Source organism: Rhodanobacter sp. C03 (genome assembly GCF_002001175.1).
Taxonomy (GTDB): Bacteria; Pseudomonadota; Gammaproteobacteria; order Xanthomonadales; family Rhodanobacteraceae; genus Rhodanobacter.
The window spans coordinates 56257-113927 of the sequence record NZ_MUNT01000004.1 but is presented as its reverse complement, the minus strand read 5'-3'; the positions used below and the strand labels follow the sequence as shown (position 1 = coordinate 113927).

Below are 57671 nucleotides of genomic sequence, written 5' to 3'. Positions count from 1 at the left end.
CACCGCTGTAGCCCTTCTTGCTGCTGGCGTCGCGATAGAAACAATGGTGGCCATCGGGGCGGAACATCGGATCGCTGAGTTGATCCTCCTGCGCCTTGGTTTCCTGCAGGCAGACCACGTCGGCCTTCTGCTTGCGCAGCCAGTCGAATACACCCTTGGTCGCGGCCGAGCGGATGCCGTTGGCGTTGAGGCTGATGATGCGCATGGCGTCTCCCGATTGCTGATGGGCGATCATATCAACCGCCGCGCACGACCATCGTGGTCGGACCGCACATGCACGGATCACTGCTCATTCGTGTTGGAGCAGGCCGGGGCACCTGGTGCCCCGGCATCGAACCCATGGCGACGAGTTGTACCATGGTCCAATTCGGCACACGGCATCTGCGGCGTGCCTTGCCCTGCCCCCCTCTGCGAGAAGACCGTGCACGACTACCAGCGTGACTTCATCGAACTCACCCTCCGGCGCGAGGTGCTTCGCTTCGGCGAATTCACCCTGAAATCCGGTCGGCAAAGCCCGTACTTCTTCAACATGGGACGGATCGATTCCGGCGCCGCGCTGGCACAGCTTGGACGTGCCTACGCTGCCGCCGTGGTGAACGCCGGAATTAAAATAGACATGCTGTTCGGCCCCGCCTACAAGGGCATCGCGCTGGCCGCGGCCACGGCGATTGCGCTGGCCGACCAGCATCAGCGTGACCTGCCATGGGCATACAATCGCAAGGAAGCGAAGGATCACGGTGAAGGCGGCGTACTGGTCGGCGCACCCCTCGCGGGTCGCGTACTGATCGTCGATGACGTGATGACGGCCGGCACCGCCGTGCGTGAATCGTTGGCCTTGATCCGCGCACACGGTGCCACTCCGGCCGGGGTGCTGATTGCGCTGGACCGGCAGGAGCGCGGCCAAGGCGAATGTTCCGCCGCACAGGAAGTGGCCGCCGATTACGGCATCCCGGTAATCGCGATCACCGCGCTGGACGATGTGCTCGCCTACGCTGGCGAGCAGCCGCAACTGGCCGACGAACATACGCGCTTGCTGGCCTACCGCGAACGCTATGGGATTCAGCGTTGAGTTCACCCATAGCCGGTTAAGCTCAAGCGAACTTGATCACAGTAAACACCGTTGCCGCTGGCGTGAAGCCGCGCCACGCGATGCTGACGGCTATACTGGAAGACAAGGGGGAAAGTTCATGCGCAAGTTGCTGTCTGCCGTTGCCGTTGCCGCGCTACTCGCGAGTCTGCCGGTATACGCTCAAAAAAATACCGGTGGCGGCTTCCGCTACAAATGGCACGATGGTCAGGGACTGCTGCATTTCAGCGACAGTCTCAGCGCCGAAGCCATGAAGTACGGCTACGACCTGGTCAATGACCAGGGCGTGGTCATCCAGCATGTGTCGCGCCAGATGACCCCGGAAGAACGCGTCGCTGCGAACAAGCTGGCCGCCGAACAGGCCGCCAAGCAGCGTGCTGCCCAGGAGCTCGCCAATGCCGAAGCGCAGATGCTGGCGGCGTATCCGGACGAGGCGTCATACAAGATCTCGCAGCAACAGGAGCTGGATACCGTCGACCAGCAGATCCACACCACCCAGATCAACCTGCACAGCCAGGAAAAAGCATTGACCGACCTGCTCACCCGCGCGGCGGATCTCGAGCGTGCCAAGGAGCCGGTCCCGAAATTCCTGACCGACAGCATTGCCAGGCAGCGCGACGTAGTAAACGGACAACGCAACGTGATGCAACGCCAGCAGGCAACGCGCGCCCAGACGGTGCAACAGCAGACCAAGCAGTTGGAGCGTTATCGCGAACTCAAGGCGGCACAGGCGCAGCCCGCGCAGTAGGACCACCATCCCGGGTGTTCACTCATCATCCGCTGCGCGAAAAGATATGCAGAACAGGCCTCGATCAGCTGAGGCCTGTTCCGTTTTAGAAGGGCAGCTTCAGCTTGAAGTCGACCGCCAGCAGCTGCTTGCGGAAGATCTGCTGGATGCGCTTCAACGCCACCGGATTGTCTGCCTCGAAACGCAGCACCAGCACCGGCGTGGTGTTGGAGGCGCGCACCAGGCCCCAGCCATCCGGCCAGTCCGCACGCACACCGTCGATGGTGATCAGGGTGGCTTCATCGAAGCTGGCCTGCTGACGCAGCTTGTCCATGAAGCGATAGTGCTCGCCCTCGGCCAGCTCGATCTTCAGTTCGGGCGTGGAGACACTGTTCGGCAAGGTGGCAAAGATTTCCTCCGGCGTACGCCCCTGCAGGTCGCCGGCAAGTATTTCCAGCAATCGTGCGGCGGCGTAGATGCCGTCGTCGAAGCCATACCAGCGTTCCTTGAAGAAGAAGTGGCCGCTCATCTCGCCGGCCAGCTCGGCCGCGGTCTCGCGCATCTTGGCCTTGATCAGCGAATGACCGGTGCGCCACATCAGCGGGCTGCCGCCGGCATCGAGGATCTGCCCTTTCAGGTGATTGGTGCACTTCACATCGTAGATGATCGTCGCGCCGGGCTGGCGCGACAGCACGTCGCGCGCGAACAGCATCAGCAAGCGGTCCGGATAGATGATCTCGCCGGACTGGGTGACCACGCCGAGGCGATCGCCGTCGCCGTCAAAAGCCAGGCCCAGATCGGCGCCGGTCTGCTTTACCGAAAGGATCAGGTCCTCCAGGTTGGCCGGGTCGGATGGATCAGGATGGTGGTTCGGGAACGTGCCATCGACATCGCAGTACAGCGGGATTACCTCGCAGCCGACGCCTTCCAGCACCTGCGGCGCGATCGCGCCGGGAATGCCGTTGCCGCAGTCGACGACGATCTTCAGGCGACGCTCGGCGAGCACGTCGGAAACGATCTTCTCGACGTAGTCCGGTGCCACGTCGAGCTGGCGCAGGCTGCCCTGGCCACCACTCTCCAGCGCGCCGCTGGCGATGCGCTGGTACAGGTCCTGGATAGCGCCCTCGGACAACGTCTCGCCACCGACCACGATCTTGAAGCCGTTGTAATCCGGCGGATTGTGGCTGCCGGTGACCGCCACGCAGCAACCGGTGTTGAAGCGGTAGGCCGCGTAATACACCACCGGCGTCGGTGCGGCGCCGACGTCGATCACATCGATACCGGCCGCACGCAGACCATCGGCCAAGGCGCCGGCCAGCTCGGGCCCGGACAGGCGGCCATCGCGACCGACCACGATTTCGCGCAGACCCTTCTCGTTCATCAGGGCACCGATCGACTGACCGAGCGCGTGCGCGACCTGATTGTTCAGGGTCTTGCCGACCACGCCACGCACGTCGTACGCGCGGAAGATGCTCGGATCCACACTGACCATGGGAGCGATCGGCGGAGCCGGCCGCGCAGCGGGCGCCGGGGGCGCCACCGGTTTGGCCGAGGCAGGAGCATCCTCGATTTCCACGACCGGTACCGCTTCAGATGCTTCTGGCGCAGCCAGATGCACGCGCAGCCACAACAGAAAGCCGCCGCCACCCAGTCCCAGCAGGGCTAGCAGCCCGCTCAGCAACCATGAGTGCGGCAGCACGATGAAGGCACCCGGCAAGCCGACGCCCACGTTGAATGTGCTGCCGGGCACCAGCTTGCCAGTCGCTTCTGCCTGGGTCGATCCGGAGCCATGCGTAAGCAGATTCAGGCCACCATGCTCGTCACCCTGACGCAGATCCAGCCGACCACCGGCTGGCGAGATCGACTCGAAGCGCTGCCGCAGCGGTTCAAACGGCAACTCGATCCAGGCCCAGGCCTGTGCCTGCTGCGGCGGCCCCAGCGGAATCACCAGGCTCAGCCGGCGATCGCCGCCGCCGTAGGAAACACTCTGCGCCAACGGCACGCCGTCCGCGCTCTGCGCGGCCATCAACTGGGCTGCCTTGGCGTAACCAAAATTATGGTAATTGGCCTTCAGTACTTCGTTCAGATCGCCGCTGTACAACTCGAGTCGCTTCACCTGCGGCAGTTGCTGGCGCAGGGCGGCCGCGGACTGTGCGGGATCACTCATCAAGGTGACCGGGTCCGTGGTCGCCAGCACTTTCTCGATCTTGCCGCGCTGCATGGCGATCTCATCGGCCAGCGCCTGCACGGCCTGATCCTGGGCCGCGTGCACACGGGCAATCGCATCGCTTTCGCCGGCAATCAACCAGGTCTGCCAGGCACAGAACAAACCCAGCAGCAGCAGCAGCGTGCCGCCCACCAGCGGCAGCAGGTTGCGCCAGTCGAACTGCCATTGTCGCAACCGTTCCCTCGCGATATTTATCGCCATGTCCCGCCCCGCAGATTGTGCCCCGGTGGATCGGCCCGGCGCGCTACGCGCCAGCTCCAGCCTGTCATTGGATACCGGTCGAGCCGAACCCGCCGCTGCCGCGTTCGCTCGGCGCGAAGTCCGTCACGATATTCAGTCGCGCCTGCGCTACTGGCACCAGCAACAACTGAGCAATGCGATCGCCCACCGCGATGGTGTACGGCTGTGTACCGCGATTCCAGCATGAAATCATCAACGGGCCCTGGTAGTCAGCGTCGATCACCCCGACCAGATTGCCCATCACCAGGCCATGCTTATGTCCCAGCCCGGAGCGTGGCACGATCAGCGCGCACCAGCCCGGGTCGCCGATATGGATCGCGATACCGCTGGGTACCAGCGCGCTTTCACCGGGTGCCAGCGTCAGCGGCGTCTCCAGCGCGGCGCGCAGATCCATGCCGGCACTGCCCAGGGTGGCCGCCTGCGGCAGCGGAATGCTGTCACCCAACCGTGCATCGAGGATCTTCAACTCGATATCGATCGTCATGTGCGGGATGCCCGGTAGCGCTGGGCCACTTGGGCGATCAGCTGCCGGGCCAGCTCCGGCTTGGCTGCCCGCGCCAGCTCGACCGTACCGCCGGCCCAGTACAGGCTCAAGGCATTGTCGGCCGCCTCGAAACCGAGACCCTCACCGACCTGGTTGGCAGCAATCATGTCCAGTCCCTTGCGTTGCAGTTTGCCCTGCGCGTAGTTCGCCACATCATGCGTCTCGGCCGCAAAACCGACCAGGAAAGGATGCACGGTTTGTGCCGACAGGCTGGCCAGGATGTCCGGATTTTCGTCAAGCTGCAGAGCCAATGCGGCGCCCTCATGCTTTTTCAGCTTGTGCACTGACACTGCCTGCGGCCGGTAATCGCCGACGGCGGCTGCACCAATGTAGATGTCCGCCTGCGCCGCGGCCGCCAGCACCGCCGCATGCATCTGGACGGCACTGCGCACATCGATGCGCCGTGCCACGCCGGCCGGAGTGGCCAGGCTTACCGGGCCAGCCACCAGGCTCACCACGGCACCGGCCTGGGCGGCGGCTTCAGCCACCGCAAAACCCATCCGGCCGGAACTGCGGTTGCCGATGAAACGCACCGGATCGATGTCCTCGTAGGTCGGCCCGGCACTGACCAGCACGTTCAGCCCGGCCAGCACCTGACTACCGAACGAGGCCACCAGCGCATCGCGCAGTTCGTGCGGCTCCAGCATGCGGCCACTGCCGACATCGCCGCAGGCCTGCTCACCGGCAGCCGGTCCGAGCAGTTGCACGCCGCGTCGACGCAAGGTGTCGATATTCGCCTGCACCGCTGGGTGCGCCCACATCTGCTGGTTCATCGCTGGCGCCACGTACAGCGGTGCGGCGCTGGCCAGACACAACGTGGTCAGCAGGTCATCGGCCAGCCCGTGCGCCAGTCGTGCCAGCAGATCCGCGCTGGCCGGTGCAATCAGGATGCGCTCGGCCCAGCGCGCCAGTTCGATATGCCCCATCGCCGCCTCGGCGCCTTCATCCCACAGCGAGACGCGCACGCTCTGGCCGGACAGCGCCTGGAACGTGGTCGGGCTGACGAAATGGGTGGCGCCCTCGGTCATCACCACGCGCACCTCGGCATCGAGATCGCGCAAGCGGCGAACCAGTTCGCAGCACTTGTAGGCGGCGATGCCGCCGGATACTCCCAGCAGGATGCGGCGTTGGGCAAGACTCATGTAAGACAGGCCTGACAATCGGGCAGACCCGTAGCTTACCGGATTCATTCGCAGCTACCGCTGCCTGGAAGTGCCGCTGTCCGGCAGCTTGAGTGCATGAGCATCCGCGACTGGCCCGAAGGCGAACGTCCCCGTGAAAAACTGCTGGCGCGCGGCAGCGCTGCGCTGTCCGACGCCGAGTTGCTGGCCGTGCTGCTCGGCAGTGGCAGCCGCGGCAAGGACGCGATCGCGCTGGGTCGCGAACTGCTTGCCAGCGCCGGCAGTCTGGGTGCCTTGCTCGGTCAGCCCGAGCCACCGATCCGCATCGGCGGACTGGGTCCGGCCAAGCGCGCGCGGATCACCGCCGCACTGGAACTGGCCCGGCGCAGCCTGGCCGAGCAGTTGCAGCAAAAACCCAGCCTGGGCAACCCGCGCGACAGCGGCGACTACCTGCGCGCGCAACTGCGACATCTGCCGTATGAGGTATTCGGTTGTCTGTACCTGGACAACCGCCATCGCGTGCTGGGCTTCGAGGAGCTGTTCCGCGGCACCGTCGATGGCGCCAGCGTGCATCCGCGCGAAGTGGTGCGAGCCTGCCTCAGGCACAACGCCTGCGCGGTGATCTTTGCGCACAACCATCCTTCCGGCGTCGCCGAGCCGAGCGCAGCCGACCGCGCGATCACCCATGAGCTGCGCGATGCGTTGCAGCTGGTCGGTGTACGCGTACTCGATCACCTGGTGATCGGCAGCGGCGAGCCGGTGTCGATGGCGGCTCGCGGCCTGCTCTGATCCAAGACCTGCCGACATAAAAAAACGGCGTGGATGAACCACGCCGCGGGGCCGATTTGGGGAGGGGAGAGAGCGGCGTCTCCGATGCCGTGTCATGGAGGGGAGTCATGTCGGGCATCGCCAGTGTCGCAGCGCCGCATGACAGACCGATGACGCTGAGCCATCGCCTCGGCGATGGCCGCCAAGTCGCCGAAACTTATGCACAAACCGCCAAGACCGGCACTTGCCAAGGCAATCACACCTATCGCCCTAGACATATAGCATAATTAATTGATAAATATGGAATATTAGCTTTTGTTGTTCGATGTTTGCTGGAACACTATCGTTTCCCGACATTGACCCGCAGCTTTCCCCACAGACTTATCCACAGGGCGACACACCGCAGTGCATCAAAGTCCGCGATGATCCGACGATCTCTGATGTGCGAGCGGGCTTACACCGATGCAGCGCGGTTCGCCGGCATGACGGTCTGTTAGGATTGGCGGTTCCATTACGAATCCGACCTCACCCGTGAAAGAACAGTTGCGCGAACTGGTGCTGCAGGCGATCCAGACCCTGCAAGCCGATGCCACCCTGCCTGCCGATCTCGCCTTGCCGGGCTTCGTGATCGAACGCGCACGCAGCCGCGAACACGGTGATTTCGCCTGCAACGTCGCCATGCTGCTGGCCAAGCCGGCGCGCGCGAAACCGCGCGAACTGGCCGAGAAACTGGTGGCGGCGTTGCCCGCGAATGCGCTGGTGGAAAAGGTCGAGATTGCCGGCCCCGGCTTCATCAATTTTTATCTGGCCGCCGCGGCGTATCACGCCGAAGTGCGCCAGATCATGGCGGCAGGCGACGCCTACGGCCGCAGTGACAGCGGCGCGGGCAAGACCGTTGGCGTGGAATTTGTCTCGGCCAACCCGACCGGGCCGCTGCATGTTGGCCACGGCCGCAACGCGGCGATCGGCGACTGCCTGAGCCGGCTGCTGGACGCGACCGGCTGGAACGTGAAGCGCGAGTTCTACTACAACGATGCCGGCGTGCAGATCGCGAATCTGGCGATCTCAGTGCAGGCGCGCGCGCGCGGCATCACGCCGGATGACAGCAGCTGGCCGGAGAACGGCTACCGCGGCGACTACATCGCCGATGTGGCGCGCGCCTACCTCGACCGCGAATCGGTGGTAGCCGACGGCGAGACGGTCACCGGCGGTGGTGACGTCGACGACCTCGACGCGATCCGCCGCTTCGCCGTGGCCAGCCTGCGTCACGAGCAGGATCTGGACCTGCAGGCGTTCGGCGTCGGCTTCGACACCTATTTCCTGGAGTCATCGCTGTACAGCCATGGCAAGGTGGAGGAGACCGTGCGCGAGCTGGTCGCCCACGGCCACACCTACGAAGAGGGCTGCGCGCTATGGCTGCGCACCACCGACTACGGTGACGACAAGGATCGGGTGATGCGCAAGTCCGACGGCACTTACACCTATTTCGTGCCGGACGTGGCCTACCACCTGTCGAAATGGCAGCGCGGCTACGGCAAGGCCATCACCGTGCTGGGCTCGGATCACCACGGCTCGCTGGCACGGGTGAAGGCTGGCCTGCAGGCGCTCGATTGCGGTATCCCCAAGGGCTACCCCGACTACATGCTGTATCAGATGGTGACGGTGATGAAAGGTGGCGAGGAGGTGAAGCTCTCCAAGCGCGCCGGCAGCTACGTCACCCTGCGCGACCTGATCGATGAAGTCGGCCGCGATGCCACGCGCTACTTCCTGATCGCGCGCAAATCCGACTCGCAGCTGATCTTCGACATCGATCTGGCGCGTTCGCAGAGCAACGACAACCCGGTCTACTACATCCAGTACGCGCATGCCCGCGTGTGCAGCGTGCTGCGCCAGGCGCCCGAGAAGGGCTTCACGTTCGATCTGCAGGATGGCCTTGGGCAACTCGCGCGGCTGGACAACGAGCATGAGCAGATCCTGCTGACCGAACTGTCGAAGTATCCGGAACTGGTCGAGGCCGCCGCCGCGAACCTGGAGCCGCACCTGGTCGCCGCGTGGCTGCGCGAGCTGGCCAACGCGTTCCACACCTATTACAACTCGCACCAGTTCCTGGTCGAGGACGTCGCGCTGCGCAACGCGCGGCTCGCCCTGGTGGTGGCGACGCGGCAGGTATTGAAGAATGGTCTGAATTTGCTGGGCCTGGGCGCCCCGGAGAGCATGTAATGGCAGCACGCAAGGGCAAGGGCCGGCAGGCCGTGCGCAACAGCAGCGGTGGTTTTCCGGGCTGGGGTTACGCCGTCATCGGTATCCTGATCGGCGCCATCCTGATGGCCGTGATGATGCGTGGCAGCCTGCTGACCAGCCTGCGCCAGCCAGTGGGCCCGCAGGCGAATCCACAGGCCACGGCCGAGAACGGCAGTGATGCCGGCCTCGCGCCAGCCGCCAGCGAGAGCGCGCCGAAGAAACCGCAATACGACTTCTATTCGGTACTGTCGGAGAAGGAAGTCCGGATCCCGGATGCCGTGATCAGCGCGCAAGCACGCGCCGAGCAGCAACAGAAGCAGCTCGCCGCGCAGCAGCAGGCCCAGCAGGCCGCAGCACAACCGCAGGCCACCACCGAGCAGGCACCGCCGCCGGCGAATGCACCGGTCGCGGTCAGCCAGAACATCGTCGCTGCTCCCGCCAGCGCGTTGCCGCCGCCCAGCACGACTGGCAGCGGTTATCTGCTGCAGGTCGGTGCGTTCCCGAATGCCGCCGATGCGGAAACCCTGAAAGCGAAGATGGCCCTCCAGGGCTTCATCGCCAACGTGCAATCGGTCAGCATCAACGGCCAGACCTACCACCGCGTCCGCCTCGGTCCGTTCCATTCGGCGACCGAACTGGAATCGACCAAGCAGCGGCTGGCGTCGGCGGGAATCAATGCGATCGCCTTGAAAGAAGGCAAATAGCGCGCAGCGAACCGCAGCCGCGCAAGTGGCCCTGTCTGACCGCAACGTTACGACCCGCCTGGCTGGGGACTTTCACGCATGACAACCAAGACCGCATGGATTACCGGCGCCACCTCCGGGTTCGGCGCCGCCGCCTTGGAACGTTTCGTGACCGGTGGCTGGCGAGTGATCGCCAGCGGCCGGCGCGCCGATCGGTTGCAGCAACTAGTTGAACGCCACGGCGCTGACCGCGTGCATGCGGCGGCGTTCGACGTCCGCGACGAGGCGGCGATGCGTGCGGCGCACGCAGCTCTACCACCTGAGTTCGCCGGCATCGACCTGCTGGTCAACAACGCCGGTCTGGCGCTGGGCACCGCGCCGGCGCAGCAGGCGGATCTGGCGCAGTGGAAACAGATGATCGACACCAACGTCACCGCGCTGGTGACGATGACCCATCTGCTACTGCCGCAGTTGATCGAGCGCCGCGGCGCGATCGTCAACATCAGCTCGATCGCAGGCAGCTACGCTTACCGCGGCGGCAACGTCTACGGCGGTACCAAGGCCTTCGTCATCCAGTTCTCGCAGAACCTGCGCAGCGACCTTCACGGCACCGGCGTACGGGTGAGTTCGATCGAACCGGGCATGGCCGAAACCGAGTTCACTCTGGTGCGCACGGGCGGCGACCAGGCCGCATCAGAGAATCTCTACGCTGGCGCCCACCCGATCACCGCCGGCGACATCGCCGACACGATCTGGTGGGTCGCCAACCAGCCGCCGCACCTCAACATCAACCGCATCGAGGTGATGCCGGTCAGCCAGTCAGCGGCCGGGCTGCAGGTTGCACGCGACAGCTGAGCGAATACGCCCACGGGTGGGCAACAAACACGCTCTCCCCCCAACCCCGTGCTTCCGAGGGAAGCAAGCGCGGAGCAATCAGCGGGCTTCGCCGCGATGCACGTCATGCGTCACGAACGGATCTTCGGGATCGGGAGCGGCCAGCCACTGCGGATGCGCCAACGTGTGGCGCATGTCCTCCAAGCCGCTCTGCCAGTGGCCATGCATGCTGGCGCCGCTGAACTCGTAGTCTTTGTAGTGACTCTCGTACGGCTTGTCGCGGTAGATCAGATGGATCACGTTGGTCAACGCCGCCGCGGAACGCGCCACCGCGCGGCGATACGCCGGATCGTTGCGCCGGTCTTCCGGTACCAGCGCCATCACGTCGTGCAGCAGGCGTCGATGCTCCTGCGTGCGTCGCATGAATTCGGTCATCAGGCGGGTGCGGCTGGAGTACTGGATCTCCTTGCTGCGTTCGGCCACCTGCACCAGATCGCGCGGCAGGCTGCCATGCGCGTTCCACAGGTCGACCTGGAACACCAGCGTGTCGCGACTCGGACGCTCGCTCAGCACTTTGTACAGCGGCGTGTTGGAGACCACGCCGCCGTCCCAGTAGAACTCGCCGTCGATCTCCACCGCCGGAAAACCTGGCGGCAGGGCGGCAGAGGCCATGAAGTGTTCGGACCGCAGCGTGTCGCGGGTATTGTCGAAGTACGTGAAGTCGCCGCTGCGCACGTTCACCGCGCCTACCGATACGCGCATCGTGCGCGCGTCGTTGATGCGGTCGAAGTCGACCAGGCGCTCCAGCGTGGCGCGCAGCGGCGCGGTGTCGTACCAGCTCGCGCTGGCCGGACTGGTATGCCATGGCAACAGCGGCCCCAGTCGCGGCTGGAAAAAACCGGCCTGTCCCTCGGTCATCGCCCGCCATGCCGCGAGACTGCTGATGCCGTTCTGCCACAGCAGCGGCCACGCGCTCATATCGAACGCGCGTGCTCCGGGCAGCAACGGTTGCTGGCAGATCGTTTCCCAGAACTCGCGCAGCCGCTCGGCGCGCCGCTCCGGCGCGTTGCCGGCGATGATCGCCGCATTCAATGCGCCGATCGAGATACCGGCCAGCCAGGTTGGCTGCAAGTCAGCTTCGGCCAGTGCCTGGTAAACGCCCGCCTGATACGCACCGAGCGCACCGCCACCCTGCAGCACCAGGGCGACGGTGTGGTAATCGCGTGCCACGGTTTCCGTCAGCGTGGCCGGCGATTTCGGACGCTTGGCGTCAGCCACGGCAGTTACTGCATGTACCAGCCGTGGCTGACCACGATCGACTGACCGGTCAGCGCGGCGGACGGGAAGGTGGCCAGATACAAGGCGGTCTGTGCGATGTCCTCGACGGTGGTGAACACGCCGTCGACGGTGTCCTTCAGCATCACGTTCTTGATCACGTCCGCTTCGCTGATGCCAAGCTCCTTCGCCTGCTCGGGGATCTGCTTCTCGACCAGCGGCGTGCGCACGAAGCCGGGACAGATCACGTGCGAGCGCACGTTGTGTGCAGCTCCTTCCTTGGCCAGCGTGCGGGCGAGGCCGAGCAGGCCGTGCTTGGCGGCGACGTAGGCGGACTTAAGCCTGGACGCCTCGTGCGAATGCACCGAGCCCATGTAGATCACGATGCCGCCGCGATCGCCCTTGTACATGTGCTGCAGCGCGGCCTTGGTGGTGAGGAAGCCGCCGTCGAGATGGATCGCCAGCATCTTCTTCCAGTCGGCGAACGCGAACTGGTCGATCGGGTTGATGATCTGCACGCCAGCATTCGAGATCAGGATGTCGAGCGCACCGAACGCCGCGACCACCTTGTCGGTGCCCGCATTCACCGATGCCTCGTCGCTGACATCCATCGCCACGCCGATCGCCTTGCCGCCGGTTGCATTGATCGCCGCCGCGGTGGCATCGGCAGCCTGTTGGTTGATGTCGGCGATCGCCACGCTGGCACCGTTCTTCGCATACAGCTCGGCGATCGCCTTGCCGAGACCGCTGGCCGCGCCGGTGATCAGGGCGACCTTGCCATTGAGACTTGTCATGCGCTGCTCCTGTTTCCGTGATGTCTGGTGGTTTTTGTAGGAGCGCGCACAGGATGCGCTCCTACACTTCGTCAATGCGTGTCTTCGGCCAGATAGGTGTAGGCAATCAGGCCTCCGTTGAGCGTGCCATACAGCTGCTCGGCTTCGGCACCGCTCACGCCCGCACTGGCGATGCGCTCGCGATAGCTCTGGCGCAACACCTCGAGGTCGTAGCCGACGTAGTCGAGCATCAGGTCGGTGGTGTCGCCGCGGCGGATATGCGCGAACTCGTAGCTGTCGCCGGCCACGCGCACGTTCACCGCATCGGTGTCGCCGAACAGGTTGTGGATGTCGCCCAGCGTCTCCTGGTACGCGCCGACCATGAAGATGCCGAGTCGGTAGCTCTCGCCTTCCTTCAATGCATGCAGCGGCAGGCTCACGTCGACGCCATCGGCATCGACGTAGTGATCGATACGACCGTCCGAATCGCAGGTGAGGTCGACGATCACGCCGCGGCGGGTCGGCTCCTCGTCGAGCCGTGCGATCGGCGTGATCGGGAAGATCTGCTTGATCGCCCAGATGTCCGGCACCGATTCGAATACCGAGAAGTTGACGAAGTACTTGTCGACCAGCTTCTCGTCCAGATCGTCCAGCGCCGGCCGGTGCGAGCGTTCGGCCGGCAGCAGGCGCGCGCGCACCGCGTTGGCGATCGCGTAGTACATCTCGTCCAGCCGCGCGCGGTCGGCCAGCGCGAGCTGGCCCAGCGCGTACAGCGTCTGGCCTTCCTGCAGATGGTGTTGGGCCTCGTGGAACAGTTCCAGCGCGGGACGCCGATCCAGTTCTTCCCAGGTCTCGCGCAATCGGCGCAATACGGCCGGCTCGTCCGCGCACGGTGGCGGAATCGCGCCAGCCGGCACTTCCTCCACTTCGGTCACGTTGACCACCATCACCGCGTGATGCGCGGTCATCGCGCGACCGGCTTCGGTGAGGATATGCGGCGCGCTCAGGCCTTCGGCCTCCACCGCCTCGGCCAGCGACTGCACGATGGTGGCGGCGTACTGCTCGATCGAGTAGTTGATCGAGTTGTGGCTGCGCGAACGGGTGCCTTCGTAGTCCACGCCGAGACCGCCGCCGACGTCGACAATCTCCAGCGGTACGCCCATCCGCTTCAGCTCGACGAAGTAACGCGTGGCCTCGCGCATGCCGTTGGCGATGTCGCGCACGTTGGAGATCTGCGAGCCCATGTGGAAATGCTGCAGCTTCAGCGTGTGCTTGAGGCCGGCTGCATCGAGCCGCTCGATCAGGGTCAGCACCTGGTTCGGCGACAGGCCGAACTTGCCCTTGTCACCACCGGTGTTCTGCCACTTGCCCGCACCGATCGAGGCCAGCCGCACGCGCACGCCGAGCAGCGGTTCGATGCCAAGCGCTTTCGCCTCGCTGAATACATGGTCCAGCTCGGACAGCTTCTCGATCACGATATGCACGCGCAGGCCGAGCTTCAGCCCGATCAATGCAAGACGGATGTATTCGCGATCCTTGTAGCCGTTGCAGATCACGATGGAACCGGGCCGCGCCATCGCCAGCACCGCCATCAGTTCCGGTTTGGAACCCGCCTCCAGACCGAAACCCTGTTTGCCGGCGGCAACCAGTTCGCCGGCGACGCCGCGCTGCTGGTTGACCTTGATCGGATAGATCGCGGTATAGCCGCCTGCGTAGTTCCACTCGCCGATCGCCTTGGCGAACGCGCCCTGCAGCCGCGCGAGGCGATCGGCCAGGATGTCGGGAAAGCGCACCAGCAGCGGCAGCCGCAGGCCCTCGGCGCGCGCGCGTTCGACAATGCCGGGCAGCGACAGCGCCGGACCGCTGGCGCCGCGCGGGCGCATCACGATCTCGCCGGCCGCGTTCACGTCCACATAGCCATCGCCCCAATGCGGCACGGCGTAGGTGTGGCGGGCAGAGTCAGTATTCCAAGGATTCGACATCAGCGTAGCTCCTTATGCAGGCGCTTGTTACAAGCATGGATGATGTCGTCGCAGCGGCGAGCCTTGACGGTGTTGCTCAACGGAGGAGCACGAAGCCCGAGCGACCGGAAGCCTCGCACGCCGCGGGGTCGATCGGGCTTGTCGGCCACCAGACGCGCTGCGTCGGCGATGCCAGGGCGCCATTGTAATGGTCCGCTGTGACAATTGGCGCATGTCGCCGGGTCGCCGTGCCGGGACGTTCACCGCCGTTGCAGCTACAATTGGCGGTCTTTATCTTTCCATCCGGTTCGTCAGGAACAACCCGCCATGTCGCAGCAGATCAGCTGGTTCACCGAAGCCCATCAGGCTTCCGGCTCCTCCATCGGTTTCCGCACCGAGCAACTGCTGCACGCGGAGAAGACCCCGTTCCAGACCATCGAGATCTACAAGACCACCGACTGGGGCAACCTGATGGTGATCGATGGCTGCGTGATGCTGACCACCCGCGACAACTTCTTCTATCACGAGATGATGACCCACCCGGCGCTGTTCACCCATGCACGCGCCAAGCGCGTGGTGGTCATCGGCGGCGGCGATTGCGGCACGCTGCGCGAGGTACTCAAGCATGAAGAAGTCGAATCGGCGGTGCAGGTGGAGATCGACGAGCGCGTGACCCGGCTGGCCGAGGAATATTTCCCCGAGCTGTGCGACTCGAACCACGATCCGCGCGCCGAGCTGCTGTTCATCGACGGCATCAAGTACATGGCCGAATGCGAGCCGGAGTCGCTGGATCTGGTGATCGTCGACTCGACCGATCCGGTCGGCCCGGCCGAGGGCCTGTTCAACGCCGCGTTCTACGCCAGCTGCCACAAGGCGCTGCGCCATGGCGGCCTGTTGGTGCAGCAGAGCGAGTCGCCGCTGGCGCACCTTGATCTGATCAAGTCGATGCGCTCGGCGATGCGCACGTCCGGCTTCAGCGCGGTGAAGACGCTGCCGTTCCCGCAACCGTGCTACCCGACCGGCTGGTGGAGCTGCACGATGGCACGCAAGGGTGGGGACCTGTCCGGCTTCCGCGAGCGCGGTGCACTCGGCAAGAATTTCCCGACCCGCTACTACAACGCCGACATCCACAAGGGTGCGCTGGCGCAGCCGGAATTCATGCGCGAAGCGCTCGGCGAGTAACCCGCTCAGCGGTGCTGTCACTCCTCAAAACAGTGTGTTGCGCACCTTGGGCAACAGCACCAGCAGCAACGTCGCAAATGGGCCGAACAACAGGGATAACAGGAACCACAGCAAGCCGCTGCGGTTCTTGCCCTGCGCCAGTGCGGCGTTGATCAATGCCAGCGTACCCCAGCCGACAAACCAGGGTGCGCCATTGGCAAATGTCGAAAAATGATCCACTACGCGTCTCCCGAACCATGATCTGAGGCGCAGTCTTGCGCCAGAATTGTTCATCCTAGCAAGCCTTGCCGCGCTCGCCGGTGGATGCCTGACTGCGGATCAGGCGCGCTTAATCTGCGGGCAGTATGCTGAACGCTTTGATTGCGGACGGTAGCCCCTCATGCGTGGACTGCGTTTTCTCGCCCTGGCTTGTGCCCTGTCACTCGCTGCCTCCCCGGCATTCGCCGAAAAGAGCCCCGCTCCACCAAGCAAGGCCGCCAAGGCCCGCGACAAAGCCCAGCTGGCGTTCCAGCGTGACCTGGTCAGTGTGCTGGCGCCCAGCGCCGATGCGCAGCCGTTGCTCGGCGCCGCCTTGCTGGCGCGGCCGTTGTTCAATCAGCCAGACATCACCAGTTTCCATACCCTGATCGGGCGCGCGGCCATGGCTGAGGATGCTGACGCTGCAGTCAGTTGGGCCCGCCTGGCCGACTGCGATGCCAAGGCGAATGCGTGTCCCAACCCCGCCGCGCTGGAACTGTTGCAGACGCAGGCACCGGACAACGCCGCGGTATGGCTGCTCCAGCTCGCCGAAGACACGCGCAACCTGAAGCCGGATGCCGCCCGCCAGGATCTGACCAAGGCGGCTGCCGCCAGGCTGTATGACGACTACGCCGGTGCCAGCCTGAAGGCGCTGGCCAGCTCGGTCGGCGTATTGCCGCCGCCGGCCGGCACGTTCGATCCGGCACAGGCGGCCGGCGCAGTCGGCATGCAGGCCGTGCTGGTCTATGGCCTCGCCGGCAGCCAGCCGCAACCGGGCCTGCCGCTCACCGCCAAGCTGTGCGAGAACGCCGGCGACGACGCCTCGATCAAGGCCGACTGCCTGAAGCTGGGCAAGATTCTCGAATGGGGTTCCAGCCCGCTGTCGCGCTCGCTGGGCCTGCACCTGCGTGAAGTATTGGCGGACGATCCGGCGCAGCAGGAAGATGCCCGGCGCGCCCGGCTCAGCCTGGTCTGGCAGGTGCAGAGCTTCAACGCGCTGCTGGCCCGCGTCCCGGACGACAAAGCGCTGGCGCAGCATCTGCTGGCACTGGCCCGCAACGGCGGCACCGAGATGAGCCTGCTGCTGGCGGCGCTGCGCGACAGCAGCATCCCGACCGATCCACCGGCCGACTGGAAACCGCAGTAGCGCTGCCGCAACGCCGCTTTGCGCGGCATCCGCAGCCGTGTAGGCTTGGGTCACCTTCCGCGACAAGGGTGAGTCGATGCTTACGACGCTGGTGGCAAGCAGCAAGGGTGGTTGCGGCAAGAGCACGCTGGTGACCCAGCTGGCCTCGCACTGGGCACAGGCGGGGCAGCACACCGCCATCATCGATGCCGACCGGCAGGGATCCAGTTATCGCTGGGCCAGCCTGCGGCCGGACAACGTTCCTGGCGTGCTGGCCCTCGAAGGCGGTCGGCGGTCGCTGCAGAAACTGCCGCCGGATACCCAGCAGCTGCTGATCGACACGCCGGCCGGCTCCGGCGAGCGCGAACTGGAACCGTACCTGGAGCAGGCCGACGTGCTGCTGGTGCCGGTGCTGCCGTCATCGTTCGATCTGCATGCCACGCTCCATTTCATCGAGGAGCTGCGTTCGATCAACCGCATCCACCGCGGCAAGCTGCCGGTGGGGCTGGTCGCCAACCGGCTCAAGCCATGGACCCACGCCAGCCAGGACGCGATCGCCCAGCTCGCCGAGCAATCCCCGTTTCCGATCGTCGCGCAGCTGCGTGACAGCCAGGCCTATGTGCTGCTGAGTGCGCTGGGCAAGGGCATCTTCGATTACCAGTCCGAACAGGTACGCAACCACCAGCAGGACTGGAAGACGCTGCTGCGCTGGATCAAGCGCCAGCATTGAAAGGGATCCCTCTTGATGCAGTCCACGCGCACCTTGCGCGACCACACCCCACCGGAGTCTTCCATGCACGAACTGATCCTGTTGCGACACGCCGAAGCCGTGCCGATAGAAACCTCCGGTGATGACCAGCAACGTCCACTGAGCGCACACGGCAAGCAGGAGGCGCAGGCGGCCGGTCGCTGGCTGGCCGCGCACGGTGTACGGCCCGAGCGTGTGCTGAGTTCGCCAGCCCGGCGCGCCGATGAAACCGCGCGCTTCGCGCTGGCTGAAATGACGGGTGCGCCGGCACCACAGCTGGCGACGGAAATCTACGATGCCTCACCGGGCGAGCTGCTGGCACTGCTCGACCAGCATGGCGACAGCGGTACCTTGATGCTGGTCGGTCACAATCCCGGCATCGAGCGCCTGGTCGCGCTGCTGGTCGAGGGCCGCTCCGACGAATTCCGCGGCATGCCGCCCGGTGCGCTGGCCGTGCTGCACCTGGATGGCGCACTGGAACCCGGCAATGCCCGACTGGATGCGTTCTGGTCGCCGTGAGGCGATGGTTCACCGTCTGCCTGCTGGCCGGTCTGGCACTCGCCGCACCGGTCGCACGATCCACCGACTACCGTATCGCCACCGACCGTTCCTACGCGGTTTTCGCCGTACGCCTGCTGTGGTTGCACACGATCGACGGCCGCTTCATGCAGATCGCCGGTCAGGTACGGGTTGATCCGCACGGACTGGCGACCGTCGACGCGCGCATCGCCGTGAACAGTGCCGTGATGGATTCCGCGCGCTTCCGCCGCTGGATGCTGGCGCCGGAGTTCTTCGATGCCGCGCAATATCCGACCATCCATTTCGTATCCGTTCCGCTCGCGCTGTCGGTGCTGAGCCATGGCGGTGTCCTGGACGGCCAGCTCAGTCTGCGCGGGGTAACCCGGCCGATCCGCTTCGAACTGATGCCCTCTGCCTGCGGCGCAATCGCTGCCGGAGATTGCGTGATCGAGGCGCATGGCACGCTGGCGCGCAGCGAGTTCGGCATGAACGGCCATCGCACCGCGCTTTCCGACCAGGTACAGCTGGGTCTGTGGATCACGCTCAACTCCGCAACGGAGTGAACCGGTCCCCGTATCATGGGCGCATGTCTCAGCCGTACCGGACCGCCCGAATCGATCGAATCGCCCTGTTCAGCCTGCTCGCCGCAGTCCTGCTGCTGCAAGGCTGCACGCTGTCGCGGGCGCAGATCCGGCGCGCCGACGCGGTGGTCGCGGCCACCACCGATCAGAGCACGAGCTGCACGCGCGCCGATCATTGCGCGGTAGCTTCGCCGCTGCTGGATGCGGCAACCCAGGCACTCGCCGCATCCACCCCGGCGCAACCGGTGCATGTGGTGACCCTGCTCGACGACAGCGAACCGGCGCTGGCCGCACGCATCAACCTGATTCGCGCCGCGCAGCACTCGATCGACGTGCAGACTTATATCTGGGATCAGGACGACACCGGCCAACTGGTGCTGGACGAACTGGTGCAGGCGGCCCGACGTGGTGTGCAGGTGCGCATCCTGGCCGACCAGCTGTTCTCGTTCAACGACCCGGATCTGCTCGACCGGCTGGCGCGGGTCAGCCCGAACCTGCAGGTACGGCTGTACAACCCGACCTTCCACAAGGCACGCATCGAGCCGGTGGAATTCGCCGCCGGCCTGCTGTGCTGCTTCATGCACTTCAACCAGCGCATGCACAACAAGCTGCTGCTGGTGGACGACAGCATCGGCATCACCGGCGGACGCAATTACGAGGACCGCTACTTCAACTGGGACGACAGCTTCGACTATATCGACCGCGACGTGATGGTCGGCGGCCCCGCCGCGCAGCAGATGGCCGCCAGCTTCGAGCTGTTCTGGCAGCACAAGCGCGCGGTGCCGCTGACCCATCTGCGCGACGTCAACCGACGCATGCTCGCCGACAGCGCCGCGCCCACGTGGCCGCCACCGCATTACCGCCAGCCGCGGCGGGTTGCCCAGCTGCAACAGGTGGCGGAGGATGCCGCGTGGCTGCAGGCGTGGCTGGTCGAGCCGAGCCTGCGGGTCGGCAAGGTCGAATACTTCAGCGATCTGCCGGCGAAAACCGACAAGCCGGACAAGAAGCGCGCACAGAACTTCACCCGCCACATCATGGAGATGGTCGGCGACGCCAAACGCGAAGTATTGCTGCAGACGCCCTACCTGGTGATGAGCCGGCGGGCGCAGCGCATCTTCAAGCGGCTGCATCGCAACAGTGAGCCGCCGCGGGTGATCGTCTCGACCAATTCGCTCGCCTCGACCGACGCGTTCGCGGTGTATGCGCTGTCGTACAAGCATCGCAAGCGTTACCTGGAAACGTTCGGCTTCGAGATCCACGAATTGAAGCCGCACGCGCCGGGCGCGGCAGTGGACTACGACCTGGCCAACCTCGGTAGTGACGGCTTGACCCTGCCGCCGGAAACCGCCAGCCCGGCCAGTGCCAGGCGCGAGCGCTTTCATCTGCTCGGCAGTCACGGCAGCAACAACCGGCCGGCCCCGCTGCTCAGCGAAGGGCGCCGCTTCGGCCTGCATGCGAAATCGATCGTGATCGATGACGACTTCGCGATGGTCGGCTCACACAACTTCGATCCGCGTTCGGACCACTACAACACCGAGGCCGGCGCGATTGTCTACGACCACCGCTTCGCCGACCTGTTGCGCCAGAGCATCCTGCGCAGCACCGAGCCGCAAAACGCCTGGGTGATCGCGCCGCGGCAAGCTACGGTACCTGTGCTCAGCGACATCAATCAGGCCATCGGCAGCATCTCCGAAAGCCTGCCGCTGTTCGACCTGTGGCCATTCCGCTACGCCACCAGCTACGACCTCAATCCCGGCTGCCAGCCGATGCGCGCGAATGATCCCGGCTTCTACGCCTGCTACCAGCCGGTCGGCGATTTCCCCGACGTGGCGGTGTCACCGAAACTGGTCATCACCCGGCTGATCACCGCGTTCGGGGCCGGGGTGAAGGGCATTCTCTGACGCCTACGGCAACTGTGCGATGCGCTCACCTTGCGCGGAGAAGCGCATCGACAGATCGCCGCCGATGCCGTCGGGGTGATCCGCCGGCACCGCGAAACGCCAGCCGTGCACGCTGCGCAACGCGTGCGTGTCGAGCACCGGGTCACCGCTGGATTCGGCGACGCTGGCCACCTTGACGCGACCGCCGCCGTCGATCTCGACATGCACCAGCACGCGGCCGTCGAGATGACCTCGCAGCTCATCCCATGACTGCGAGGTGTCGCCGGGCATCGCCAACGGCACCAGTTCCGGCGGCTCGGTGAGCGGCATGGCTTGCGCCTCGCCGACAAGACGCTGGGTATCGACGCGATGCATTTGCGCCCCGCGGACCGGAACATGCCGGCGTGAGGGCAGGGCATGCCGTATCGACGCTGCGTGGTGGACGATGGCCACGCGTGCAGCCGGCCCGCGCCAGCCGGCGGTCAGGCTGCTGATCCACACGGTGCCAGCCACGCCAACCGCCAGCGCCAGCAGGCTCAGGCCGCTGGTGGTGCGCAGGCGCGGCATGAACCGATGCTTCCGGGTGAGGCGACTCCCGCAGGGGTCATGCTCACGGCCGTTCGAGGATCGCAGTGACGCCCATGCCGCCGGCGGTGCAGATCGAGATCAGGCCGCGGCCGGAGCCTTTCTGTTCCAGCATCTTCGCCAGCGTGGCGACGATCCGTGCGCCGGTGGCGGCAAACGGATGACCCACCGCCAGACTGGAGCCATGCACGTTGAGCCTGGCTGGATCGATCGCACCCAGCGGCGCATCGAGGCCAAGCCGGTTCTTGCAGTACTCGGCACTCTCCCATGCGCGCAGCGTGCACAACACCTGCGCAGCGAACGCTTCGTGGATCTCGTAGTAGTCGAAGTCCTGCAGGGTCAGGCCCTGGCGCGCGAGCATGCGCGGCACCGCGATGGTCGGTGCCATCAGCAGGCCTTCGCCGTGCACGAAATCCACCGCGGCGACTTCGGCATCGCGCAGATACGCCTGGATTTTCAAACCGCGCTGGGCGGCCCACTCGTCGCTGGCCAGCAGCACGGCAGCCGCACCATCGGACAAGCCGGTGGAATTGCCCGCGGTGAGCGTGCCACGGCCCGACGTTTTATCGAATGCCGGCTTCAACGTGGCCAGCTTCTCCATGGTCGAATCCGGACGCAGGAAGCCGTCGCGCTTGAGGCCACGGAACGGCACCAGCAGCTCGTCGAAGAAGCCGTCGGCGTACGCGGCGGCCAGCTTGTGATGGCTGTCCAGCGCCAGCTGATCCTGCGCCTCGCGCGGAATCTGCCATTCCTTCGCCATCTGCTCGCAGTGGTCGCCCATCGACTTGCCGGTGCGCGGTTCGGCCACGCCGGGGAACGAAGGTTTCAGTTCGCGCAAGGAGAACCTGTGCAGCGCCACTTTCAACTTGTCCAGCGGCGTCTTCGCCCGGTTCATCGCCAGCAACCGCTTGCGCAACCGCGTGCCGTAGACGATCGGCACGTCGCTGGTGGTATCCGAGCCGCCGGCGATACCTGCCGTGATCTGTCCGGCGGCAATCTTGTTGGCGATGATGATCGCGTTGTCCAGCGAGGTACCGCAGGCGCGCGCGGTGGTGATGCCGGGTGTGGTCGGCGCCAGCCCGGAACTGAGCAGCGCCTCGCGTGCCAGGTTCCAGTCCGACGAGTGCTTGATCACCGCACCCATCGCCACTTCACCCAGCTCCACGCCATGCAATCCGAACCGTTCGACCAGCGCGCCGAGCACCTTCACCGACATGCCGAAATTGCCGACGTCGGCATACGCGGTGTTGTTGCGGCAGAACGGGATGCGTACGCCGCCGATCACCCCGACGCGCCTTTGCGTGTTGTCCATGCCCAAACCAATCCGGAACTCAAGTCGTTCAAGGCTAACCCGCCATGCCGTGCGGCGGAAGCCCAAAACGCTGAATGATAGAATTGATTTTCTTTGCCGTTCGGAACTGCTGCCTGTGGAAGTGCAAACGCTGCTCGCCCTGCCTGTGGTGCTGGCGCTGGAACCGGTTGCCGGCGAAGCGCCAGCGCGCATGACCTTGAGTCGCGACGAGGCCGCCGAGCTGGTCGAGCTGATTGCCGCCGACCTGCATGCACTGGTGCCACAGGTCGATGCGGCGCGACTGGCGCTGGCCGGCGCACTGTTCGATCAGGTCGAGTTGCTGCGGCCCGGTTTCCCGGTATGGGCGACGCTGGATGAACTGGCCCGGCGCGTGCCGCGCGGCCAGCTGGACAACGTGGTCGCGTTCGGCAGCCACGACGGCCACATGCCGGCACAGCCACTGGAACCCTCGCCGATGTTCGCCGATGGCCCGATGCGCTTGTTGCCGCTGAGCCTGCTGGCGCCGGCAGAATTGGCCGAGACACTGTCCGAGCAGCTGGAAATCCAGCTGGTCGGTCGCGGCGAAGCCGGTCCACGCACCGCCGACTGGCTGATGCGCACACTCGGTATCCGGCTGGAGCACGTGCGTTACCTCAGCCGCAACGACCTGCTCGCGCTGACCTGCGTGCAGTACGAGCACGTCAACCTGGCTTCGTTGTGGACCCTGCTGGAGGCCGCGCTGCTGACGCCCTGGCGCAGCGAGTCCACGCTCAGCGCCCGTGGCCTCGCCTTGCACTATCTCGACGGCAGGGTGGAAGCGCAGTCGCCGGCGCAATGGCTGGCTGCCCAGAGCGGCGAGCCCGCGCAACGCGCGCATGAGTTGGCCGGCGTCGTGTTCGAGTTGCGCCAGTACGCGGCACTGCTCGGCGCGCATCAGTTGCCGTTGCGGCTGCAGCCGGTCGCCGGACAGCAAGCCGAGGCCGAGGCGGGTTATCTGCTGGAAACCCTGGCCGCGGTCGAGCCTGGCTACGACCCGCCGATGCTGTTCGGGCACGAAGCCCCCGCTCTCGGCGTGGTCGCGATCAGCGTGGCCCAGCGCGGCGCAGGCGGCAGCGCGCGCGCGTTGGCGCATGCCTATCCGCTGCAGCCGCAGGCGCTGGGGCCGTTGCTGGCACAGCTGGCCGACCGTTACGGCATCGCTCCCGAACTGCATGCACTGGGCCGGATCGTGCTGGATGAACACGGCCGGCTCGGCGCGCCGGCGGCCGCCCTGCATTGATTTCGTGATGGTTTTGGCTCGCGGCATTTGTGCCGCGACGGAAACTCGGCGCATGATGTTACGGCGCCGACAGGGGGCGCGCTCCAGCTGACGGAATGACCATGCGGCCGCACAAGTCTGCCGAGGTATTGCCTACGCTTCTCCACGGGTCCGACTGGCCCGCGCAAATCCTGCGCGGCGCTCCGGCCTTGCTGGCCTATCTCGACGGCGAGCAGCGCTTTCTGTATGCCAACGAGACCCATCGCAGCTGGCTCGGCCTGGATCCGCAGAGCCTGCTTGGCCGACGCCTGATCGACGTGGTCGGCAAGCGCAACCATCAGCTGGCCAGTGCCGCGCTGGAGCGGGCCTATGCCGGCCACATGGCCAGCTACGAGGGTGAGTTGTTCAACGGCGACGAACGGCGCTATGCCCACGGCAATTTCCAGCCGGACTTCGACGCCGCCGGCAACGTGCGTGGCATATTCACTGCGCTGATCGACATCACCGAACGGCGCACCCTGGAACTGCAACTGCACGAGAGCGAACAACGCTTCTTCGGCGCGTTCCAGCATGCGGCGATCGGCATGGCCCTGGTCGCACCGGAGGGCATGTGGCTGCGCATCAACGCGGCGTTCTGCACGATGATCGGCTACCGCGAGGACGAATTGCTGCAACTCACCACGCGCGACATCACGCACCCGGACGACCTCGCCTACAGCGACCTGCTGCATGCACGCATGTTGGAGGAGCGCGTCGAATCGTGCCATCTGGAAAAGCGCTACATGCACAAGAACGGCAGCGTGGTGCACGTGCAGCTGAGCGTGTCGCTGGTGCGCAGCGACGATGACGCCCCGCGCTATTTCGTGGTGCAGATCCAGGACATCAGCCAGCGCAAGGCATTCGAGGACGCGCTGCATCGCGAACGCGAACTGGCCGAGGTGACCCTGCGCTCGATCGGCGATGCGGTGATCACCACCGACGTGCAGCTGCGCGTCACCTCGCTCAACCCGATCGCCGAGGCGATGACCGGCTGGGCCAGCGACGAAGCGCAGGGCCGGCCGATCGAGGAGATCTTCCAGTTGCTCGATGCGCAGCACGCGCAGTCCGTGGCCAACCCGCTGCGCGCGGCGATCGAGCACAACAGCATCGTCGATCTCGCCGGCAGGACCCTGCTGCGGCACCGGCATGGTTTCGACACTCCGGTGGAGGACTCCTCCGCGCCGATCCACGACCATGCCGGCAACGTGATCGGCGGCGTGCTGGTATTCCACGACGTCAGCGAGACCCGCGCGCTGGCGCTGAAGATGATCCACCTGACCCAGCACGACACACTTACCGGGCTGCCCAACCGCAGCCAGCTGCATACTCACATCGGGCAGGCGCTGGCCAGCGCGGACCGCCGCCAGCAACGCGCCGCACTGCTGCATATCGACATCGACAACTTCAAGCAGGTCAACGAACTGCATGGAAACGCCGCTGGCGACCGCGTGTTGCGTGCGCTCACCGCGCAGATCCAGGGTTGTCTGTCCGGCGACGAGCTGCTGAGCCGTTACGGCGGCGACGAGTTCGTGGTGGTACTGCCGCATCTGGACGGCGTCGGCGCCGCCGCCGGGCTCTGCCAGCGCCTGATCAACCAGGCCGAACAGACCCGCGTCGCCGATCTGCCCGAACTGGCGTTGCGCGTCAGCATCGGCATCAGCGTCTATCCGGACGATGCAGACGAACCGGAAAGCCTGCTGCAGCACGCGGAGATCGCGCTGGTCGCGGCGAAGGCGCAGGGCCAGCACGGTTACCGTTTCTTCACCGCGTCGATGAACGAGCGCGCGCAGGCGCGCAGGCGGATCGAAACGGCGTTGCGCCAGGCGTTGTCGCGGCATGAGTTCAGCCTGCACTACCAGCCCAAGGTAGACGCCCTCGGCGGTCAGGTCGTCGGTGCCGAGGCCTTGCTGCGCTGGCACGCGGACGGACAGGAACTGTACCCGCCGGATCAGTTCATCCCGGTCGCCGAGGACAGCGGACTGATCCTGCCGATCGGTGCCTGGGTACTGCGTCAGGCCTGCAAGCAGGCGCGCCTGTGGCAGCAGCAGGGATATGCGATGCCGGTTTCGGTGAACGTCTCGCCGCTGCAATTCCAGCATGCCGATTTCTATACCTGGCTCGACGATGTGTTGAGCGAAAGCGGACTCGATGGCCACCTGCTCGAACTGGAACTGACCGAACGCATGGTGATGTCCGGTGGCGAGGCGACCGCCGGCCTGTTGCGGCGGATCCAGCAGCGCGGCGTAAGACTGTCGCTGGACGATTTCGGTACCGGTTACTGCAGCCTGTCCTACCTGAAGCATTTCCCGATCGACGCGCTGAAGATCGATCGCGTGTTCGTGCGCGACATCACCAGCGACCCCGACACCGCCACCATCACCAGCGCGATCATCGCGATGGCGCGCAGTCTCAACAAGGATGTGATCGCCGAAGGCGTGGAGACGCCGGAGCAGGGCGAATTCCTGCGCCAGGCCGGCTGCTCGCAGCTGCAGGGCTTCCTGTTCGGTGCGCCGATGCCCGCGGCCGCGTTCCAGAAATTGCTCGCCACCACCGGCTGAACGCGGCGCGCGGCCTCGTCAGGGGAACGGCTTTTTTGTAGGAGCGGCTTCAGCCGCGATGCTCTTGGCCGCGCATGCAGAAAAGCATCGCGGCTGAAGCCGCTCCTACAAAACCCTCAGGCCTGGCTCGGCAGCAGCGCCTCGTACATGAAGTAATGGCAACGCTGCATGCCCAGATCGGCATAGGTCGTCTGGGCACGCTGGTTTTCGGTCTCCACGTACAGACGCAAGCCAACCGCGCCAGCAGCGGCGGCGCGCTGCTCGACCTCGGCGTACAACGCACGGAACACGCCGCCGCGGCGTGCTGTAGGCGTCACGTAGACGCTCTGGATCCACCAGAAATCGCCGCAGCGCCAGTCGCTCCATTCGTAGGTCACCAGCAGACTGCCGACGGCTGCGCCGTCATGTTCGGCGATCAGATAGAAGCCCCGCCGTTGCTGCTCGAAGACACCGCGAATGCCACGCTCCAGCACGGCGGGATCGAGCCGCTTCTGCTCGGTCTCCCAGGCCATCGCGGCATTCCAGGCAAGCAGCTCGGGAAGATCGGCGGGCGCAGCGGCACGAATCAGCAGCGATGGCACGGAGCAACTCCGGTGAATGGAACAGTGTGCACATCCTAGCGTGCGCCGCCTTCACATGTTGGCGCGTATGGTCAAGGCCGGTGCCTGTACATCCGGATGCCATGGACGCATCCGCCGTGCGCTTGCACTGGCCTGTCTGCGACCCGATCGCGTGCATACCGAAGGAAAGCTCGAACTTTGAATATGGGAAGCACACTCGATCTGCTCAAGCTGCGCCGCCTGCGCGCCTTCCGGCGGCACCGCGCAGCCGCACGCACGAAACCGGAGCAGGAGCCGGCACTACGCGCGGAGCTGTTCAGCGCCGAGCAGATGGAGCGACACGGCCAGACCCTGGCCGGCCAGCATCGACTGAGCACGCGGGCGAGCGCGAACCTGCTGCTGGCGCGACTGGCCGACAACGAATCGGTGCTGATCCACGCCTGCGAACGGCTGACCGCAGCAACCCGGTTGCGTCGACGCATCACCCCGGCCGGCGAATGGCTGCTGGACAATTTCTACCTGATCGAGGAACAGATCCGCATCGCCCGCCGGCATCTGCCGAAGGGCTACAGCCGCGAGTTGCCGCGGCTGCAGAACGGCCCATCGGTCGATCTGCCGCGCGTCTACGACATCGCGCTGGAAATTATTTCGCATGGCGACGGCCGCGTCGACATCAGCAGCCTGAGCCGCTTCATCAATGCCTATCAGACCGTCACTCCGCTCAAGCTGGGCGAGTTGTGGGCGATCCCGATCATGTTGCGGCTGGCGCTGATCGAGAACCTGCGCCGGGTCGCCGCGCGGGTGATGGCGGACTGGCGCTATCGCGGCAAGGCCGCGCGCTGGGCCGACGCGATGACCAGCACCGCCGAGCTCGACCCGAAGAGCGTGGTGCTGGTGGTTGCCGACATGGCGCGCTCGAACCCGCCGATGACCGGCCCGTTCGTCGCCGAGATGGCGCGTCGGCTGCAAGGGCAGAGCCCTGCGCTGGCACTGCCATTGAGCTGGATCGAACAACGCCTGTCCGAGTCGGGTCAGAGCATCGAGCATCTGGTGCAGCTGGAGGCACAGCAGCAGGCCGCGCACCAGGTGTCGGTTGGCAACAGCATCGGTAGTTTGCGCGCGCTGTCGGCAATCGACTGGCGCGACTTCGTCGAGCACACCAGCCTCGTCGAGCAACGGCTGCGCGAGGATCCGGCCGGCGTGTATGCCACGATGGATTTCGCTACCCGCGATCATTACCGCCATGTGGTCGAGGCGCTGGCCCGCAAACAGCTGCCGAGCGAACAGCAGGTGGCCGACGCGGCGATCGAGCTGTGTGAGGACGACGCGTTGACGAGGGATGCCGCATCGCTGCAGCGGCATGTCGGCTTCTATCTGATCGACCGCGGTCGGCGAACACTCGAGCAAAAACTCGGCGTACGGCCGCCGCTCGCCGAAACTCTGCGCCGCCTGCTCGACCGGGCGCCGTTGCCGATCTACCTCGGCCTGCTGGCCCTGCTCACCTTCCTGTTCGCGCGCCCGCTGGTGCAGGCGGCTGCGCACGATCAACTGCCACTGTGGACGCTGATCGTGATCGCGATACCCGCGACGATACTCGCCAGCCAGCTGGGGCTGAGCCTGCTCAACTGGCTCGCCACGCTGACCGTGGCGCCGCAGCGGCTGGCGCGGATGGATTATTCGCAGGGCATTCCGGCCAGCGCACGCACGCTGGTGGTGATCCCGAGCATGATCGCCAGCACTCAAGACATCGAGGATCTGGTCGAGTCACTGGAGGTGCGCTTTCTCGCCAACCGCGACGAATACCTGCACTTCGCCCTGCTCACCGATTTCACCGATGCCGATCAGGAGACGCTGCCCGACGATGCGGCCCTGCTGCGGCTGGCGCGCCGGCGTATCGAGGCGCTGAACGACCAGTACGCCACCGCACAGGCCGACCGCTTTTTCCTGTTCCACCGACCGCGCCTGTGGAACGCGGCCGAACAGTGCTGGATGGGTCACGAGCGCAAGCGCGGCAAGCTGGCCGACCTCAACGGGCTGCTGCGCGGGAACGGACGCGAGCGCTTCCTGCTGATCGCTGGCGATATCGCCACGCTGCCGCTGGTGCAGTACGTGATCACGCTGGACACCGACACCCAGCTGCCGCGCGATTCCGCGCACAAGTTCGTCGGCGCCATCGATCACCCGCTCAATCGCGCGGTGTACGACCCCGAACTGCGGCGCGTGGTGGCCGGCTACGCGATCCTGCAGCCACGCGTGGGCATCAGCCTGCCCAGCACCGCGCGTTCGCGCTATGCGCAGCTGTACGGCAGCGACGCCGGCATCGATCCGTATACGCAGATGGTCTCGGACGTCTATCAGGACGTGTTCCATGAAGGCTCGTTCATCGGCAAGGGCATCTATGCGATCGATGCGTTCGAGCGCACCCTGGACGGCCGCTTCCCGGAAAACCGCATCCTCAGCCACGACCTGGTCGAAGGCTGCCACGCCCGCGCGGGCCTGCTCAGCGACGTGCAGCTATACGAGGAATATCCGTCGCGCTACAGCGCCGATGTGAAGCGCCGCCATCGCTGGATTCGTGGCGACTGGCAGTTGATGCCGTGGCTGCTGCCATGGGCGCCGACCGCACATGACGGCTGGCGCCGCAACGCGCTGACCGCACTGTCGCGCTGGAAGATCCTCGACAATCTGCGCCGCAGCCTGGTGCCAACCTCGCTGCTGCTGTTGCTGATGATTGGCTGGCTGGTGATCTCGCCAGCGCTGTCGTGGATGCTGGCGGTGCTGGCAATGGTGCTGATTCCGCCGCTGCTGTCGGCCCTGCTCGATCTGGTGCAGAAACCCTCCGAGGTGCAACTGGATCAGCATTTGCGCGCCGCGCTACGCGCGATGGGCCAGCACTTTGCACGGATGGCGTTGGCGCTCGCGTGGCTGCCGCATGAAGTGCTGTACAGCCTTGATGCGATCGTGCGCACGTTGTGGCGGATGCTGGTTAGTGGACGCCTGCTGCTGCAATGGCAGACTTCCAGCGACGTCGAGCGGCGCAGCAACAATGCACCCGGCACGTTGTGGCGCCTGATGTGGGTCGGTCCGCTGCTGGCGCTGCTGCTGACCGTGACGTTGACGCTGCAACGTCCGCTGGTGCTGATCCTCGCTGCACCGCTGTTGGTGCTGTGGCTGCTGTCGCCCACGATCGCCTGGTGGATCAGCAAGCCGCGCATGCCTGTCGTGTTTGCACCGACGGCGGTGCAGTTGCGTTTCCTGCGCACGCTGGCACGCCGGACCTGGGCATTCTTCGACGCCCATGTCGGCCCCGCCGACCACTGGCTGCCGCCAGACAATCTGCAGGAACAGCCCGCGCCCGCGATCGCCCACCGCACCTCGCCGACGAATATCGGGCTGGCCCTGCTGGCCAATCTGGCCGGGCATGATTTCGGTTTCCTGAGCACCGGCCGGCTGCTCGAACGCACGCGCCAGACGCTGGCTACGATGCATCAGCTGCCACGCCATCGCGGCCATTTCTACAACTGGTACGACACGCTGAGCCTGCAGCCGTTGGCACCGCTGTACGTCTCGGCGGTGGACAGCGGCAATCTCGCTGGCCATCTGCTGACCTTGCGCCCGGGCCTGCTGGCGCTGCTCGACGAGCCGGTGTTCCGGTCAAGCGCGCTGCAAGGCCTGCTCGATACGCTCGGCGTGCTGCACGACACGCTCGACAGCGCAAACACCAGTGCGCTGAAGTCCATGCAACAGGATCTGGAAAGTACGCTGGCCTCACCACCGGCCACCGCCAGCGCAGTCATGGCCGTGCTGCAGCGGCAACTTGAGCATACCCACACGCTGGCACAGACGCTCGTCGTCGAGCCCGACAGTGATGCGGCATTCTGGCTCGATGCCTTGCGCAGCCAGTGCAGCGATCTGTACGACGAAGCCATCGCGTTCAACCTCGATCCGCCGCCTGACGATGACGCCGGCTTCAGCGGCATCCCCACGCTGTCGCAGCTGGCACGGATCGAACCGCTGTGCTGGCCTTCCGCGCACGATGCCGACGCAGTGCGCGCGCGTGCGAACGAACGCATCACCGCGATCGAACAGCTGGCCCAGCAAACCGGCGAACTGGCGCTGATGGATTACCGCTTCCTCTACGACAGCGCGCGCGACCTGCTGGCAATCGGCTACAACGTCGACGAGCGCCGGCTCGACGCGGGCTTTTACGACCTGCTGGCCTCCGAGGCACGGCTGGCCAGCTTCGTGGCGATCGCGCAGGGCCAGCTGCCGCAGGACAACTGGTTCTCGCTGGGCCGGCTGCTGACCACCAGCGGCGGCGAACCGGTGCTGCTGTCGTGGACCGGCTCGATGTTCGAATACCTGATGCCGATGCTGGTGATGCCGAGCTACGAAGGCACCTTGCTCGACCAGACCTGCCGCGCCGCGGTGGCGCGGCAGATCGAATACGGCAACCAGCTGAACTTGCCGTGGGGCGTTTCCGAATCCGGTTACAACACGCTCGATGCGCATTTCACCTATCAGTACCGCGCGTTCGGCGTGCCCGGCCTGGGTTTGAAACGCGGACTCGGCGACGACGTGGTGATCGCGCCGTATGCCTGCGTCATGGCGATGATGGTGGCGCCGGCCGCGGCCACCCGGAACCTGCAGCGACTGGCGGAAGGCGGCGCGCAAGGGCGCTTCGGCCTGTACGAAGCGATCGACTACACCCCGGCGCGGTTGCCGCTGGGGCAGACCTCCGCGCTGGTGCGCTCGTTCATGGTGCATCACCAGGGCATGAGCCTGCTGGCGCTGGACTATGCGCTGCTGGGCAAGCCGATGCAGCGGCGTTTCGAATCCGACCCGCAGTTCCAGGCCACCAGCCTGCTGCTGCAGGAGCGCATCCCGCGCACCGCCGCGGAATACATACACACGTCCGGCGTCCCCGAAACGGACAGCCATTCGCGCGCCGCCGAAGCACGCCTGCGTGTGTTCGCCGATCCGGACCGGGCGCGCCCGGCGGTGCAGTTGCTGTCGAACGGCCATTACCACGTGATGCTCAGCAGCGCCGGCGGCGGCTACAGCCGTTGTGGCGAACTGGCGGTGACGCGCTGGCGCGAGGACATCACGCGCGACCACTGGGGCATGTTCTGCTACCTGCGCGATGTCGCCAGCGGTGAGTACTGGTCCACCACGTATCAACCCACGTTGAAGAAGACCGAGCTGTTCGAGGCGATCTTCTCCGATGCGCGCGCCGAGTTCCGCGTGCGCGAACGCGACTTCGACGCGCACACCGAGATCGTGGTGTCGCCGGAAGACGACATCGAACTGCGCCGCACCCGCATCACCAACCGCAGCCGCACGCGGCGCACGATCGAACTGACCAGCTACGCCGAAGTGGTGCTGGCGCCGGCACTGGCCGATGCGCTGCACCCGGCCTTCAGCAAGTTGTTCGTGCAAACCGAACTGGTGCGCGAGCTGCAGGCGATCGTGTGCACCCGCCGACCGCGCGCGCACGACGAAGCGGTGCCGTGGATGTGTCACCTGCTGGCGGTGCATGACGCCGACATCGACGAGATCTCGTATGAAACCGATCGCGCGCGCTTCCTCGGCCGTGGCCGCAGCGCGGCGCAACCGCAGATGCTGGATCGCGAGCAGGCGCAGCTGTCCAACAGCGCCGGTTCGGTACTCGATCCGGTGGTGGCGATCCGCTGCCGCATCACGCTGGAACCGGAGCAGTCGGCCACGGTGGATCTGGTCACCGGCATGGCTCCCAGCCGCGACGCCTGCGTGCAGCTGATCGGCAAATACCGCGACCGCCATCTCGCCGACCGCGTATTCGACCTGGCCTGGACGCACAGCCAGGTGCTGCTGCGCCAGCTCAATGCCAGCCTCGCCGATGCGCAGCTGTACGAGCACATGGCCACCTCGATCATCTACCCGAACGCGAACCTGCGTGCCGAAGCTGCCGTGCTGCGCGGCAACCGGCGTGGCCAGTCCGGCCTGTGGGGGCAGGCGATCTCCGGCGACCTGCCGATCGTGCTGCTGCAGATCAGCGACCCGGCGCGGATCGAGCTGGTGCGCCAGTTGGTGCAGGCGCATGCGTACTGGCGACTGAAAGGGCTGGCGGTCGATCTGGTGATCTGGAACGAGGATCGCGCCGGCTACCGGCAGGAGTTGCAGGACGCGATCATGGGCCTGATCGCCTCCGGCAGCGAGGCCAGCCTGCTCGATCGTCCCGGCGGCATCTTCGTGCGCCCCGCGCAGCAGTTGTCCAGCGAGGACCGGATGGTGGTGCTAGCCAGCGCACGCATCATCCTGGCCGACAATCGCGGCAGTCTCGCCGAACAGATCAGCCGGCGACTGGTCGAAACGCATGCGCCACGCTTCGAACCAACTCGGCCGAAGCGTATCGCCAGCGCACTCGCGCCAGTCGCATCCACGCTGCCCACGCTGCAGCTGGCCAATCCACATGGCGGCTTCACCGCCGACGGTCGCGAATACGTGGTCGTGCTGGCCGATGGCGCCAGCACGCCCGCCCCGTGGTCGAACGTGCTGGCCAACCCGCACTTCGGCACGGTGATCTCCGAGAGCGGCAGCGCCTATACCTGGGCCGAGAATGCGCACGAGTTCCGATTGACGCCTTGGCACAACGATCCGGTCGGCGATGCCGGCGGCGAGGCGCTGTACCTGCGCGACGAGGAAACCGGCCAGGTGTGGTCGCCGACCCCACTGCCCGCGCGTGGCAACGGCGAATACATCACCCGCCACGGCTTCGGCTATAGCGTGTTCGAGCATGTCGAGGACGGCATCCACTCCGAGTTGTGGGTCTACGTGGCGCTGGATGCCTCGGTGAAATTCTCGGTGCTGAAGTTGCGCAACGACTCCGGCCAATCGCGCAAGCTCAGCGTCACCGGCTACGTCGAGTGGCTGCTGGGTGATCTGCGCGAAAAGACCGCGATGCACGTGGTCACCGAATCTGATCCGGCCAGCGGTGCACTGTTCGCCCGCAATGCGTACAACAGCGAGTTCCCGAACCGGGTGGCGTTCTTCGACCTCGAAGATCCCGCACGCACCATCGACGGCGACCGCAGCGAATTCCTCGGCCGCAACGGCAGCATGCGCGCACCCGCCGCACTGGGCCGCGCACATCTGTCCGGCCGCCTCGGCACCGGCCTCGATCCCTGCGCGGCATTGCAGTCGAACCTGACCCTGGACGACGGCGAACAGCGGCAGGTGATCTTCCGGCTCGGGCTGGGCCGCAATGCCACCGACGCCGGCGCGCTGGTGCAGCGTTTCCGCGGCAACGGCTCGGCCGCCGATGCGCTGGCCAAGGTGCGTGCGCACTGGGCGCGCACGCTGGGCGCGGTGCAGGTCCGCACGCCGGAACCGGCACTCGATGTGCTGGCCAACGGCTGGCTGCTGTACCAGACCATCGCCTGCCGGCTATGGGCGCGCAGCGGCTACTACCAGTCCGGCGGCGCATTCGGCTTCCGCGACCAGCTGCAGGATTCGATGGCGGTGATCCACGCCGCGCCCGAACTGGCACGCGCACAAGTGCTGCTCTGCGCCGCCCACCAGTTCCCCGAAGGCGACGTGCAGCACTGGTGGCATCCGCCACTGGATCGCGGCGTGCGCACCACCTGTTCCGATGACTACCTGTGGCTGCCACTGGCCGCCAGCCGTTACGTACTGGCCACCGCCGATACCGGCGTGCTCGACGAGAAGGTCGGCTATATCGAAGGCCGGCCGCTGCATCCGGGCGAGGAGTCGTACTACGACCTGCCGCAACATTCCGGCCTGCGCGAAACGCTGTACCAGCATTGCGTGCGCGCGATCGAACACAGCCTGCCGCGCGGCACGCACGGGCTGCCATTGATCGGCAGCGGCGACTGGAACGACGGCATGAACCGGGTCGGCGAGAAAGGCTTCGGCGAAAGCGTGTGGCTGGGCTTCTTTTCCTGTGAGGTGCTGACGCGCTTCGCCGAAGTGGCACGGCTGCATGCGGACGAAACCTTCGCGCAACGCTGCGAGGACGAAGTCGCCAAGCTGCGCAACGCGTTGGAACAACACGCCTGGGATGGCGCCTGGTACCGCCGCGCCTACTTCGACGACGGCACGCCGCTCGGTTCCAGCGGTAACGACGAATGCCGCATCGACTCGATCGCGCAGAGCTGGTCGGTGCTGTCCCATTCCGGCTCGCCCGAACGCCAGCAACAGGCGATGACGTCGCTCGACCAGCATCTGGTGCGCCGCGATGCCGGCCTGGTGCAGCTGCTCGATCCGCCATTCGACAAGTCGCCGCTCGACCCCGGCTACATCAAGGGCTACGTGCCCGGCGTGCGCGAGAACGGCGGCCAGTACACGCACGCCGCGATCTGGGCCACGATGGCCTTCGCCGAACTCGGCGACAGCGCGCGCGCCTGGGAACTGCTGCGCATGATCAACCCGGTCAGCCACGGCAGCGACGCGACCACCGGAGGTGGCCCCGCAGAAATGGACGTCTACAAAGTCGAGCCCTACGTGGTTAGCGCCGACGTCTACGGGGTCGAGCCACACGTCGGCCGCGGCGGCTGGAGCTGGTACACCGGCTCTGCTGGCTGGATGTACCGGCTGATCGTCGAGTCGCTACTTGGCCTGCGTCTGGAAGCCGCTCGCCTGCGCTTCGCACCAGTGCTGCCGGTGGAGTGGGAAGGTTTCTCGCTGGACTACCGCCACCACGACACGCTGTACCGGATCAACCTGCGGCAGAGCGATGCCGGTACGGTGAGTACGGTGTGGCTGGATGGTGTGGCGCAGGCGGATGGCTGCATTGCGCTGGTCGATGACGGGGTGGAGCACAGCGTGGAGCTCAATCACCCGCGGGCATGATGACTATCCGATCAAGATGACAAGAAGCAGGGAAAGCAACTTGATTGCTTTTACCTCTTTACGGAAATAGTAACGCTTGACGTTACTATTTCCGCGCGATACTGTTTCAGCATGATACGGACGTTCCGCGACGCCGATACCGAAGCGCTGTTCCTCGGACGCCGTGTCCGTCGCTGGACGTCCATCGAAACCGTCGCCATGCGCAAGCTCGCCATGCTGAATCGCGCTGCACGCATCAATGACCTGCGGATTCCGCCGGGAAACCGGCTGGAGGCCTTGAAGCACGATCGCGCCGGCCAGTACAGCATCCGCATCAACGATCAATACCGTGTGTGTTTTGTCTGGCGCAATGGCGACGCCCATGACGTGGAAATCGTCGACTACCACTGATGGAGAGCTCTATGCGCCGCATCCCTTACCCCACACCTGGCGAAATTCTGCTGGAAGAATTCCTCAAGCCGATGGGTATCACCCAGTATCGGTTGGCCAAGGAAATCGGTGTGCCTCAGCGTCGCATCGGCGAGATCGTGGCCGGCAAGCGTGCCGTCACCGCCGATACCGGGCTGCGCCTGGCGCAGTTCTTCGGCACTTCCGAGGGATTCTGGACAGGGTTGCAGGATGACCATGACCGGGCGACCACCAAGGATGAGATCGCTGAGACATTGAGCCAGATCACACCGTGGAGCGAGCGACACGCGGCGTAGGATTGACCGACATTTAATTGCCTCCGTCCCCTCATTGGGCGTTTGATTACCCACTCGAATAGCTTAACTTCAGCGCGAATCAGGCAAAATGTATATGGATAATAATGCGAAGATTGGTACGCAGTTGTTTGAAAGCTTAAGTTTCGAGGATCGTATAATTTTTAATAAATTAGTAGCTTTATATACTGATCAGAGGGAGGCGCGGGACAGCGTTAATAATGCGCGTACTGGCGCATTGGTGTGTATTTCGTTTGGAATTGCCATAATTAGTTTAGGCATTAGAGTGTATCTGGACAAGGCGATTGGGTACTCTATTTTTCTGATAGCGATTGGATTGTTTTTGTGCATCGTTGGGTATGGCTTGTGGAAGAGTAAAGATAATGTTGAGCTTCGATCAGATTTACTTGATATGTTCAACGACCGAGGCATTTATGAAACGCCGCTCTTATTACTTGCCTTCGGAGGTTTCGTGGGGTCATACCTTGGCATTTTGTGGTCAGTGCTTTTTCGTCAATAGTGCCCGGTTTAATTGCGGGTAAAGGGGCAAAACGGTACCTGATTCGCGTTGAAGTTAAGCCACCAGCGCGGTGAAACAGCTCGCAAACGCCACTCCGGCCAAGGTTTGCTGGGTGCGATGGCAACCAGCAGCCGCGGCACAAGAATCTTGAGATCGAATCGGCGGTTGAATCGCCACTCGGCTTCGAGTGGTGCACTTCTGAATTGAATTCGCCGGGCGTTATGTATGAATTCCATCGGTATTCGTCGATCTGAAATCTACGATCATTTTCATTCGAACTCGGCGTGTCAAAAATTCTTTTTTGATCCGGCCAACGGTGCGGCATACGCCGCGTACTACAACAGTATGTACCTTCTCCAAGACTCAACGGAAAGTCTTCAGCTGCATCGAGCGCGAGATTTTTCCGAAGAGCCACTAACCGCATACCTTGAGTTTTGGGGGGTACTACAGGCAATCATTATTCAACAAGATTCGATCGTTGAGATTTACGAAACGATAGTTGGACAATCTCTCAATCCACATAAGATTCCTGCATGGAAGGAGGTTCGCGAACTTCGAAATATTTGCGCCGGCCACCCTGCAAAACTGGATCGTTCAAAGCACTTGCCTTTAAAGCGCGCCTTTGTGGGCCGAACCTTCGGGAATTACGAGACTTTCACCTACGAACAATGGCAACAAGGCGAAGGACGAAGCCACCCCCGAATACATCTTGGCAAACTCTTCGATAAACAGGCAGAAGCAGCAGAAGCGCAGCTGGCCAAGATACTATCCGCCATGAAAAGGCGCTGGCCGTAAGTGTGCCTGAGCTACACGCCTGGCTACTTCGCGGATCACTGGTGCAGCAAGGGACATGTACTTCTGTGTGTCGATGGAGAACTTCACACCGAGCTGGAAGACGGCCGCAAGTTCACTCTGACCGCTGGCATGAGCTATCAAGTCGCCGACAACGCGGAACCGCACCGGTCGTTCACCGAAATCGGGGCAAAGCTATTCATTGTCGATTGAAGGCCAAGTACACACCTTACCCATGACCCTCATCCGTCTTTTTCAAGAAGCTGACTGGCCCGCCGTCTGGTCGATCCTGCACGCGACCTTCCAGTCCGGCGACACACTCGCCAACTCGCCGCAAAGCACTGAGGCTGAAACACATCAGGCTTGGGTCGAGCTTCCGGCCGCGACCTTCGTGGCCTGTGCGCCGGACGGGCAGGTCGTGGGCAGCTATATCATCAAGCCCAACCAGCCGGGTCTGGGTGGACACGTCTGCAACTGTGGCTACGTCGTCGTCGCTGAGGCACAGGGTCAGGGCATTGCGTCGCTGATGTGCGTGCACTCGCAAGTGCAAGCGCTGTCGATGGGCTTCCTCGCGATGCAGTTCAACCTGGTCGTATCGACCAACGAACGCGCTGTGCGCCTGTGGAAGAAGCTTGGCTTCACGGTGGTTGGCACACTGCCGCGCGCTTTCCGGCACCAGCGCCTTGGTCTCGTCGATGCCTTTGTCATGTTCAAGGAGCTGGCGGGCTGACTGCCATGTAGTCAGGAACCTGATCTTCGATCAGGAAACCTGCTTCTTGAGCTTCTTGCCGGCAGGCAGCTGTGGCCCGACGCCGTGCATCAGCAGCGCGAGCGCATGCCGCGCGATCTCCTTGGCACCAAGCTCGCGGCGCAGCGGGTCATCGCGCCACATCTTCACCGCGGTGAGCGGCAGCATGGTCAGCCCGAGCAGGGACATGAATACCAGCGCAGGTTCGAGGTCCGCGCTCAAGCGTCCTTCGGCCTGCCAGCGCACGATGCACTGAAATGCGGATTTCTGGTGGGCGTCGCCGAAGCGCTCGCGGATCCGGTCCTTGAGCAGGCTGCCTTCGCTGAGCACGCCGCGCATCCAGATCGAGGCAAACCACGGGTATTCCTCCGCGATGCTCATGAAGCGTTGCACCAGCAGGCTGATCGCCGCCGCTGGATCGTCCGCGTTGGCCTCGAAGACTTCCTCGATGGATTTCCGGACCGGCAGGAAGCGTTCATCGATCAGCACATCGAGCAACTGCTCACGCGTCTTGAAGTAGTAGTGCAGCATCGCCGGCGTCACCCCGGCCGCCTTGGCAATCGCGGCGAGGGTGGTATCGGCGATACCTTGCTGGGCAAACAGCGCCAAGGCGCTATCGATCAGCCGGTTGCGCTGATCGACGGCGCTGGCGCCGCCGGTCGGTCGGCCGGGACGGCGTGGCACGGCGCCTCGTTTCTTTGCTGCTTTCGGCTCGCGTGCCGCCGGCTTGTCGGGATTTCGCGCTGCCATCTTGAGCTGGCCTGTTGACTGGTCGGGATACTTCCCCGTATATTAATTACCTAGTTAATTAATATCAAGACCAGACACGCCCATGAGCGCCGATATTTCCGCACCCGTCGAGGCCGTAGACACGGCTTCGGCTTCGCCGCATGCGAAGACACACGAGCATCCGCCGATCCGGCTGCTGTTCTCGGCCTTGCTGCTGGTAATGCTGCTTGCCGCGCTCGACCAGACGATCGTGTCCACCGCGTTGCCGACGATCGTCGGCGAGCTGGGTGGCCTGGAAAGTCTGTCGTGGGTGGTCACGTCCTACTTGCTGGCATCGACGATCGTGGTGCCGCTGTACGGCAAGCTGGGTGACCTGTTCGGCCGCAAGATCGTCCTGCAGGTGGCGATCGTGCTGTTCCTGCTCGGCTCGGCCCTGTGCGGGCTGGCGCAGAACATGGCCGAGCTGATCTTCATGCGCGCCCTGCAGGGCCTGGGCGGCGGTGGCTTGCTGGTGGTGACCATGGCGGCGATCGGCGATGTGATACCGCCGGCCGAGCGTGGCCGTTACCAGGGCCTGTTCGGTGGCGTGTTCGGGCTGGCCACGGTGATCGGGCCGCTGATCGGCGGCTTTCTGGTCGAGCATTTCTCGTGGCGCTGGATCTTCTACATCAACCTGCCGCTCGGCGTCATCGCGTTGCTGGTGATCGGGGCGGTCTTCAAGCCGCACGTCGCCCACGTGAAGCACAAGATCGACTACCCGGGTGCCGCCTACCTCGCGCTGGCACTGACCTGCATCGTGCTGTTCACGACCCAGGGCGGAACGATCCTGCCGTGGTCATCGCCGCAACTCTGGTGCACGCTCGCGTTCGGCCTGGTGTCGATCGCGGGCTTCATCTACGAGGAAAGCATCGCGGCCGAGCCGATCATTCCGCTCGAACTGTTCCGCGAACGTACCTTTCTGCTGAGCTGCCTGATCGGGCTGGTGATCGGCATGTCGCTGTTCGGTTCGGTGACCTTCCTGCCGCTCTACCTGCAGGTGGTCAAGGGCTCCACGCCTTCGCAGGCCGGCATGCAGCTGCTGCCGCTGATGGGCGGCGTCATGGTCAGCTCGATCATCAGCGGCCGGATCATCAGCAAGATCGGCAAATACCGTTTCTTCCCGATCGCGGGGACCGGGCTGGCGTTTGTCGCGATGGCGCTGCTCAGCACGTTGCAGAACTCGACGCCGGTCGAGGTGCTGTACGTGTATGTCGGCATGCTCGGCCTTGGGCTGGGCATGGTGATGCAGGTGCTCATCCTAGCCGTGCAGAACAGTGTGCATTTCAGGCACATGGGCGTGGCCACATCCGGCGCGACGCTGTTCCGCTCGATCGGCGGCTCGATCGGCGTGGCAGCGTTCGGCGCGATCTTCACCAACGGCTTGCATGCGCGGCTTGACCAGCTCATTCCCGCCGGGACCGAATTGCCCCGCACACTCGGACCGACCACGGTGCATCAGCTGCCGCCGGTGTTGCGCGAGGATTACCTGCAAGCCTTCGGCGGATCGCTGCACATGGTCTACCTGGTGGCCGCCGGCATCATCGTGCTGGCCTTCGCGCTGGCGTGGTTTCTCGAGGATGTACCGCTGAAGAAGCGTTGACGGGCCAGGGGCGCAGCTTCCTGCGGCCCTCGCGTCAAGCCGCACACGAGCCGACTTATGCATCGGTTTAACCTCGCTGCGTGCAGGCTGGAAAATCGAGTCGATGTACGGCATGTTGGGTGACCATATGACTGCCGCATCGTCTGCCCTTGCGTCACGCCATTGACGGCGTCCGCCAGCCCCATGGAGAGAGCAATCGCTATGCCGACACCCCGTTCGGATGCCCTGGTCTTTTTCGGCGCCACTGGCGACCTGGCCTACAAGCAGATCTACCCCGCCCTGCAGGCGATGATGCAGCGCGACGGGCTGGACCTGCCGATCATCTGCGTCGCGCATTCCGGCTGGACGGTGGAGCAGCTGCGCCAGCGCGCCCACGACAGCCTGGTGCAGGCGGCGAAAGGCCGCGATGGCGGCGTTGACGAGGCCACGTTCGCGAAGCTCTCGGCGCGGCTGCAGTACGTCGATGGCGACTACAACGATCCGGCCACCTTCCAGCTGCTGAAGAAGGCCTTGGGCAGCGCGACCCGGCCACTGCACTACCTGGCGATACCGCCGAGCCTGTTCGGCGTGGTGGCCAAGAGCCTGAAGCAGGCCGGTTGCGCCGATGACGCGCGCATCGTGGTGGAGAAACCGTTCGGCCGCGACCTGGCCTCGGCGCAGGAACTCAACCGCACCCTGCATGAGGTGTTCCCGGAGCCGTCGATCTTCCGCATCGACCATTACCTGGGCAAGGAGCCGGTGCAGAACCTGCTGTATTTCCGCTTCGCCAACAGCGTGCTCGAACCGGTGTGGAACAACCGCTACGTCGACAGCGTGCAGATCACCATGGCCGAGCAGTTCGGCATCGATGGCCGCGGCAGTTTCTATGAAGGCGTCGGCGCGATCCGCGACGTGCTGCAGAACCACCTGCTGCAGGTGACCTCGCTGCTGGCGATGGATGCGCCGATCGGCAGCGACCCCGCCTCGCTGAATGCGGAGAAGCTGCGGCTGTTCCGCGCGATGCGCCCGCTCGATCCGAACGAAGTGGTGCGTGGCCAGTTCAACGGCTACCGCAAGGTCGACGGCGTGGCGCCCGATTCCAATGTGGAAACCTTCGTCGCGCTGCGCCTGCACATCGACACCTGGCGCTGGGCCGGCGTTCCGTTCTACATCCGAGCCGGCAAGAACCTGCCGATCACCAGCACCGAGGTGATTGTCGACATGAAGACGCCACCACTGTCGGTGTTCGACGAGATCACGCCACCGCAATCGAATTACTTCCGCTTCAAGCTCAGCCCCGAGGTGATCATTGCCGAAGGCATGCGGGTGAAGAAGCCGGGCGAGGCGATGCAAGGCGAACCGGTGGAACTGGTGGCACGCCATCATGCTGCGGTGGAGAAATCACCTTACGAGCGCTTGCTCGGCGATGCGATCCGCGGCGACAACTCGCTGTTCACCAGCGACGAGTGCGTCGAGGCGGCGTGGGCGGTGGTCGATCAGGTGCTGAACCATGAGCAGGCGGTGAGCCTGTACGAGCCGGGCAGTTGGGGGCCAGCCGAGGCGGCGAAGATCATCAGCGGCGCGGAGGGCTGGCACAATCCTGCTCCTGAAGCGAGCGAGCCATGCTGAGCGACCACGCCAGCAGCGTCGCTTCCGTCGTCTTCCTGCTCGACGTCGACAACACCCTGCTCGACAACGACCGCTTCGCCGCCGACCTTGGCGACACGCTGGAGCAGGCGTTCGGCGCCACCGAACACGACCGCTATTGGGCGATCTATGCGCAGCTGCGTGATGAGCTGGGTTATGCCGACTACCTCGGCGCGCTGCAGCGTTTTCGTGCCGGACTCGACAATAATCCGGCGCTGCTGCAGATGTCGGCGTACCTGCTGGAGTATCCGTTTGCCGAGCGGCTGTATCCGCACGCGCTGGATACCGTGGCGCACCTGCGCACGCTGGGCCCGACGGCGATACTGTCCGATGGCGACGTGGTGTTCCAGCCGCGCAAGATCCAGCACGCCGGGCTGTGGGATGCACTGGATGGCGAGGTGCTGATCTACCTGCACAAGCAGCACATGCTGGTGGCGATGCAGCAGCGCTACCCGGCCGCGCATTACGTGATGGTCGACGACAAGCCGCAGATCCTCGCCGAGATGAAGCAGCGCCTCGGTCACAAGCTGACCACGGTGTTCGTGCGCCAGGGCCATTACGCCGCTGCGGCACCGGCCGACCTGCAACCCGCGCCGGACCTCACGATCGCGTGCATCGGCGATCTGCGCGGGCGTAAGCTGGAGGACTTCCTGCCAGACACGCCCGTCATCAGCCTTCCGGCAAACTGAAACAAACCGAATTGAACCGAAGTCATGGAGCAAGCATGAAAGCGACCCAGCAATTGCACGAACTCGGCCAGAGCCTGTGGCTGGACAACATCACCCGCACCCTGCTCGACGACGGCACGCTGGCGCGCTATATCGCGGATCTCTCGGTCACCGGGCTGACCTCGAACCCGAGCATCTTCGATGCCGCGATCGGGGACGGCGATGCCTACGACGCCGGCGTGCACGCCAAGGCGCTGGCCGGGCTGTCCGGCGAGACGCTGTTCATGGAGCTGGCGCTGGAAGACCTGCGCCGCGCCGCCGACCTGTTCCGGCCGATCTTCGACGCCACCGACAGCGTTGACGGCTGGGTCTCGATGGAAGTCTCGCCGCTGCTCGCCGCCGATACCGCCGGCTCGATCGACGCGGCCAAGCAGATCCACAGCCAGGCGCAGCGCGACAACCTGTTCGTGAAGATTCCCGGCACCCCGGAAGGCATCCCGGCGATCGAGGAAGCGATCTTCCTAGGCATCCCGATCAATGTGACCCTGCTGTTTTCCTGCGCGCAGTACGTGGCCGTCGCCGAAGCCTATATGCGCGGCATCGAGCGGCGCATCGCCGCAGGGCTCGGTTCGCGCGTGGGCTCGGTCGCCTCGCTGTTCATCAGCCGCTGGGACGTCGCCAGCAATCCGCAACTGCCGGCCGAGCTGCACAACAAGCTCGGCATCGCGGTGGGCCAGCAGACCTACCGCGCCTATCGCGAACTGCTCGCCTCGCCACGCTGGCAGAAACTCGAAGCTGCCGGCGCACAGCCGCAGCGCCTGCTGCTGGCCAGCACCGGCACCAAGGATCCGTCCCTGCCGGACACGCTGTACATCAGCGCACTGGCCGCCCCCGACACCGTCGACACGATGCCGGAGAAGACCCTGCTCGCGTTCGCCGATCACGGCCAGCTGCACGGCGTGATGGCCAGCGACGGCGGTGACGCCGATAGTGTGCTGGCGCAGATCGGCAAGGCTGGCGTGGATGTCGATGCGCTGGCTCTCAAGCTTCAAGTTGACGGCGCCGCGGCCTTCGTCAAATCGTGGACCCAACTGTTGCAGCGGATCGCCGACAAGATCAGCGCGCTGGCCGACAAATCGAAAGGACCCGCCCTGCGATGAGCCATCCCCCTCTCACGACACTCCCGCAGTGGCAGGCGCTCCAGCAGCACTTCGCCGCGATCGGCAGCAAGCATCTGCGCGAGCTGTTCGCTGCCGACGTTCAACGCGGTACACAGCTGACCGTCGAGGGTGTCGGCCTGTATCTGGATTATTCCAAGCAGCGCGTCGACGCTGACACGCTGCGCCTGCTGCGCGAGCTGGCCGTGGCCTGCGAGCTGCCGCAGCGGATCGAGGCGATGTTCCGCGGCGACAAGATCAACAGCACCGAGGATCGTGCGGTACTGCACGTGGCATTGCGCGCACCGACCACGGAAAAGATCCTGGTCGATGGCCATGACGTGGAGCCGGACGTGCATGAAGTGCTCGACCGCATGGCCGCGTTTTCCGAACGGGTGCGCAGCGGTGCCTGGCTGGGCCATACCGGCAGGCGCATCTGCAATGTGATCAGCATCGGCATCGGCGGCTCCGACCTCGGTCCGGTGATGGCGTATGAAGCGTTGCGCGATTACAGTCAGCGCGACATGACGTTCCGCTTCGTCTCGAACGTGGACGGCACCGATTTCGCCGAGGCCGTACGCGATCTGGACGCGGCCGAGACGCTGTTCATCATCTGCTCGAAGACCTTCACCACGCTGGAAACGCTGACCAATGCGCACGCTGCACGCGCCTGGTGCCTCAAGGCACTCGGTGACGAGAGCGCCATCGCCAAGCACTTCGTCGCGGTATCCACCAATGCCGAAGGCGTCAGCAAATTCGGCATCGACACCGCGAACATGTTCGGCTTCTGGGACTGGGTCGGCGGACGCTATTCGATGGATTCGTCGATCGGCCTTTCGACCATGCTGGCGATCGGTGCGGAGCAGTTCCACGAAATGCTCGCTGGCTTCCACGCGATGGACGAACATTTCCGCCATACGCCGCTGGAACGCAACCTGCCGGCGCTGATGGGCCTGCTGGCACTCTGGAACAACAACTTCCTCGATGCCGCCACGGTCGCGGTGCTGCCGTACGAGCAATACCTGAAGCGCTTCCCCGCGTATCTGCAGCAGCTGACGATGGAGAGCAACGGCAAGCACGTGACGCTCGACGGCAAGGTGGTGGACTACAACACCGGCCCGATCTACTGGGGCGAGCCGGGCACCAACGGCCAGCATTCGTTCTACCAGCTGATCCATCAGGGCACGCGCATTGTGCCGTGCGACTTCATCGGCTTCGGCCAGACCTTGAACCCACTGCCTGCACAGGGCGGCGGCGATCAACACGATCTGCTGATGGCGAACCTGATCGCGCAGGGCGAAGCACTGGCATTCGGCAAGACGGCGGACGAAGTGCGCGCCGAAGGCACGCCTGAAGCGCTGGTGCCGCACCGTACGTTCGAAGGCAACCGGCCCAGCAATACCATCCTCGCCGCGAAGCTGACGCCATATGCGCTGGGCACGCTGATCGCGCTGTACGAGCACAGCGTGTTCGTGCAGGGCGTGATCTGGGATATCGACTCGTTCGACCAGTGGGGCGTGGAGCTGGGCAAGCAGCTGGCGAAGACCACCATCGCCGAGCTGACCGCGAAGGACGAACCGAAACTCGCCCACGACAGTTCGACCAACGCCTTGATCCACCGCTATCGCCAGCTGCGCGACAGCCAGACACCGGAAGGTTCGTGATGCCACTGTAGGAGCGGCTTCAGCCGCGACGCTCTCATCGACCCATCGACCAGACCGCGAACAACGTCGCGGCTGAAGCCGCTCCTACAAAGTCAGCGGCACTCCATGAAAGGTTTCCAGAGAACATGAGCCAGAAGATCAGTCCACTCGCCGGCAAGCCGGCACCAAAGTCGATCCTTGTCGACATCCCGAAGCTGCTGGCCGCCTACAGCGACCTGAAACCGGATCCGTCGGTACCGGCTCAACGCGTCGCGTTCGGCACCTCCGGCCATCGCGGCAGTTCGTTCGATCGCAGCTTCAACGAGTGGCACATCCTGGCGATCAGCCAGGCGATCTGCGAGTACCGCAAGAGCAAGGGCATCGACGGTCCGCTGTTCATCGGCTTCGATACCCATGCGTTGTCGCAACCCGCGTTCGAGAACGCGCTGGAAGTGCTGGCGGCGAACGGTGTCGAGACGATGATCGCCACTGGCGGCGAATTCACCCCGACGCCGGCGATCTCGCACGCGATCCTGGTCTACAACAAGGGCCGCAAGACCGGCCTGGCTGACGGCATCGTGATCACGCCGTCGCACAATCCACCGGACAACGGCGGCTTCAAGTACAACCCGACCAATGGCGGCCCGGCCGACACCGACATCACCGGCTGGGTGCAGAACCGCGCGAATGTCCTGCTCGAAGGCGGTCTGAAGGACGTGAAGCGCCTACCGTTTGCGCAGGCGCGCAAAGCCACCACGACACACGAACACGACTTCCTCAACCACTACGTCGCCGACCTCGCCAACATCATCGACTTCGATGTGATCCGCAGCGCCGGCGTGCACATGGGCGTCGACCCGCTCGGCGGTGCCGGCGTGCATTACTGGGCGCCGATCGCCGATCGCTACAAGCTCGACCTCACCGTGGTCAGCGCAGAAGTCGATCCGCAATTCGCGTTCATGACGGTGGACTGGGACGGCAAGATCCGCATGGACCCGTCATCGAAGTACGCGATGCAGCGGTTGATCGGCCTCAAGGATCAATACGATGTTGCCTTCGCCTGCGACACCGATCACGACCGCCACGGCATCGTCACCCGCAGCAGCGGCCTGATGGAGCCGAACCGTTACCTGTCGGTACTGGTCGATTACCTGTTTCAGCATCGGCCGAACTGGAATCCCAAGGCCGCCGTCGGCAAGACCGTGGTCACCACTGCGCTGATCGATCGCGTAGTGAAGCGGCTGGGCCGCTCGCTGTATGAAGTGCCGGTCGGCTTCAAGTGGTTTTCCGAAGGTCTGTTCGATGGCTCGCTCGGCTTCGGCTGCGAAGAGAGCGCGGGCGCCTCGCTGCTGCGCCATGATGGCTCGGTATGGACCACCGACAAGGACGGCCTGGTGCCAGCGCTGTTGTCGGCCGAGATCACCGCGCGCCAGGGCAAGGATCCCGGCGAGTTGTATACACAGCTGGCCAAGGAACTTGGCGAGCCATTCGCCGATCGTGTCGAAGCGGCCGCTACGCCAGCGCAGCAGGCCAAGCTGGCCAAGCTGTCACCCGATCAATTGAAGAGCGACCAACTCGCCGGCGAGAAGATCGAGCAGGTGCTCGACAAGGCGCCGGGCAACGGCGCCGCGATCGGCGGCATCAAGGTCGTGGCGGCCAGCGGCTGGTTCGCCGCGCGGCCATCCGGCACCGAAGCGATCTACAAGATCTACGCGGAAAGCTTCAAGAGTCAGGAGCACCTGCAGAGCCTGCTCGCCGAAGCACAGAAGATCGTCGACGCCGCGCTGGCCTGACCACCGTCCCTTCCTGTAGGAGCGACTTCAGTCGCGATGCCCTTGCTCCGAGGTTCCTTTCAGCCTCAAAAGCGTCGCGGCTGAAGCCGCTCCTACAAATGATTCCTCACCGGAGAACCACCATGTCCAGCGCGCTCGATCAGCAATGCATCAACACGCTTCGCTTCCTGTCGGTGGACATGGTGCAGAAGGCCAACAGCGGCCATCCCGGCCTGCCGCTTGGCGCCGCGCCGATGGCGTATGCGCTGTGGACGAAGCAGCTGAAACATCATCCGGCGAATCCGCACTGGCCCGACCGCGACCGCTTCGTACTGTCGGCCGGCCACGGCTCGGCGCTGTTGTACAGCCTGCTGCACGTGACCGGTTACGCGCTGTCGCTGGATGACCTCAAGCAGTTCCGTCAGTGGGGCAGCAAGACGCCGGGACATCCCGAATACGGCCACACGTCCGGCGTCGAAGTGACCACCGGACCGCTCGGCCAAGGCCTGGCGAATGCGGTCGGCATGGCGATCGGCGAGGCGCATCTGGCTGCGCGCTACAACCGCGATGGCCATGACGTGATCGACCACCGCACCTGGGCGATCGTCAGCGATGGAGACCTGATGGAAGGCGTCGCCAGCGAAGCCGCCTCGCTGGCCGGGCATCTGAAGCTGGGCAAGCTGGTCTGCCTGTACGACGACAACTACGTCACCCTCGCCGCCGGCACCGACATCACGTTCTCCGAGGATCGCGCCAAGCGCTTCGAGGCGTATGGCTGGCAGATCATCCACGTGGCCGACGGCAATGATGTGGATGCGATCAGCGCCGCGCTGGACGCCGCCCGCGCCGACACCACGCGGCCGTCGCTGATCCTGGTGCGCACGCATATCGGTTTCGGTTCGCCCGAGCAGGACAGTTTCAAGGCGCACGGCTCGCCGCTCGGTGTCGAGGATACGAAGAAGACCAAGCAGAATCTCGGCTGGCCACTCGAACCCGATTTCCTGGAACCGGAACCCGCGCTGGCGCATTTCCGCGAGGCACTCGATCAGGGCGCCAAGGCCGAGGCCGAATGGAATGGACGTCTGGACGCCTATGCCAAGGCGTTCCCCGATCTTGCGAAAGAATTGCAGGGTCGCCTGCGCGGCGAATTGCCGGCTGGCTGGGACGCGGACATTCCCGTATTCCCCGCCGACGCCAAGGGTCTCGCCACCCGCGTCGCCAGCGGCAAGGTGATGAATGCGCTCGCGCCGAAACTGCCCGCGCTGTTTGGCGGCTCGGCGGATCTCGACTCGTCGACGCACACCAACCTGAAGGGATTCGGCGACTTCAACCCGGCCGCCACGCCAGGACAGGACACCCAAGGTTCCGACAGCGCCGGCTGGAGCTATGCCGGCCGCAATCTGCACTTCGGCGTGCGTGAGCATGCGATGGGCGCGATCACGAACGGGCTGGCCGCGCACGGCGGCTTCCTGCCGTACGGCTCGACCTTCCTGATCTTCTCCGATTACATGCGCCCGGCGATCCGGCTCGCCGCGCTGATGGGCGTGCATGTGGTGCACGTATTCACCCACGACAGCATCGCGGTGGGCGAGGACGGCCCCACGCATGAACCCGTGGAACAGCTGGCCAGCCTGCGCGCGATTCCCAACCTCACCGTGATCCGCCCCGCCGACGCGAATGAAACCGCAGAGGCATGGAAGGTGGCGGCGCAATCGGAGAAGCATCCGGTACTGCTGGCGCTGACCCGACAGGATCTGCCCACGCTCGACCGCACGCGCTACGCCAGTGCCGAAGGCGTGCGCCAGGGCGCCTATGTGCTGAGCGACGCGAAGGACGGCAAGCCATCCTTGATCCTGATCGCCAGCGGTTCCGAAGTTGCCCTGATCCTCGCCGCCGCTGATCAGCTGCAGACCGAGGGCGTCGCCGTGCGCTGCGTCTCGATGCCGAGCTGGGAACTGTTCGACGCGCAGCCGCAGAGCTACCGCGATCAGGTGCTGCCGCCGAACGTATCCGCACGACTCGCGGTGGAGCTGGGCGTCTCGCAGGGCTGGGATCGCTATGTCGGCGCCAAGGGCGACATGCTCGGCGTCAACCGCTTCGGCGCCTCCGCGCCGGCCGGCGTGTTGCTGCGCGAGTACGGTTTCACCGTGGACAACGTGGTGGCACGGGCGAAGGCGTTGCTGGCGCGCTGATCCGGCGCGATCGAGCAGCGTCGGAGGTTATGGCATCTGCGCTGTCGACGCGGCCATTTCATCGGCCGTGACCGGAACGGCCTTCCTGTGACGCAGCTGTTCGCGCAGTCGCAGAAACGGTCGTTCGGCCCCGTAGTACAACAAGGCACCACCCAGCAACGCTGCCACCGCATAGATCGCGAACGTGAGCACACCCTGCTCCAGCAGCCGCGGCGGCAACGTGCTTTCAACCAGATGAAACATTGCCTTGTGGATCAGGTACAGGCTGTAGGAAGTCAGTGCCAGCCACTCCACACCGGGTATCCGCAAGCGACCCAACCAGCCTTGTGCGCCGGCAGCGGCAGCCACCAGCAAGGCGAAGCCGAATGACAACAAGGGATAACCGATCACGCTCGGCAACAGACCGGCGCGATCGCGGAACAGCCACATCGCCAACGCCGTGATCAGCAGACCCAGCGGTAGCAACACCCGGTTAGCCCGCTCCTGCATCTGCTGCCACCTCGCAGGACGGAACGCCTGGATCGCCGCCAGCACCACGCCGGCGAGCAAGCCATCGAGCCGGGTATAGGTCGGGTAATAGATGCCCTCGACGAAGCGCAGGCCGAACTCGCTGGTGCTTTGCGCCGGCACTAATTCATGTAGCCAGACGTAACCGCGGATGGCCATGCCCGCCAGCACCACCGCGACACATAGACCGATGAATTTCGCCAGCGACGGGCGCCGCATCAACCACCAGGCCAGCAAGGGAAACAGCAGATAGAAATGCTCTTCCACGCACAGCGACCACACGTGCGAGAACGCCTTGTTGTGCTGATAGTCGATCAGCAGATTGACCGTATAGGTGAGGAACTGCCACAGCGGCTGGATGCCGTCCGCCTCGCGGAAACCCGGCACGCTGAAGTACAGCGCAAGCACCATCAGATACGCCGGCAATACACGGAGCGAGCGGCGCAGATAGAAATTGCCGAACGCCAGCGGCTCGCCACGGCTCAGCGGCTTCAACAATTGCGAACCGATCAGGTAACCGCTCAGCACGAAGAACAGGTCGACGCCGATCCAGCCGTAACTTTCCAGCAGGGCAAAGCGCTCGCCGATGCCACCGACGATGTACGAATGGAACAGCATCACCCACACGATCGCGATGGCACGCAACAAATCGAGGCCCGGCATCCGACTCACAATGTTTCCCTGCTTGAATGAAGTCCAGCTGGGCCGCCAGGTAACGACATGATGACCACGAGGCCGACCATCGTAGCTGTCCGTCGTGGGCGGCGCACCCGCCCTGCGCCGATACGCCGCTGCACCCGTACGCGGAACTACGCGACAATGCGACCTTGCCGAATGTCGCGGAGTTCCGATGAATCCCTCCATCCTGCGTATCGCTACCCGCAAGAGCGCGCTCGCGCTGTGGCAGGCCGAGCATGTCGCCGCCCTGCTGCGCGCGGCGCATCCGGGATTGACGGTGGAACTGGTGCCGATGAGCACCCGCGGCGACGAAATCCTCGACCAGCCGCTGGCGACGATCGGCGGCAAGGGTCTGTTCCTGAAGGAACTCGAGGTGGCGATGCTGGAAGGTCGCGCCGATCTGGCGGTGCATTCGCTGAAGGACGTGCCGGCCCAGCTGGAACCGGGTTTCGTGCTGCCGGCGATCCTGCCGCGCGCCGATGCGGCGGATGCGTTTGTCAGCAACCACTACCCGGATCTTGCGGCGCTGCCTCACGGCGCACGGGTCGGCACTTCGTCACTCCGGCGGCAGGCGCAACTGTGCTCGCTGCGGCCGGATCTGGTGCTGCTCGACCTGCGCGGCAATGTCGGCACCCGGCTGGGCAAGCTCGATGCCGGCAACTACGACGCGATCGTGCTGGCCTGTGCCGGGCTGGAGCGGCTGGGTTTGGCCGCACGCATCCGTTCACGGCTGGCCGCGCCGGACTGGCTGCCGGCACCGGGCCAGGCGGCGATTGCGATCGAGGCCCGCGAAGGGCAGTCCCATGTGCTGGCCCTGCTGGCTGCACTGGACGATGCGGACACCCGTCTCACCATCACCGCCGAGCGTGCGATGAACCAGGCACTCGGCGGCAGCTGCACGGTGCCGGTCGGCGCATGGTGCGTGCTCGGTGAACACCGGTTGCATCTGCGCGGCATGGTCGGCGATGCGGCCAGCGGCCGCTTGCTGCATGCCGAGGGCAGCAGTCCCGACGATCAGGCCATCGCGTTGGGCCAGCAGGTCGCCGCCGCGCTGCTGGCGCAAGGCGCGGGCGAACTGCTCGGGCTCTGATCCAGGATGGCGCAACGAAAACGGCCCTCCCGCTTGCGCGGGAGGGCCATCGATCCAGCGAGCCCTGACCGGAATCGATTTAGAACTTATAAACCAGGTTGGTCGTGGCCAGTGTGTCCATCTTCTTGATGCCCGGCAGCACGTCGCTGTTGTGGCGCACCTGGAAGCCGACCTTCAGCGCCAGCTTCGAGGTCATGCTCACCGCGAGACCGGCATCGTTCTGCAGGTAGGTGTTCTTCGAGCCCGCTTCCATCAGGAACGTGTCCTCGAACGCGGTATTGGTGGAGATCTGGAGCTTGTAGTTGACCAGGCCACGGGCGATCACTTCGTTCAGGGTCGACTGCTGTTGTGGCACGAGGACGCCATTGACCACGATATCGACGTTGGCCGGGCGGTATTCCTTGTAACCCGGGCCGATTTCGAACGACAGCTCGTTGCGGTCATCCTTCAGCGCGATGTAGCCATAACCGAGCGAGACCACGCCCTGCCACAGGTTGGCGCCGAATTCATCGTGCTCGTAGCGGGCGGCACCGACGATGTAGCTGCGCGGATCGAACTTGAAGCCGACCGAGGCGCCGCCGTCATAGCGGTTCGCGGTGGTGTTGTACTCGTTGGTGGTGTTGCCGGCGGCATCGACTACCTTCAGCTGGCTCTTGGCGCGCAGGGCGTCGAGGAAGAAGTTGTTCTTCCACTGGTCGTTTTCCTGGTTCAAGCCAAGCTTGGCGTCGATATTCTGGGAACGGGTATTGCCGGTGGCGGAGGCGAAACCGAATTCGCCCGAACCGGTCCAGCCGCCATTGTTGCTGGCAGGGGTCGGCGTGGCTGCAGCATCCTGGGCCTGCACGGCAAAGCTCGTGAGAGCCGTCAGCAGCAGGCCGGCGATCAAGGTCTTTTTCATCGGGGCAGTCCATTTGTTAATTAATAGTGATGCGTACCTTAACGATTTGGCTTGAACACCCAATGAACGGCATGGCAGCGCGGTTCAGGCTGCCCGGTGATTTCAGCTTGGCAGGTCGCGCCATTGGCAGGTGTGCTTGATATGCAAGCATGGTCCCGGCATTCGCGAGTACACCCGGCAGCCCAACGCTCGTGGCGCAAGGGCACGACTTGCGGCCACCTCGGGCCGCCACCATGCTACATAGCGCCCTTCCCCACGATATGCCGCCGAATCCATGGATCGTTACGAACGCATACTGAGCCTGCACCGTTTGCTGAAATCGGCGCACTACCCGGTTCCGCTGTCGCGCCTGTTGGGTGAACTCGAGTGCTCGCGCGCCACGTTGTATCGCGATATCGCGTTTCTGCGCGACGCGCTGCGGGCACCGATCGAAAGTGCCGGCGGCGAGCAGGCCGCATTCCGTTACGAGGTCGGCGAAGGCGAGCGCTTCGAGCTGCCGGGACTGTGGCTGACCTCCGACGAGTTGTCCGCACTGCTGGCTTTGAACGAGCTGATCAGCCGTTCCGGTCCCGGCGTGCTGGCCGGTGCGCTGGCGCCGTTCAAGGCGCGTATCGAGGGGCTGTTGTCCGATCAGGGCAGCGGCAAGGCGCTGCCGATCGAGCGCATCCGGGTGATTCCATGGGGCGAACGCAAGCTGGATCAGCAGGTGTTCCGCATCGTCGCTGGTGCGGTGCTGGAGCGGAAGCAGCTGCGCTTCCGCTACCGCGCGCGCACCACCAATGCCGACAGCCACCGCACCGTGTCGCCGCAGCGGCTGACCCATTACCGCGACAACTGGTACCTCGACGTGTGGGATCACGACCGCGAGGCATTGCGCAGTTTCGCGGTGGATCGCATCGCCGAGGCGCATGCGTTGGACGCCGCGGCGATCGATGTCGGCGAAAATGATCTCAACGAACTGCTCGCCTCCAGCTACGGCATCTTCGCCGGCAAACCGAAGGCGTGGGCGACCCTGCGCTTCTCGCCGCATGCCGCACGCTGGGTCGCCGACGAACACTGGCATTCGCAGCAGAAAGGCGAATGGCTGCCCGATGGCCGCTACGAGCTGAAAGTGCCCTACTCCAATTCCAAGGAGCTGCTGATGGACGTGCTCAAGTACGGCCCGGATGCGGAGGTGGTGGCGCCGCTGCCGCTGCGCGAGGAAATGAAGATCCTGCTGCAGCTGGCACTGGGCGGTTACCAGCAGACATTGGCATGAGCCGGCCTCCACGATGAGCCATACCGATATCGCCGAAACCAGCGCCGCACCGGCCGACGCCGTTACGCCACGCAAGCCCACCGTGGCGCTGGCACTCGGCGCTGGTGGCGCGAAGGGGCTGGCGCATATCGGCGTGATCGAGGAGATCGAGGCGCAGGGATTCCAGATCACCGCGATTGCCGGCACTTCGATGGGCGCCTTGATCGGTGGCGTATATGCGATGGGCAAGCTCGATGTGTATCGCGACTGGGCCTGCACGTTGGCCAGGCTCGACGTGTTCAAGTTGCTCGACTGGACGTTTTCCGGTGGCGGCCTGATCAAGGGCGAGAAAATCATCGGTACGTTGCGTGAATTGATCGGCGACGTCTGCATCCAGGAACTGCCGCTCGCCTTCACCGCGGTGGCCACCGACCTCGATCGCGAGCGTGAGGTATGGCTGACCCGCGGCTCGCTGTTCGATGCGATCCGCGCCTCGATCTCGATCCCGACGGTGTTCCGTCCGTATACGGTCGACGGGCGCCGACTGCTCGACGGCGCGCTGCTGAATCCGGTACCGGTCACGCCGCTGATTCGCGATCCGGCCGACTACCTGTTCGCGGTCAGCATGGATGGTCCGGCACAGCTGGCGCCAGTCGTGACGGCCACTGACGACGAGCCCGTGGACGAGACCAGCTATCGTCACCGTCTCGGCGAATTCTTCGGCCGACTGCTGCCGCACAGCGAAGGCAAGCCACGCGAGCCGGGTGCCTGGGATCTGCTCAACCAGTCGATGGACCTGATGCAGGCGAACCTCTCGCGCCTGCGTCTGGCCGCGTACGAGCCGGACCTGCTGATCCAGCTGCCGCGCAACGTATCCACCGCGTATGAGTTCTACCGTGCCCGCGAGCTGATCGAACGCGGTCGCGAACAGACGCGCGAGGCGCTGGCGCACTGGTCGAAGTCGGCGACGCCACAGCGCCAACCCTAGACCGCATACGGGTTCGACGGTCTCAACGCGGGCCGTGCGAGTGCAACCAGTTTTCCAGATAGGCCTTCAGCGCGACGGCGTTGTTGTGTTCCTCGTCGCGCGCACCGTAGAGCAGGGTGACCACGTGCCGTGCCGCGCGCTCGGCCAGCGGGCGCCAGTGCTCGGCCAGCGCATCCAGCTCGGTGGCGTAGCGATGCCGGAAGCCATCCCAGCGTGCCGGCTCGTGCCCGAACCACTGGCGCAACGCGGTGGATGGCGCCAGCTCCTTCGCCCACTGATCCAGCGGCACCGCTTCCTTCTTCAACCCGCGCGGCCATAGCCGGTCGATCAACACGCGGTAACCGTCGGCCTTCGCGGCCGGTTCGTAGACGCGCTTGATGACGATGCTCATGGGCGATCTCTCAAACGGAAGATTCCCAGCATACGACGACCGGATCAGTCCGGCGTGATATGGATCAGAGTTCCTCGACTCAGAGCTCTTCGACCTGGGTCACCTTGCCACGACGCATCAGCCACGCCACGCCACGCAGGTCGGCCAAGCCGACCCAAAGCCGATCGAGCATGCCGTACTTGGACACGCCGGCGGTGCGCGGGCGATGACCCACCGGCACGCTCTGGCTCTGGAAGCCGGCGCGCTTGACCAATGCCGGCAGGTAGCGGTGCATGTGATCGAAGTAGGGCAGGCGCAGGAACACCTCACGATCGAACAGCTTCAAGCCGCAACCGGTATCCGGCGTGGCATCGCGCAGCATGCGCGAGCGCACCGCGTTGGCGATCTTCGAGGAGATCCGCTTGTTGAAGCTGTCGCGCCGGGTGGTGCGCCAGCCGGCGAACAGCCGCGCTTCGGCGACGGCGGTATCGCGCGCGGCGAGCAGCTTCGGAATATCCGCCGGATCGTTCTGGCCGTCGCCATCGAGTGTGGCGATCCACGGTGACTTGGCTTCGCGCACGCCGTTCCAGACCGCGGTGCTCTGTCCGCTGCGGGTGACATGGTGCAGCACGCGCAATTCCGGGTGCACGGCCTTCTGTGCACCCAGCACCGCGCGACTGTCGTCGCTGGAGTCGTCATCGATGTAGATGACTTCGTAATCGACCTTGCCACGCAGGGCGGTGGCGATTTCGGCAAGCAGCGGCGGGATATTGTCGCGCTCGTTGAAAACGGGGACGACGACGGAAAGTTGCGGCATGGGGGAAGCCTTTCAGCAGGGGCAACGGCTGCATTCGACGCAGCAGGAGTGCAGTTTAATGCCAAGCGGCTGAGCGCGCTTCCTCCGACAGCACTGACCGCTCCTCCCCTGCTTGGAGGGGAGGATGCAAAGCTTCAGAGCCTCAGCGGATCTTGCCGAGAATCCCTTCCAGCTCATCGTTGCTGTGGTAGTGGATCACCAGCTTGCCGCGGCTGCCACGACCCTGTGCCAGTTCGACGCGGGTGGCAAAGCGTTCGCTGAGCTGGCGCTCCAGATCGGCGATGTTGGCATCGCGCGACGGCGTGCTCTTCGCCTTGCCCTTCGGCGCCTGCTGCGCACGGCGCGCGGCTTCTTCCAGCTCGCGCACGCTCCAGCCGTGGCGCGCCGCTTCCAGCGCCAGCCTTTCGGCATCGTGCTCGGGCAGGGTCAGCAGGCAGCGGGCGTGGCCCATTTCCAGCTTGCCTTCGTCGAGAAGCCGCTTGATCGATTCCGGCATCTCGGTGAGCCGCAGCATGTTCGACACGGATGCGCGCGAGCGGCCGACCGCGTCGGCGGCCTGCTGGTGGGTGAGGTCGAAGTCGTCGATCAGGCGCTTCAACGCATCGGCTTCTTCCAGCGGAGTGAGGTCCTGGCGCTGAATGTTTTCGATGAGTGCCATCGCCGGCACGGCTTCTTCGGACACTTTCTTGATCAGCGCCGGAATCTCGCCCAACTGGGCACGCTGCGCGGCGCGCCAGCGGCGTTCACCGGCGATCAGCTCGTAGCTGTTCTTGCCGAGTTCGCGCACCACCACCGGCTGGATCACACCCTGCGCCTTGATCGACGCGGCCAGTTCGTCCAGCGCCTCGTCGTTCCAGTGCCGGCGCGGCTGATACTTGCCCGGCTGGATCTGCTGGATCGGCAGCATGCGCAGCTCGCCTTCCTGCGCGATCACCGACGGCGAGGCCTCGCCGTCGCCGCCAAGCAGGGCATCGAGCCCACGTCCCAATCCACGTTTCTTCGCA

Annotated in this window: 48 protein-coding genes (2 of these 48 only partly in view); 31 read left to right on the top strand and 17 right to left on the bottom strand. The window is 64.8% G+C overall.

The window, feature by feature from the left end:
* Positions 1–205, bottom strand: the beginning of a protein-coding gene (locus B0E48_RS06790) for an exodeoxyribonuclease III (protein WP_077517239.1). The gene continues 566 nt to the left of window position 1, outside the view; the window shows 205 of its 771 coding nt (coding positions 1–205); the start codon lies at positions 203–205; its stop codon lies beyond the left edge, outside the window.
* A gap of 216 nt (positions 206–421) precedes the next feature.
* Between B0E48_RS06790 and pyrE the strand changes: the two genes are divergently transcribed.
* Both pyrE and B0E48_RS06780 read left to right on the top strand, forming a co-directional pair.
* Complete coding sequence (gene pyrE / locus B0E48_RS06785; protein WP_077517238.1) at positions 422–1069, top strand: orotate phosphoribosyltransferase; 648 nt, start codon at positions 422–424, stop codon at positions 1067–1069.
* Positions 1070–1187: 118 nt separating this feature from the next.
* Positions 1188–1835 (top strand): DUF4124 domain-containing protein, encoded by a 648-nt coding sequence (locus tag B0E48_RS06780; RefSeq protein WP_077517237.1) that lies wholly within the window; start codon positions 1188–1190, stop codon positions 1833–1835.
* An 85-nt stretch (positions 1836–1920) separates the two neighbouring features.
* Here B0E48_RS06780 and B0E48_RS18010 read toward each other — a convergent pair whose 3' ends face one another.
* From B0E48_RS18010 to coaBC, 3 genes are all read right to left on the bottom strand, one after another.
* A complete protein-coding gene (locus B0E48_RS18010) occupies positions 1921–4242 on the bottom strand; it encodes a phosphomannomutase/phosphoglucomutase (RefSeq protein WP_077517236.1) in 2322 nt (773 codons plus the stop codon).
* A 64-nt stretch (positions 4243–4306) separates the two neighbouring features.
* Complete coding sequence (gene dut, locus B0E48_RS06770) at positions 4307–4765, bottom strand: dUTP diphosphatase (protein WP_077517235.1); 459 nt, start codon at positions 4763–4765, stop codon at positions 4307–4309.
* The gene (gene coaBC, locus B0E48_RS06765; RefSeq protein WP_077517234.1) at positions 4762–5967 is read right to left on the bottom strand and encodes a bifunctional phosphopantothenoylcysteine decarboxylase/phosphopantothenate--cysteine ligase CoaBC; all 1206 of its coding nucleotides are present in this window, start codon (positions 5965–5967) and stop codon (positions 4762–4764) included. Before coaBC ends, dut begins: the two co-directional genes overlap by 4 nt.
* A gap of 96 nt (positions 5968–6063) precedes the next feature.
* On the opposite strand from coaBC, the gene radC reads away from it, so the two are divergent.
* From radC to B0E48_RS06745, 4 genes are all read left to right on the top strand, one after another.
* Positions 6064–6735, top strand: a complete 672-nt coding sequence (gene radC, locus B0E48_RS06760) for a DNA repair protein RadC (protein ID WP_077517233.1) — start codon at positions 6064–6066, stop codon at positions 6733–6735.
* Positions 6736–7245: 510 nt separating this feature from the next.
* Positions 7246–8934, top strand: a complete 1689-nt coding sequence (gene argS / locus B0E48_RS06755) for an arginine--tRNA ligase (RefSeq protein WP_077517232.1) — start codon at positions 7246–7248, stop codon at positions 8932–8934.
* Entirely contained in the window at positions 8934–9659 is a 726-nt protein-coding gene (locus tag B0E48_RS06750; RefSeq protein ID WP_077517231.1) for an SPOR domain-containing protein, read from the top strand. The genes argS and B0E48_RS06750 overlap by 1 nt, the downstream gene beginning before the upstream one ends.
* A gap of 78 nt (positions 9660–9737) precedes the next feature.
* A complete protein-coding gene (locus B0E48_RS06745) occupies positions 9738–10493 on the top strand; it encodes an SDR family NAD(P)-dependent oxidoreductase (protein ID WP_077517230.1) in 756 nt (251 codons plus the stop codon).
* Between the two features lie 78 nt (positions 10494–10571).
* Here the strand turns inward: B0E48_RS06745 and B0E48_RS06740 are convergent, their stop codons facing one another.
* The 3 genes from B0E48_RS06740 to speA all read right to left on the bottom strand — a co-directional run bounded on the left by B0E48_RS06740 (position 10572) and on the right by speA (position 14502).
* On the bottom strand, positions 10572–11750 hold the full coding sequence (locus B0E48_RS06740) for a DUF3734 domain-containing protein (RefSeq protein WP_174566722.1): 1179 nt from the start codon (positions 11748–11750) through the stop codon (positions 10572–10574).
* Between the two features lie 5 nt (positions 11751–11755).
* Positions 11756–12541: a 3-hydroxybutyrate dehydrogenase gene (locus B0E48_RS06735; protein ID WP_077517228.1), complete on the bottom strand. Its 786-nt coding sequence runs from the start codon at positions 12539–12541 to the stop codon at positions 11756–11758.
* A gap of 71 nt (positions 12542–12612) precedes the next feature.
* Complete coding sequence (gene speA / locus B0E48_RS06730; protein ID WP_077517227.1) at positions 12613–14502, bottom strand: biosynthetic arginine decarboxylase; 1890 nt, start codon at positions 14500–14502, stop codon at positions 12613–12615.
* Positions 14503–14808: 306 nt separating this feature from the next.
* On the opposite strand from speA, the gene speE reads away from it, so the two are divergent.
* Positions 14809–15663 (top strand): polyamine aminopropyltransferase, encoded by an 855-nt coding sequence (gene speE / locus B0E48_RS06725; RefSeq protein WP_077517226.1) that lies wholly within the window; start codon positions 14809–14811, stop codon positions 15661–15663.
* Between the two features lie 24 nt (positions 15664–15687).
* On the opposite strand, the gene B0E48_RS06720 is transcribed toward speE, so the two are convergent.
* Positions 15688–15882 (bottom strand): antitermination protein NusB, encoded by a 195-nt coding sequence (locus tag B0E48_RS06720; RefSeq protein ID WP_077517225.1) that lies wholly within the window; start codon positions 15880–15882, stop codon positions 15688–15690.
* Positions 15883–16042: 160 nt separating this feature from the next.
* Between B0E48_RS06720 and B0E48_RS06715 the strand changes: the two genes are divergently transcribed.
* The 5 genes from B0E48_RS06715 to B0E48_RS06695 all read left to right on the top strand — a co-directional run bounded on the left by B0E48_RS06715 (position 16043) and on the right by B0E48_RS06695 (position 20775).
* Positions 16043–17047 carry a hypothetical protein gene (locus B0E48_RS06715; protein WP_077517224.1) on the top strand — a complete coding sequence of 335 codons (1005 nt, stop codon included), beginning with the start codon at positions 16043–16045 and terminating at the stop codon, positions 17045–17047.
* 76 nt (positions 17048–17123) lie between these two features.
* On the top strand, positions 17124–17756 hold the full coding sequence (locus tag B0E48_RS06710; protein WP_077517223.1) for a ParA family protein: 633 nt from the start codon (positions 17124–17126) through the stop codon (positions 17754–17756).
* Positions 17757–17819: 63 nt separating this feature from the next.
* Positions 17820–18293 (top strand): histidine phosphatase family protein, encoded by a 474-nt coding sequence (locus tag B0E48_RS06705; protein WP_077517252.1) that lies wholly within the window; start codon positions 17820–17822, stop codon positions 18291–18293.
* Entirely contained in the window at positions 18290–18856 is a 567-nt protein-coding gene (locus tag B0E48_RS06700) for a YceI family protein (RefSeq protein ID WP_077517222.1), read from the top strand. The genes B0E48_RS06705 and B0E48_RS06700 overlap by 4 nt, the downstream gene beginning before the upstream one ends.
* A 23-nt stretch (positions 18857–18879) precedes the next feature.
* Complete coding sequence (locus B0E48_RS06695) at positions 18880–20775, top strand: phospholipase D family protein (RefSeq protein ID WP_077517221.1); 1896 nt, start codon at positions 18880–18882, stop codon at positions 20773–20775.
* Positions 20776–20778: 3 nt separating this feature from the next.
* Here B0E48_RS06695 and B0E48_RS06690 read toward each other — a convergent pair whose 3' ends face one another.
* Both B0E48_RS06690 and B0E48_RS06685 read right to left on the bottom strand, forming a co-directional pair.
* The gene (locus B0E48_RS06690; RefSeq protein ID WP_077517220.1) at positions 20779–21321 is read right to left on the bottom strand and encodes an energy transducer TonB; all 543 of its coding nucleotides are present in this window, start codon (positions 21319–21321) and stop codon (positions 20779–20781) included.
* Between the two features lie 43 nt (positions 21322–21364).
* Positions 21365–22651, bottom strand: a complete 1287-nt coding sequence (locus B0E48_RS06685) for an acetyl-CoA C-acetyltransferase (RefSeq protein WP_077517219.1) — start codon at positions 22649–22651, stop codon at positions 21365–21367.
* 115 nt (positions 22652–22766) lie between these two features.
* Here B0E48_RS06685 and B0E48_RS06680 point away from each other — a divergent pair, with 115 nt between their 5' ends.
* Positions 22767–23909, top strand: coding sequence for a hypothetical protein (locus B0E48_RS06680; protein WP_077517218.1), 1143 nt, complete (start codon positions 22767–22769; stop codon positions 23907–23909).
* Between the two features lie 101 nt (positions 23910–24010).
* Positions 24011–26485, top strand: coding sequence for a GGDEF and EAL domain-containing protein (locus B0E48_RS06675; protein ID WP_077517217.1), 2475 nt, complete (start codon positions 24011–24013; stop codon positions 26483–26485).
* A gap of 116 nt (positions 26486–26601) precedes the next feature.
* Here the strand turns inward: B0E48_RS06675 and B0E48_RS06670 are convergent, their stop codons facing one another.
* Positions 26602–27057 (bottom strand): GNAT family N-acetyltransferase, encoded by a 456-nt coding sequence (locus B0E48_RS06670; RefSeq protein ID WP_217317857.1) that lies wholly within the window; start codon positions 27055–27057, stop codon positions 26602–26604.
* 186 nt (positions 27058–27243) lie between these two features.
* Here B0E48_RS06670 and B0E48_RS06665 point away from each other — a divergent pair, with 186 nt between their 5' ends.
* From B0E48_RS06665 to B0E48_RS06635, 7 genes are all read left to right on the top strand, one after another.
* A complete protein-coding gene (locus B0E48_RS06665) occupies positions 27244–35895 on the top strand; it encodes a glycoside hydrolase family 94 protein (RefSeq protein ID WP_217317855.1) in 8652 nt (2883 codons plus the stop codon).
* Between the two features lie 111 nt (positions 35896–36006).
* Positions 36007–36285 (top strand): type II toxin-antitoxin system RelE/ParE family toxin, encoded by a 279-nt coding sequence (locus B0E48_RS06660; protein ID WP_077517214.1) that lies wholly within the window; start codon positions 36007–36009, stop codon positions 36283–36285.
* An 11-nt stretch (positions 36286–36296) separates the two neighbouring features.
* Positions 36297–36599 carry a HigA family addiction module antitoxin gene (locus B0E48_RS06655; RefSeq protein ID WP_077517213.1) on the top strand — a complete coding sequence of 101 codons (303 nt, stop codon included), beginning with the start codon at positions 36297–36299 and terminating at the stop codon, positions 36597–36599.
* Between the two features lie 94 nt (positions 36600–36693).
* Complete coding sequence (locus B0E48_RS06650; protein ID WP_139350187.1) at positions 36694–37116, top strand: hypothetical protein; 423 nt, start codon at positions 36694–36696, stop codon at positions 37114–37116.
* A gap of 225 nt (positions 37117–37341) precedes the next feature.
* The gene (locus B0E48_RS17475) at positions 37342–37911 is read left to right on the top strand and encodes a hypothetical protein (RefSeq protein WP_139350186.1); all 570 of its coding nucleotides are present in this window, start codon (positions 37342–37344) and stop codon (positions 37909–37911) included.
* Positions 37912–38121, top strand: coding sequence for a DHCW motif cupin fold protein (locus B0E48_RS18145; protein ID WP_174566721.1), 210 nt, complete (start codon positions 37912–37914; stop codon positions 38119–38121).
* Positions 38122–38143: 22 nt separating this feature from the next.
* Positions 38144–38638: a GNAT family protein gene (locus tag B0E48_RS06635; RefSeq protein WP_077517210.1), complete on the top strand. Its 495-nt coding sequence runs from the start codon at positions 38144–38146 to the stop codon at positions 38636–38638.
* A 30-nt stretch (positions 38639–38668) separates the two neighbouring features.
* Here the strand turns inward: B0E48_RS06635 and B0E48_RS06630 are convergent, their stop codons facing one another.
* On the bottom strand, positions 38669–39340 hold the full coding sequence (locus tag B0E48_RS06630; protein ID WP_217317853.1) for a TetR/AcrR family transcriptional regulator: 672 nt from the start codon (positions 39338–39340) through the stop codon (positions 38669–38671).
* A 148-nt stretch (positions 39341–39488) separates the two neighbouring features.
* On the opposite strand from B0E48_RS06630, the gene B0E48_RS06625 reads away from it, so the two are divergent.
* From B0E48_RS06625 to tkt, 7 genes are all read left to right on the top strand, one after another.
* Entirely contained in the window at positions 39489–41024 is a 1536-nt protein-coding gene (locus B0E48_RS06625) for an MDR family MFS transporter (RefSeq protein ID WP_077517208.1), read from the top strand.
* 201 nt (positions 41025–41225) lie between these two features.
* Positions 41226–42632: a glucose-6-phosphate dehydrogenase gene (gene zwf / locus B0E48_RS06620; RefSeq protein WP_077517207.1), complete on the top strand. Its 1407-nt coding sequence runs from the start codon at positions 41226–41228 to the stop codon at positions 42630–42632.
* Positions 42626–43339, top strand: coding sequence for an HAD family hydrolase (locus B0E48_RS06615; RefSeq protein WP_077517206.1), 714 nt, complete (start codon positions 42626–42628; stop codon positions 43337–43339). Before zwf ends, B0E48_RS06615 begins: the two co-directional genes overlap by 7 nt.
* 35 nt (positions 43340–43374) lie before the next feature.
* Positions 43375–44478, top strand: a complete 1104-nt coding sequence (gene tal, locus B0E48_RS06610; RefSeq protein ID WP_077517205.1) for a transaldolase — start codon at positions 43375–43377, stop codon at positions 44476–44478.
* Complete coding sequence (gene pgi / locus B0E48_RS06605; protein WP_077517204.1) at positions 44475–46139, top strand: glucose-6-phosphate isomerase; 1665 nt, start codon at positions 44475–44477, stop codon at positions 46137–46139. Before tal ends, pgi begins: the two co-directional genes overlap by 4 nt.
* A gap of 125 nt (positions 46140–46264) precedes the next feature.
* A complete protein-coding gene (gene pgm / locus B0E48_RS06600; protein ID WP_077517203.1) occupies positions 46265–47911 on the top strand; it encodes a phosphoglucomutase (alpha-D-glucose-1,6-bisphosphate-dependent) in 1647 nt (548 codons plus the stop codon).
* A 122-nt stretch (positions 47912–48033) separates the two neighbouring features.
* Complete coding sequence (gene tkt / locus B0E48_RS06595) at positions 48034–50082, top strand: transketolase (protein WP_077517202.1); 2049 nt, start codon at positions 48034–48036, stop codon at positions 50080–50082.
* A 27-nt stretch (positions 50083–50109) separates the two neighbouring features.
* On the opposite strand, the gene B0E48_RS06590 is transcribed toward tkt, so the two are convergent.
* Complete coding sequence (locus B0E48_RS06590; RefSeq protein WP_077517201.1) at positions 50110–51252, bottom strand: acyltransferase; 1143 nt, start codon at positions 51250–51252, stop codon at positions 50110–50112.
* A 187-nt stretch (positions 51253–51439) separates the two neighbouring features.
* On the opposite strand from B0E48_RS06590, the gene hemC reads away from it, so the two are divergent.
* Positions 51440–52357: a hydroxymethylbilane synthase gene (gene hemC / locus B0E48_RS06585; RefSeq protein WP_077517200.1), complete on the top strand. Its 918-nt coding sequence runs from the start codon at positions 51440–51442 to the stop codon at positions 52355–52357.
* Between the two features lie 79 nt (positions 52358–52436).
* Here the strand turns inward: hemC and B0E48_RS06580 are convergent, their stop codons facing one another.
* A complete protein-coding gene (locus B0E48_RS06580; protein ID WP_077517199.1) occupies positions 52437–53255 on the bottom strand; it encodes a DUF481 domain-containing protein in 819 nt (272 codons plus the stop codon).
* A gap of 274 nt (positions 53256–53529) precedes the next feature.
* On the opposite strand from B0E48_RS06580, the gene B0E48_RS06575 reads away from it, so the two are divergent.
* Both B0E48_RS06575 and B0E48_RS06570 read left to right on the top strand, forming a co-directional pair.
* On the top strand, positions 53530–54513 hold the full coding sequence (locus B0E48_RS06575; RefSeq protein WP_077517198.1) for a YafY family protein: 984 nt from the start codon (positions 53530–53532) through the stop codon (positions 54511–54513).
* Between the two features lie 13 nt (positions 54514–54526).
* Positions 54527–55480 (top strand): patatin-like phospholipase family protein, encoded by a 954-nt coding sequence (locus B0E48_RS06570; protein WP_077517197.1) that lies wholly within the window; start codon positions 54527–54529, stop codon positions 55478–55480.
* A 22-nt stretch (positions 55481–55502) separates the two neighbouring features.
* Here the strand turns inward: B0E48_RS06570 and B0E48_RS06565 are convergent, their stop codons facing one another.
* The 3 genes from B0E48_RS06565 to B0E48_RS06555 form a co-directional block, all read right to left on the bottom strand.
* Positions 55503–55871, bottom strand: coding sequence for a DUF488 domain-containing protein (locus tag B0E48_RS06565; RefSeq protein WP_077517196.1), 369 nt, complete (start codon positions 55869–55871; stop codon positions 55503–55505).
* A gap of 79 nt (positions 55872–55950) precedes the next feature.
* Positions 55951–56667, bottom strand: coding sequence for a glycosyltransferase (locus B0E48_RS06560; protein ID WP_077517195.1), 717 nt, complete (start codon positions 56665–56667; stop codon positions 55951–55953).
* A 142-nt stretch (positions 56668–56809) separates the two neighbouring features.
* Positions 56810–57671: the 3' portion of a ParB/RepB/Spo0J family partition protein gene (locus B0E48_RS06555; protein WP_168170304.1), read on the bottom strand. Its footprint extends 8 nt past the window's final position; the window shows 862 of its 870 coding nt (coding positions 9–870); its start codon lies off the right edge, out of view; the stop codon is at positions 56810–56812.

Bases quoted from the DNA above. Each gene is read 5' to 3' on its own strand.
- B0E48_RS06780 (WP_077517237.1), top strand. From the start codon at position 1,188: ATGCGCAAGTTGCTGTCTGCCGTTGCCGTTGCCGCGCTACTCGCGAGT.
- B0E48_RS18010 (WP_077517236.1), bottom strand. From the start codon at position 4,242: ATGGCGATAAATATCGCGAGGGAACGGTTGCGACAATGGCAGTTCGAC.
- dut (WP_077517235.1), bottom strand. From the start codon at position 4,765: ATGACGATCGATATCGAGTTGAAGATCCTCGATGCACGGTTGGGTGAC.
- coaBC (WP_077517234.1), bottom strand. From the start codon at position 5,967: ATGAGTCTTGCCCAACGCCGCATCCTGCTGGGAGTATCCGGCGGCATC.
- radC (WP_077517233.1), top strand. From the start codon at position 6,064: ATGAGCATCCGCGACTGGCCCGAAGGCGAACGTCCCCGTGAAAAACTG.
- B0E48_RS06750 (WP_077517231.1), top strand. From the start codon at position 8,934: ATGGCAGCACGCAAGGGCAAGGGCCGGCAGGCCGTGCGCAACAGCAGC.
- B0E48_RS06745 (WP_077517230.1), top strand. From the start codon at position 9,738: ATGACAACCAAGACCGCATGGATTACCGGCGCCACCTCCGGGTTCGGC.
- B0E48_RS06735 (WP_077517228.1), bottom strand. From the start codon at position 12,541: ATGACAAGTCTCAATGGCAAGGTCGCCCTGATCACCGGCGCGGCCAGC.
- speA (WP_077517227.1), bottom strand. From the start codon at position 14,502: ATGTCGAATCCTTGGAATACTGACTCTGCCCGCCACACCTACGCCGTG.
- speE (WP_077517226.1), top strand. From the start codon at position 14,809: ATGTCGCAGCAGATCAGCTGGTTCACCGAAGCCCATCAGGCTTCCGGC.
- B0E48_RS06715 (WP_077517224.1), top strand. From the start codon at position 16,043: ATGCGTGGACTGCGTTTTCTCGCCCTGGCTTGTGCCCTGTCACTCGCT.
- B0E48_RS06710 (WP_077517223.1), top strand. From the start codon at position 17,124: ATGCTTACGACGCTGGTGGCAAGCAGCAAGGGTGGTTGCGGCAAGAGC.
- B0E48_RS06705 (WP_077517252.1), top strand. From the start codon at position 17,820: ATGCACGAACTGATCCTGTTGCGACACGCCGAAGCCGTGCCGATAGAA.
- B0E48_RS06695 (WP_077517221.1), top strand. From the start codon at position 18,880: ATGTCTCAGCCGTACCGGACCGCCCGAATCGATCGAATCGCCCTGTTC.
- B0E48_RS06690 (WP_077517220.1), bottom strand. From the start codon at position 21,321: ATGCCGCGCCTGCGCACCACCAGCGGCCTGAGCCTGCTGGCGCTGGCG.
- B0E48_RS06685 (WP_077517219.1), bottom strand. From the start codon at position 22,651: ATGGACAACACGCAAAGGCGCGTCGGGGTGATCGGCGGCGTACGCATC.
- B0E48_RS06675 (WP_077517217.1), top strand. From the start codon at position 24,011: ATGCGGCCGCACAAGTCTGCCGAGGTATTGCCTACGCTTCTCCACGGG.
- B0E48_RS06660 (WP_077517214.1), top strand. From the start codon at position 36,007: ATGATACGGACGTTCCGCGACGCCGATACCGAAGCGCTGTTCCTCGGA.
- B0E48_RS06655 (WP_077517213.1), top strand. From the start codon at position 36,297: ATGCGCCGCATCCCTTACCCCACACCTGGCGAAATTCTGCTGGAAGAA.
- B0E48_RS06650 (WP_139350187.1), top strand. From the start codon at position 36,694: ATGGATAATAATGCGAAGATTGGTACGCAGTTGTTTGAAAGCTTAAGT.
- B0E48_RS17475 (WP_139350186.1), top strand. From the start codon at position 37,342: ATGAATTCCATCGGTATTCGTCGATCTGAAATCTACGATCATTTTCAT.
- B0E48_RS06635 (WP_077517210.1), top strand. From the start codon at position 38,144: ATGACCCTCATCCGTCTTTTTCAAGAAGCTGACTGGCCCGCCGTCTGG.
- B0E48_RS06625 (WP_077517208.1), top strand. From the start codon at position 39,489: ATGAGCGCCGATATTTCCGCACCCGTCGAGGCCGTAGACACGGCTTCG.
- zwf (WP_077517207.1), top strand. From the start codon at position 41,226: ATGCCGACACCCCGTTCGGATGCCCTGGTCTTTTTCGGCGCCACTGGC.
- B0E48_RS06615 (WP_077517206.1), top strand. From the start codon at position 42,626: ATGCTGAGCGACCACGCCAGCAGCGTCGCTTCCGTCGTCTTCCTGCTC.
- tal (WP_077517205.1), top strand. From the start codon at position 43,375: ATGAAAGCGACCCAGCAATTGCACGAACTCGGCCAGAGCCTGTGGCTG.
- pgi (WP_077517204.1), top strand. From the start codon at position 44,475: ATGAGCCATCCCCCTCTCACGACACTCCCGCAGTGGCAGGCGCTCCAG.
- pgm (WP_077517203.1), top strand. From the start codon at position 46,265: ATGAGCCAGAAGATCAGTCCACTCGCCGGCAAGCCGGCACCAAAGTCG.
- tkt (WP_077517202.1), top strand. From the start codon at position 48,034: ATGTCCAGCGCGCTCGATCAGCAATGCATCAACACGCTTCGCTTCCTG.
- B0E48_RS06590 (WP_077517201.1), bottom strand. From the start codon at position 51,252: ATGCCGGGCCTCGATTTGTTGCGTGCCATCGCGATCGTGTGGGTGATG.
- hemC (WP_077517200.1), top strand. From the start codon at position 51,440: ATGAATCCCTCCATCCTGCGTATCGCTACCCGCAAGAGCGCGCTCGCG.
- B0E48_RS06580 (WP_077517199.1), bottom strand. From the start codon at position 53,255: ATGAAAAAGACCTTGATCGCCGGCCTGCTGCTGACGGCTCTCACGAGC.
- B0E48_RS06575 (WP_077517198.1), top strand. From the start codon at position 53,530: ATGGATCGTTACGAACGCATACTGAGCCTGCACCGTTTGCTGAAATCG.
- B0E48_RS06570 (WP_077517197.1), top strand. From the start codon at position 54,527: ATGAGCCATACCGATATCGCCGAAACCAGCGCCGCACCGGCCGACGCC.
- B0E48_RS06565 (WP_077517196.1), bottom strand. From the start codon at position 55,871: ATGAGCATCGTCATCAAGCGCGTCTACGAACCGGCCGCGAAGGCCGAC.
- B0E48_RS06560 (WP_077517195.1), bottom strand. From the start codon at position 56,667: ATGCCGCAACTTTCCGTCGTCGTCCCCGTTTTCAACGAGCGCGACAAT.